Source organism: Saccharopolyspora sp. MMCC62 (assembly GCF_057736575.1).
In genome coordinates, this window is sequence record NZ_JBYKCM010000003.1 from 1 (window position 1) to 56409 (window position 56409).

51 protein-coding genes and 2 rRNA genes (1 of these 53 only partly in view) are annotated in these 56409 nt (G+C 71.6%); 28 read left to right on the plus strand and 25 right to left on the minus strand.

Annotation, left to right across the window (positions count from 1 at the left end; genetic code table 11):
- From AC29IT_RS07595 to AC29IT_RS07615, 5 genes are all read left to right on the plus strand, one after another.
- A 23S ribosomal RNA gene (locus AC29IT_RS07595) occupies positions 1–2066 on the plus strand; the annotation flags it as partial.
- 120 nt (positions 2067–2186) lie between these two features.
- Positions 2187–2304, plus strand: a 5S ribosomal RNA gene (gene rrf / locus AC29IT_RS07600).
- 367 nt (positions 2305–2671) lie between these two features.
- Positions 2672–3424, plus strand: a complete 753-nt coding sequence (locus AC29IT_RS07605; protein ID WP_488218262.1) for a type 1 glutamine amidotransferase — start codon at positions 2672–2674, stop codon at positions 3422–3424.
- A gap of 53 nt (positions 3425–3477) precedes the next feature.
- On the plus strand, positions 3478–6495 hold the full coding sequence (locus AC29IT_RS07610) for a bifunctional [glutamine synthetase] adenylyltransferase/[glutamine synthetase]-adenylyl-L-tyrosine phosphorylase (protein WP_488218263.1): 3018 nt from the start codon (positions 3478–3480) through the stop codon (positions 6493–6495).
- Positions 6496–7193: 698 nt separating this feature from the next.
- Complete coding sequence (locus AC29IT_RS07615; RefSeq protein ID WP_358432737.1) at positions 7194–8060, plus strand: SMP-30/gluconolactonase/LRE family protein; 867 nt, start codon at positions 7194–7196, stop codon at positions 8058–8060.
- Between the two features lie 61 nt (positions 8061–8121).
- On the opposite strand, the gene glnA is transcribed toward AC29IT_RS07615, so the two are convergent.
- Complete coding sequence (gene glnA, locus AC29IT_RS07620) at positions 8122–9546, minus strand: type I glutamate--ammonia ligase (protein WP_488218264.1); 1425 nt, start codon at positions 9544–9546, stop codon at positions 8122–8124.
- 227 nt (positions 9547–9773) lie between these two features.
- On the opposite strand from glnA, the gene AC29IT_RS07625 reads away from it, so the two are divergent.
- Positions 9774–10262, plus strand: a complete 489-nt coding sequence (locus tag AC29IT_RS07625; RefSeq protein ID WP_358432741.1) for an RDD family protein — start codon at positions 9774–9776, stop codon at positions 10260–10262.
- Positions 10263–10755: 493 nt separating this feature from the next.
- On the opposite strand, the gene AC29IT_RS07630 is transcribed toward AC29IT_RS07625, so the two are convergent.
- The 3 genes from AC29IT_RS07630 to AC29IT_RS07640 form a co-directional block, all read right to left on the minus strand.
- Positions 10756–11481 (minus strand): DUF4191 domain-containing protein, encoded by a 726-nt coding sequence (locus AC29IT_RS07630; protein WP_488218265.1) that lies wholly within the window; start codon positions 11479–11481, stop codon positions 10756–10758.
- A 123-nt stretch (positions 11482–11604) separates the two neighbouring features.
- A complete protein-coding gene (gene lipA, locus AC29IT_RS07635; RefSeq protein WP_358432745.1) occupies positions 11605–12606 on the minus strand; it encodes a lipoyl synthase in 1002 nt (333 codons plus the stop codon).
- A gap of 79 nt (positions 12607–12685) precedes the next feature.
- Complete coding sequence (locus AC29IT_RS07640) at positions 12686–13621, minus strand: oxidoreductase (protein ID WP_488218266.1); 936 nt, start codon at positions 13619–13621, stop codon at positions 12686–12688.
- An 84-nt stretch (positions 13622–13705) separates the two neighbouring features.
- Between AC29IT_RS07640 and AC29IT_RS07645 the strand changes: the two genes are divergently transcribed.
- Complete coding sequence (locus AC29IT_RS07645; protein WP_488218267.1) at positions 13706–14515, plus strand: hypothetical protein; 810 nt, start codon at positions 13706–13708, stop codon at positions 14513–14515.
- Between the two features lie 12 nt (positions 14516–14527).
- On the opposite strand, the gene AC29IT_RS07650 is transcribed toward AC29IT_RS07645, so the two are convergent.
- Positions 14528–15043: a hypothetical protein gene (locus tag AC29IT_RS07650; RefSeq protein ID WP_358432751.1), complete on the minus strand. Its 516-nt coding sequence runs from the start codon at positions 15041–15043 to the stop codon at positions 14528–14530.
- A 111-nt stretch (positions 15044–15154) separates the two neighbouring features.
- Here AC29IT_RS07650 and AC29IT_RS07655 point away from each other — a divergent pair, with 111 nt between their 5' ends.
- Positions 15155–15781, plus strand: a complete 627-nt coding sequence (locus AC29IT_RS07655; protein WP_358432753.1) for a TetR/AcrR family transcriptional regulator — start codon at positions 15155–15157, stop codon at positions 15779–15781.
- A 10-nt stretch (positions 15782–15791) separates the two neighbouring features.
- Positions 15792–16739, plus strand: coding sequence for an LLM class F420-dependent oxidoreductase (locus AC29IT_RS07660; protein WP_358432755.1), 948 nt, complete (start codon positions 15792–15794; stop codon positions 16737–16739).
- Positions 16740–16779: 40 nt separating this feature from the next.
- Here AC29IT_RS07660 and AC29IT_RS07665 read toward each other — a convergent pair whose 3' ends face one another.
- The 6 genes from AC29IT_RS07665 to lpdA all read right to left on the minus strand — a co-directional run bounded on the left by AC29IT_RS07665 (position 16780) and on the right by lpdA (position 23468).
- A complete protein-coding gene (locus AC29IT_RS07665; RefSeq protein WP_358432757.1) occupies positions 16780–17247 on the minus strand; it encodes an ArsR/SmtB family transcription factor in 468 nt (155 codons plus the stop codon).
- Between the two features lie 14 nt (positions 17248–17261).
- The gene (locus tag AC29IT_RS07670) at positions 17262–18380 is read right to left on the minus strand and encodes a serine hydrolase (RefSeq protein WP_488218268.1); all 1119 of its coding nucleotides are present in this window, start codon (positions 18378–18380) and stop codon (positions 17262–17264) included.
- Between the two features lie 58 nt (positions 18381–18438).
- Complete coding sequence (lipB, locus tag AC29IT_RS07675; protein ID WP_488218569.1) at positions 18439–19170, minus strand: lipoyl(octanoyl) transferase LipB; 732 nt, start codon at positions 19168–19170, stop codon at positions 18439–18441.
- Positions 19171–19291: 121 nt separating this feature from the next.
- On the minus strand, positions 19292–20176 hold the full coding sequence (locus tag AC29IT_RS07680; RefSeq protein WP_488218269.1) for a TIGR01777 family oxidoreductase: 885 nt from the start codon (positions 20174–20176) through the stop codon (positions 19292–19294).
- Between the two features lie 123 nt (positions 20177–20299).
- Positions 20300–22036, minus strand: a complete 1737-nt coding sequence (gene sucB / locus AC29IT_RS07685) for a 2-oxoglutarate dehydrogenase, E2 component, dihydrolipoamide succinyltransferase (protein ID WP_488218270.1) — start codon at positions 22034–22036, stop codon at positions 20300–20302.
- 61 nt (positions 22037–22097) lie between these two features.
- Positions 22098–23468 (minus strand): dihydrolipoyl dehydrogenase, encoded by a 1371-nt coding sequence (lpdA, locus tag AC29IT_RS07690; protein WP_358432767.1) that lies wholly within the window; start codon positions 23466–23468, stop codon positions 22098–22100.
- 312 nt (positions 23469–23780) lie between these two features.
- Here lpdA and AC29IT_RS07695 point away from each other — a divergent pair, with 312 nt between their 5' ends.
- Positions 23781–24122 (plus strand): oxidoreductase, encoded by a 342-nt coding sequence (locus AC29IT_RS07695; RefSeq protein WP_358432769.1) that lies wholly within the window; start codon positions 23781–23783, stop codon positions 24120–24122.
- Positions 24123–24127: 5 nt separating this feature from the next.
- Here AC29IT_RS07695 and AC29IT_RS07700 read toward each other — a convergent pair whose 3' ends face one another.
- Positions 24128–24637, minus strand: coding sequence for an OsmC family protein (locus tag AC29IT_RS07700; RefSeq protein ID WP_488218271.1), 510 nt, complete (start codon positions 24635–24637; stop codon positions 24128–24130).
- Positions 24638–24768: 131 nt separating this feature from the next.
- Positions 24769–26259 carry a leucyl aminopeptidase gene (locus AC29IT_RS07705; RefSeq protein ID WP_358432773.1) on the minus strand — a complete coding sequence of 497 codons (1491 nt, stop codon included), beginning with the start codon at positions 26257–26259 and terminating at the stop codon, positions 24769–24771.
- Between the two features lie 393 nt (positions 26260–26652).
- Here AC29IT_RS07705 and AC29IT_RS07710 point away from each other — a divergent pair, with 393 nt between their 5' ends.
- Both AC29IT_RS07710 and AC29IT_RS07715 read left to right on the plus strand, forming a co-directional pair.
- Entirely contained in the window at positions 26653–27933 is a 1281-nt protein-coding gene (locus tag AC29IT_RS07710; protein WP_488218272.1) for an APC family permease, read from the plus strand.
- 7 nt (positions 27934–27940) lie between these two features.
- Positions 27941–28609, plus strand: a complete 669-nt coding sequence (locus tag AC29IT_RS07715; RefSeq protein ID WP_488218273.1) for a DUF402 domain-containing protein — start codon at positions 27941–27943, stop codon at positions 28607–28609.
- A gap of 169 nt (positions 28610–28778) precedes the next feature.
- Here AC29IT_RS07715 and AC29IT_RS07720 read toward each other — a convergent pair whose 3' ends face one another.
- The gene (locus AC29IT_RS07720) at positions 28779–29078 is read right to left on the minus strand and encodes a hypothetical protein (protein WP_358432779.1); all 300 of its coding nucleotides are present in this window, start codon (positions 29076–29078) and stop codon (positions 28779–28781) included.
- A 145-nt stretch (positions 29079–29223) separates the two neighbouring features.
- On the opposite strand from AC29IT_RS07720, the gene AC29IT_RS07725 reads away from it, so the two are divergent.
- The 3 genes from AC29IT_RS07725 to AC29IT_RS07735 all read left to right on the plus strand — a co-directional run bounded on the left by AC29IT_RS07725 (position 29224) and on the right by AC29IT_RS07735 (position 31817).
- A complete protein-coding gene (locus tag AC29IT_RS07725) occupies positions 29224–30324 on the plus strand; it encodes a branched-chain amino acid aminotransferase (RefSeq protein ID WP_488218274.1) in 1101 nt (366 codons plus the stop codon).
- 121 nt (positions 30325–30445) lie between these two features.
- The gene (locus tag AC29IT_RS07730) at positions 30446–31525 is read left to right on the plus strand and encodes a WD40/YVTN/BNR-like repeat-containing protein (RefSeq protein ID WP_488218275.1); all 1080 of its coding nucleotides are present in this window, start codon (positions 30446–30448) and stop codon (positions 31523–31525) included.
- Between the two features lie 10 nt (positions 31526–31535).
- Positions 31536–31817, plus strand: coding sequence for a MoaD/ThiS family protein (locus tag AC29IT_RS07735; RefSeq protein ID WP_358432785.1), 282 nt, complete (start codon positions 31536–31538; stop codon positions 31815–31817).
- Between the two features lie 7 nt (positions 31818–31824).
- Here the strand turns inward: AC29IT_RS07735 and cobS are convergent, their stop codons facing one another.
- The 5 genes from cobS to AC29IT_RS07760 all read right to left on the minus strand — a co-directional run bounded on the left by cobS (position 31825) and on the right by AC29IT_RS07760 (position 36063).
- Complete coding sequence (cobS, locus tag AC29IT_RS07740) at positions 31825–32559, minus strand: adenosylcobinamide-GDP ribazoletransferase (protein WP_358432787.1); 735 nt, start codon at positions 32557–32559, stop codon at positions 31825–31827.
- A 25-nt stretch (positions 32560–32584) separates the two neighbouring features.
- The gene (gene cobT, locus AC29IT_RS07745) at positions 32585–33691 is read right to left on the minus strand and encodes a nicotinate-nucleotide--dimethylbenzimidazole phosphoribosyltransferase (protein ID WP_488218276.1); all 1107 of its coding nucleotides are present in this window, start codon (positions 33689–33691) and stop codon (positions 32585–32587) included.
- Positions 33692–33724: 33 nt separating this feature from the next.
- Positions 33725–34279 (minus strand): bifunctional adenosylcobinamide kinase/adenosylcobinamide-phosphate guanylyltransferase, encoded by a 555-nt coding sequence (locus tag AC29IT_RS07750; protein ID WP_358432791.1) that lies wholly within the window; start codon positions 34277–34279, stop codon positions 33725–33727.
- 82 nt (positions 34280–34361) lie between these two features.
- The gene (locus AC29IT_RS07755; protein WP_358432793.1) at positions 34362–35345 is read right to left on the minus strand and encodes an aldo/keto reductase family protein; all 984 of its coding nucleotides are present in this window, start codon (positions 35343–35345) and stop codon (positions 34362–34364) included.
- 79 nt (positions 35346–35424) lie between these two features.
- Positions 35425–36063, minus strand: coding sequence for a DUF3043 domain-containing protein (locus AC29IT_RS07760; protein WP_358432795.1), 639 nt, complete (start codon positions 36061–36063; stop codon positions 35425–35427).
- 259 nt (positions 36064–36322) lie between these two features.
- On the opposite strand from AC29IT_RS07760, the gene AC29IT_RS07765 reads away from it, so the two are divergent.
- Complete coding sequence (locus tag AC29IT_RS07765; RefSeq protein WP_224955307.1) at positions 36323–36685, plus strand: HesB/IscA family protein; 363 nt, start codon at positions 36323–36325, stop codon at positions 36683–36685.
- A 53-nt stretch (positions 36686–36738) separates the two neighbouring features.
- Here the strand turns inward: AC29IT_RS07765 and AC29IT_RS07770 are convergent, their stop codons facing one another.
- The gene (locus AC29IT_RS07770) at positions 36739–36954 is read right to left on the minus strand and encodes an RNA-binding S4 domain-containing protein (RefSeq protein ID WP_358432797.1); all 216 of its coding nucleotides are present in this window, start codon (positions 36952–36954) and stop codon (positions 36739–36741) included.
- Positions 36955–37199: 245 nt separating this feature from the next.
- Between AC29IT_RS07770 and AC29IT_RS07775 the strand changes: the two genes are divergently transcribed.
- Positions 37200–38651 carry an alpha-amylase gene (locus tag AC29IT_RS07775; RefSeq protein WP_358432799.1) on the plus strand — a complete coding sequence of 484 codons (1452 nt, stop codon included), beginning with the start codon at positions 37200–37202 and terminating at the stop codon, positions 38649–38651.
- Between the two features lie 67 nt (positions 38652–38718).
- Here AC29IT_RS07775 and asnB read toward each other — a convergent pair whose 3' ends face one another.
- Positions 38719–40647, minus strand: a complete 1929-nt coding sequence (asnB, locus tag AC29IT_RS07780) for an asparagine synthase (glutamine-hydrolyzing) (RefSeq protein ID WP_358432801.1) — start codon at positions 40645–40647, stop codon at positions 38719–38721.
- Positions 40648–41078: 431 nt separating this feature from the next.
- On the opposite strand from asnB, the gene ctaC reads away from it, so the two are divergent.
- From ctaC to AC29IT_RS07800, 4 genes are all read left to right on the plus strand, one after another.
- A complete protein-coding gene (gene ctaC, locus AC29IT_RS07785; RefSeq protein WP_358433058.1) occupies positions 41079–42038 on the plus strand; it encodes an aa3-type cytochrome oxidase subunit II in 960 nt (319 codons plus the stop codon).
- A gap of 36 nt (positions 42039–42074) precedes the next feature.
- Positions 42075–42473, plus strand: a complete 399-nt coding sequence (locus AC29IT_RS07790) for a cytochrome c oxidase subunit 4 (RefSeq protein WP_358432803.1) — start codon at positions 42075–42077, stop codon at positions 42471–42473.
- A gap of 146 nt (positions 42474–42619) precedes the next feature.
- Positions 42620–44215, plus strand: coding sequence for an alpha/beta hydrolase (locus AC29IT_RS07795; protein ID WP_358432805.1), 1596 nt, complete (start codon positions 42620–42622; stop codon positions 44213–44215).
- A gap of 105 nt (positions 44216–44320) precedes the next feature.
- Complete coding sequence (locus AC29IT_RS07800) at positions 44321–44599, plus strand: Lrp/AsnC family transcriptional regulator (protein WP_358432807.1); 279 nt, start codon at positions 44321–44323, stop codon at positions 44597–44599.
- A gap of 45 nt (positions 44600–44644) precedes the next feature.
- Here the strand turns inward: AC29IT_RS07800 and trpD are convergent, their stop codons facing one another.
- The 3 genes from trpD to AC29IT_RS07815 all read right to left on the minus strand — a co-directional run bounded on the left by trpD (position 44645) and on the right by AC29IT_RS07815 (position 46703).
- Positions 44645–45670: an anthranilate phosphoribosyltransferase gene (gene trpD, locus AC29IT_RS07805; RefSeq protein WP_358432809.1), complete on the minus strand. Its 1026-nt coding sequence runs from the start codon at positions 45668–45670 to the stop codon at positions 44645–44647.
- A gap of 27 nt (positions 45671–45697) precedes the next feature.
- Positions 45698–46105, minus strand: coding sequence for a response regulator (locus tag AC29IT_RS07810; RefSeq protein ID WP_224955313.1), 408 nt, complete (start codon positions 46103–46105; stop codon positions 45698–45700).
- Positions 46106–46256: 151 nt separating this feature from the next.
- Positions 46257–46703, minus strand: coding sequence for a hypothetical protein (locus AC29IT_RS07815; protein ID WP_488218277.1), 447 nt, complete (start codon positions 46701–46703; stop codon positions 46257–46259).
- Positions 46704–46788: 85 nt separating this feature from the next.
- Between AC29IT_RS07815 and ctaE the strand changes: the two genes are divergently transcribed.
- The 4 genes from ctaE to qcrB all read left to right on the plus strand — a co-directional run bounded on the left by ctaE (position 46789) and on the right by qcrB (position 51079).
- Entirely contained in the window at positions 46789–47400 is a 612-nt protein-coding gene (gene ctaE, locus AC29IT_RS07820) for an aa3-type cytochrome oxidase subunit III (RefSeq protein ID WP_488218570.1), read from the plus strand.
- Between the two features lie 63 nt (positions 47401–47463).
- On the plus strand, positions 47464–48267 hold the full coding sequence (qcrC, locus tag AC29IT_RS07825; protein ID WP_224966980.1) for a cytochrome bc1 complex diheme cytochrome c subunit: 804 nt from the start codon (positions 47464–47466) through the stop codon (positions 48265–48267).
- Positions 48264–49424, plus strand: a complete 1161-nt coding sequence (qcrA, locus tag AC29IT_RS07830) for a cytochrome bc1 complex Rieske iron-sulfur subunit (protein ID WP_488218278.1) — start codon at positions 48264–48266, stop codon at positions 49422–49424. Before qcrC ends, qcrA begins: the two co-directional genes overlap by 4 nt.
- On the plus strand, positions 49421–51079 hold the full coding sequence (qcrB, locus tag AC29IT_RS07835) for a cytochrome bc1 complex cytochrome b subunit (RefSeq protein ID WP_488218279.1): 1659 nt from the start codon (positions 49421–49423) through the stop codon (positions 51077–51079). The genes qcrA and qcrB overlap by 4 nt, the downstream gene beginning before the upstream one ends.
- Positions 51080–51161: 82 nt before the next feature.
- Here qcrB and AC29IT_RS07840 read toward each other — a convergent pair whose 3' ends face one another.
- Positions 51162–52880, minus strand: a complete 1719-nt coding sequence (locus tag AC29IT_RS07840; protein WP_358432818.1) for a DEDD exonuclease domain-containing protein — start codon at positions 52878–52880, stop codon at positions 51162–51164.
- Positions 52881–53368: 488 nt separating this feature from the next.
- Here AC29IT_RS07840 and AC29IT_RS07845 point away from each other — a divergent pair, with 488 nt between their 5' ends.
- From AC29IT_RS07845 to AC29IT_RS07855, 3 genes are all read left to right on the plus strand, one after another.
- On the plus strand, positions 53369–54622 hold the full coding sequence (locus tag AC29IT_RS07845) for an NYN domain-containing protein (RefSeq protein WP_358432820.1): 1254 nt from the start codon (positions 53369–53371) through the stop codon (positions 54620–54622).
- Between the two features lie 394 nt (positions 54623–55016).
- Complete coding sequence (locus AC29IT_RS07850; protein WP_358432822.1) at positions 55017–56069, plus strand: C40 family peptidase; 1053 nt, start codon at positions 55017–55019, stop codon at positions 56067–56069.
- A gap of 134 nt (positions 56070–56203) precedes the next feature.
- Positions 56204–56409 carry the 5' end (the start) of a basic secretory protein-like protein gene (locus tag AC29IT_RS07855; RefSeq protein ID WP_488218280.1) on the plus strand. Its footprint extends 1039 nt past the window's final position, so the window shows 206 of its 1245 coding nt (coding positions 1–206); its start codon is at positions 56204–56206; the stop codon falls past the right edge of the window.

The following is a 56409-nucleotide window of genomic DNA, read 5'->3' on the forward strand; positions in this document are numbered from 1 at the left end:
GCGGCAGTGAGACGGTGGGGGAGAAGCTTCATCGTCGAGAGGGAAACAGCCCAGAACACCGGCTAAGGCCCCTAAGTGTGCGCTCAGTGGGAAAGGATGTGGGATTGCCCAGACAACCAGGAGGTTGGCTTAGAAGCAGCCACCCTTGAAAGAGTGCGTAATAGCTCACTGGTCAAGTGGTCCTGCGCCGACAATGTAGCGGGGCTGAAGTGCACCGCCGAAGCCGTGTCAATGAGTCCTTGTGGCTTGTTGGGTAGGGGAGCGTCCTGCATGCGGTGAAGCATCCGGGTAACCGTGGTGTGGAGTGTGTGGGAGTGAGAATGCAGGCATGAGTAGCGAGAGCAGAGTGAGAATCTCTGCCGCCGATTGACTAAGGGTTCCTGGGGCAGGTTCGTCCGCCCAGGGTGAGTCGGGGCCTAAGGCGAGGCCGACAGGCGTAGTCGATGGAGAACGGGTTGATATTCCCGTACCCGTGTGCACGCGCCCATGGCGAAACGGTTGAGACTAACCATCCGCGAGCATGATGGCTCTTCGGAGTTGTTGTGTGAGTGCATGGGACCTGATTCTGCGGTAGTCAAGTGATGGGGTGACGTAGTGGGGTAGCTGTGCCAGTGAGTGGTAGTACTGGTGTAAGCCTGTAGCCTGCCGTCTAGGTAAATCCGGGCGGTGTGAAGGGTGAGAGGTGATGCGTAGCCGTTGTGGTGAAGTCAGTGATCCCGTGCTACCGAGAAAAGCCTCTAGCGATGTGTGTGCATGGCCCGTACCCGAAACCGACACAGGTGGTCAGGTAGAGTATACCGAGGCGGTCGGGTGAACTGTGGTTAAGGAATTCGGCAAATTGCCCCCGTAACTTCGGGAGAAGGGGGGCCATTGCTGGTGAAGGGATTTTCTCCTGGAGCTGGTGGTGGCCGCAGAGGCCAGGGAGAAGCGACTGTTTACTAAAAACACAGGTCCGTGCGAAGTCGTAAGACGAGGTATACGGACTGACGCCTGCCCGGTGCTGGAACGTTAAGAGGACCTGTTAGCACATCTTTGGTGTGTGAAGCGGAGAATTTAAGCGCCAGTAAACGGCGGTGGTAACTATAACCATCCTAAGGTAGCGAAATTCCTTGTCGGGTAAGTTCCGACCTGCACGAATGGCGTAACGACTTCTCCGCTGTCTCGACCACAGGCCCGGTGAAATTGCAGTACGAGTAAAGATGCTCGTTTCGCGCGGCAGGACGGAAAGACCCCGGGACCTTTACTATAGCTTGGTATTGGTGTTCGGTGCGGCTTGTGTAGGATAGGTGGGAGACTGTGAAGCGTTCACGCTAGTGGGTGTGGAGTCGTTGTTGAAATACCACTCTGGTCGTTCTGAGCATCTGAACCTCGGACCCTGATCGGGTTCAGGGACAGTGCCTGGTGGGTAGTTTAACTGGGGCGGTTGCCTCCCAAAGGGTAACGGAGGCGCCCAAAGGTTCCCTCAGCCTGGTTGGTCATCAGGTGTTGAGTGTAAGTGTATAAGGGAGCTTGACTGTGAGACTGACAGGTCGAGCAGGTGCGAAAGCAGGGACTAGTGATCCGGCACTGGCTGGTGGAAGCGGTGTCGCTCAACGGATAAAAGGTACCCCGGGGATAACAGGCTGATCTTGCCCAAGAGTCCATATCGACGGCATGGTTTGGCACCTCGATGTCGGCTCGTCGCATCCTGGGGCTGGAGTTGGTCCCAAGGGTTGGGCTGTTCGCCCATTAAAGCGGCACGCGAGCTGGGTTTAGAACGTCGTGAGACAGTTCGGTCCCTATCCGCCGCGCGCGTAGGAGATGTGAGGAAGGCTGTCCCTAGTACGAGAGGACCGGGACGGACGGACCTCTGGTGTGCCAGTTGTTCCGCCAGGTGCATGGCTGGTTGGCTACGTTCGGGAGGGATAACCGCTGAAAGCATCTAAGCGGGAAGCCTGTTCCAAGATGACGTCTCCCACCCCTTTGTGGGTTAAGGCCTCCTAGAGATGATGGGGTTGATAGGCTCGGCATGGAAGCACAGTAATGTGTGGAGTGGACGGGTACTAATAGGCCGAGGACTTGTTCACAAAGATTGCTACGCATCCACTATACGGTGTCTGAGGCAGCAACCATGGGGTTGTTGAATTGGATAGAGACTTCACACTGCACTGCCCTGGTTAGGGGTGGGTGTTGGTGTGGTTGGATTTGTCGGTGGTTTTAGCGGAGCGGGGAACGCCCGGTCCCATTCCGAACCCGGAAGCTAAGCCCTCCAGCGCCGATGGTACTGCACTCGATAGGGTGTGGGAGAGTAGGACACCGCCGACAATACTCGTAAAGAGGGGAACGCCCCGGAACTTGGTTCCGGGGCGTTCCTGCATTTCCAGGGCCTGATCGTTCCTCGGGCGGCACGGTGGTGTGCCGGAACCGGCGGGGCGGTCGGGCCCTTTCGCATGCCCGCACCTCGCATGCCCGCACCTCGCATGCGCGGGGCTCCATGCCGGTACCTGTGCGGGGCTGCCCGTGCCGGGACCACTCAACCCCGGACTTCGCTCAACCCCGCACCACTCGACCCCGGACCGCTCACACCGGCACCACACCACTCCAGAACCAGGTTGAGCCGGGGCCGGGCCGGCAGGTCATCGATAGTGGAACGCAGCGCTGCGTCGCGCCGGACATCTCGTAGTCTGCGGGCATGGAGCGCGTGCGGATGCTGGTCGTGGAGCCCTCGGCGATCGCCCCGGTGGGGCAGCTCGGTGAGTGGTTGTCGGAGGCCGGCGCGGAACTGGACGTGGTGCGGCCACCGCAGATCCCCGGGCGGGAGGCGCTGGACGAGTACGCGGCGCTGGTCGTGATGGGCGGCGAGATGGGGGCGCTCGACGATTCCGAGCACCCGTGGCTGGCGGACGTGCGGGCCCTGCTGAGCTCGGCGGTGAGCAGGCAGCTGCCGGTGCTGGGCGTGTGCTTGGGCTCCCAGTTGCTCGCCGCCGCGACCGGCGGTCGGGTGGCGCCCATCCGGAAAGGCCCGGAGGTGGGCACCTCGCTGGTCGCGAAGCGGGACGCCGCGGTCGAGGATCCGCTGCTGGGACCGCTCCCGCTGACCCCGGACGTGGTCCAGTTCCACAACGACGAGGTGACCCGGCTGCCTCCCGCGGCGCAGCTGCTCGCGGCCTCTCCTGCCTGCGAAAACCAGGCGTTCCGGGTGGGGGTGTGCGCTTACGGGTTGCAGTTCCACATCGAGACCACGCCGGACATCGTGCTGGACTGGGCGCGCTCCATGCCGGAGACCGCGGCGCTCGCCCGTCCTGGGCAGCTGGAGCGGGAGCACCTGGAGCAGTTCCACGCGGAACTCGCCGAGACCTGGGAGCCCGTCGCCGGGCGTTTCGTCCGATTGGCCGCGACTCCGGCGGAGCAGCGCCGCGGAACTCGGACGCTGCCGATGGCGTGAGGCCGCTCCGGTCGCCTGTGGTGGGGTGAACGCGTCGGACTACCGTGCGGAGCATGGCCAACGGCAATTCGTCCCGTTCCGGTTCGGCTCCCTCCCCCGCGCGGTACGGCTTCAGCGATGCCGTCCGGGCGGAACAACAGCTGCGAGCGGCGGGATGGTGGTCGGACGCGGGGCCTGCGGACGAACCCGTGGTCGCCGCGCTGTCCCGGGCCCCTGATCCGGACCTGGCGCTGCTGGCGGTGGACCGGCTGCGGGAGGCGGCGGGAACCGGCTGGGCGGAGTTGGCGAAGGAGCTGCTGTCGGACTCCGCGCTGCGGGGCGGCCTGATCGGCGTGCTCGGCTCGTCGAGCGCTTTCGCCGACCACCTGGTGGCGCATCCGCTGGATTGGCGCAGGCTGCGGCCGAAACCGCAGGAGCGCGAGCCGGACGTCGCCGCGTTCACCGAGGAACTGCTGGCCTCGGTCCGGGAACCGGACGGGACGACGCTGACCGGCACCGACGCGGTGAGCGCGTTGCGCGGGGCGTACCGGGGCCTCTTGTTGGAGGTCGCGGCGGCGGACCTGGCGCCGGTGGTGGAGCCGGAACTCCCCGTCGAGTCCTTTGAGGACGTCGCGGCCCGGCTCTCCGACCTGGCGGTGGCCGCGCTGCGCACCGCGCTGGTGGTGGGCGCGGCGGAGCTGTCCGGCCGGGAAGGCGGGGACAGCGCCGAGGACCTCGCGGTGATCGCGATGGGCAAGACCGGCGGCCGGGAGCTGAACTACGTCAGCGACGTGGACGTCGTGTTCGTCGCCGAATCGGAAGACGCGCTGCCGGGGGCGACGAAGCTCGCCAGCATGCTGATGCGCGTCGCGGGGGCGGCGTTCTTCGAGGTGGACGCGGCGCTGCGCCCGGAGGGCAAAGCGGGCGCACTGGTGCGCACCCTCGACGGCTACCGCAGCTACTACCGCAGGTGGGCGCGCACCTGGGAGTTCCAGGCGCTGCTGAAGGCGCGCCCGGTCGCGGGGAACGCGGAGTTGGGCAGGCAGTACGTGGACGCGGTGTGGCCGCAGGTGTGGACGGCCGCGGAACGCGAGGACTTCGTGCCCGACGTGCGCTCCATGCGCCGCCGGGTGGAGCGGCACGTGCCCGCCGAGCTGTCCGATCGGGAGTTGAAGTTGGGCCCCGGCGGGCTGCGCGACGTGGAGTTCGCGGTGCAACTGCTGCAGATGGTGCACGGGCGTAGCGACGAGGAGCTGCGCAGCCCGATCACGGTGGACGCGTTGCGTTCCCTCGGTGAAGGCGGTTACGTGGCGCGCGCCGACGCTGCCGACCTGGTCGAGTCGTACCGGTTCCTGCGCACCCTGGAACACCGGGTGCAGCTGCGGCGGCTCCGCCGCACCCACCTGCTGCCGGAATTGGACGACAAGGACGAGCTGCACGTGCTGGCGCGGTCCACCGGGCTGCGCTCCAGCGGCAGGCGCAGCGCGGGCGAGGTGCTGGTCGCCGAGTACCGCAGGCACAGCAACCGGGTGCGCAGGCTGCACGAGAAGCTGTTCTACCGCCCGCTGCTGGAGGCGGTGGCCAAGGTCCCGACGGACGCGCTGCGTCTCACGACCGGCGCGGCCGTGCAGCGACTGGCCGCGCTGGGCTACACCTCGCCGGAAGGCGCGCTGAAGCACATCGAGACGTTGACCGCGGGCGTGTCGCGGCGGGCGCACATCCAAGGTGCGCTGCTGCCGATGCTGCTGGACCTGCTGGCGAACACCCCGGATCCGGACGGCGGTCTGCTGGCCTACCGGAAGGTGTCCGAGGCGCTGGCGGAAACGCCCTGGTACCTGCGGTTGCTGCGGGACGAGGGGGTGGTGGCGGAGCGGCTGGCGCAGCTGCTCGGCACCTCGAAGCTGGTGCCGGAACTGCTGGTGCGGGCGCCGGAGGTGCTGCGGCTGCTGTCGGACACCCCGGCGTTGGCCGAGCGGGACCCGAAGGAAGTGGCCACCTCGTTGCGCAGTGCCGTCGCCCGGCACGCCGAGCCGAGCCGGGCGGTGTCGGCGGCGCGGTCGTTGCGCCGGCACGAGCTGCTGCGGATCGCGTGCGCCGATCTGCTGGGGCTGCTCCCGCCTGCCGAGGTGTTCCGGTCGCTGTCGAGCGTGTGGGCGGCGGTGCTGGAGGCGGCGCTGGACACCTCGGTGCGGGACGTGGCGGCCCGGCCGGAGTGGCAGGCGGTGTCCGCGCGGCTCGCGGTGATCGGCATGGGTCGGCTCGGCGGCGCGGAGCTCGGCTACGGCTCGGATGCCGATGTGCTGTTCGTGTGCGAGCCGGTGCCGGGGGTGGAGGAGTCCACGGCGGTCCGGTTCGCGACGTCGGTGGTGGAGCAGGTGCGCAAGATGCTGGGTGCGCCGAGCCAGGACCCGCCGCTGGAAGTGGACGTGGACCTGCGTCCGGAGGGCCGCAGCGGGCCGCTGGTGCGGACCGTCGAGTCCTACCTGAACTACTACCGGCGGTGGGGCGAGGCGTGGGAGGCGCAGGCGCTGCTGCGCGCCCGCCCGGTGGCCGGGGACGTCGAACTGGGGGAGCGGTTCTGCGCCGCGATCGACCCGGTCCGCTATCCGGCGGGCGGGCTGGACGATGCGAAGGTGCGGGAGATCCGCCGCATCAAGGCACGGGTGGATTCGGAGCGGCTGCCGCGCGGCGCGGACCCGGCGACGCACACGAAGCTGGGCCGCGGCGGGCTCGCCGACGTCGAGTGGACCTTGCAGCTGCTGCAGCTGCGCCACGCCCACGAGCACGAGGGGCTGCGGGTCACCTCGACGATGCGGGGCCTGGCGGCCGCGGTCGAGGCGGGCGTGCTGGACGAGCAGGACGCCGTGGAGCTCGGGGAGGCGTGGACGTTGGCGATGCGGTCCCGCAACGCGGTGATGCTGGTGCGCGGCAAGCCCGGTGACCAGTTGCCGAAGCAGGTGCGGGAGTTGACGGCGGTGGCCGCGGCGCTCGGCTATTCGGCGGACGTGGACACCGGCGAGGTGCTCGACGACTACCTGCGGGTGACGCGGCGGGCCCGCGCGGTCGTGGAGCGGGTGTTCTACGAGGACTGATCCGCTCGGTACCGCGACCGGACCGTTCGAGGATTACCCCGCGAGGGCGGGCCGCCCCGGGTGGTACCGGTGCCGTCGCGGTGGTGCCGCGCGGGACATCGGCGCCGGTCGGTTCCGGTGATTCCGCGTGCGGTCTCCGCTGTTCGGATGCGTGCATCGGCGCTGCCGGAGTGGCGGGTGCGGCCGAGTGGAGCACAACGAATGGAATATGCCACCGGGAGTGCGGGTGGTATCCGGCTCCCGGGAACTCCCGGCGCATTCGAGGATTATTCTCCGGAACGGCATCGGTCGGTGGTATCGGTGCTGTGCGGTCTCCGCGGGAATGCGAACTCGGGGACGTCTGGGCACACGTGTTTCTGCACGTGCAAATGCACCGGTTGGAATTGTCCGAAGGTTGCCCGTGCAGGGCTGTGAGAATGTGCACGGTGCACCGCGAGATCATCGTCCGCTGCGGATTCGAGGGCGCTCGCCTGCATCGATGTCCTGCCGCTGCGCAGCGGAAAGCGGAACCGATCCACTCGTGAAACCGCGTCCGAACGTCCAATTCGGACGATTGCGGGAGTGCGCTGAGAGTGCTTGATTTTCGTGGGAACAGCCCATTCGGAGGTCTGCCTGCCGCTATCGTGACGGTAACCTTCTCGCACCGCGAACGGTGCGCGCACGACCGGCGTCCGGGTGGGTCCGAATAGGAGTGCATGGTGTCCGAGGACTTTGAATTACTCGTCGATCGGCAGGCGCTGTGCGGTGCCGGGCCGATGTGGATGTCGACGCTGAATTGCCTGTACTGGGTGGACGTGCTGCGCAGAGAACTGCACACCTACCACCGCGATTCCGATGCGGACGAGGTGCAGGTGCTGCCAGGCGTGGTCACCTCGCTGGGCGCGACCCGCAACGGACAGCTCATCGCCGCCGCCGATCGAGGATTCGCCCGGTTGTTCCCGGGACGCGCCGCGCTGGAACCCATCACCGGGGTGCAGGCGGGCGACCGGATGAGCGGTGGCGCCTGCGACCCGGCCGGCCGGTTCGTCGCGGGCACCCTCACCCACAGCCGGGAGGCCAAGCGCAGCGCGCTGTACGTCCTCGACGGCACCCGCGCCCGCGTGCTGGTCGACGGGCTGACCCTCTCCGGTGGCATCGGCTGGAGCCCGGACGGCGCCACCATGTACGTGATCGACACGGTGCCGCGGGTCATCTGGGCGTTCGACTACGACGTGGAGCGCGGCCGGGCGGGCCGCGGCAGGCGCTGGATCGTGTGCGCCGAATCCGAAGGCCATCCCGACGGGCTGGCGATGGACAACGAAGGCGGTGCGTGGGTCGCCATGCGCGGCAGCGGCCGCATCCACCGGTACAGCCCCGGCGGCGACCTGGAAACCGTCCTGTGGGCGCCCACGCGCCGGGTCACCGGCCTCGTGTTCGGCGGGCGCAGGCTGGACGAGATGTACGTGACCTCGGCGTGCTCCGGCTACGACGAGCGCGCGCTGGTCGGCGACCCGTACGCGGGAGCCCTGTTCCGCTTCCGCCCCGGCGCCACCGGCAGCCCGCTGGCGCCGTGGAACGGCACCTGAGCCCCCGCACGGGAAAGCGGGCCGGTCGGGAGCAGGTCCCGGCCGACCCGCTTCGCTCGGATCACACGTCGTAGTACAGCGCGAACTCGTGCGGGTGCGGCCGCAGCCGGACCGGGTCGATCTCGTTCTCGCGCTTGAGCCGGATCCAGGTCTCGATCAGGTCCGAGGTGAACACGCCGCCCTCGAGCAGGTAGTCGTGGTCCTCCTCGAGCCGGTCGATGACCTTCTCCAGGCTGTCCGGCACCTGCGGGACGTTCTTGGCCTCCTCGGGCGGCAGCTCGTAGAGGTCCTTGTCGATCGGCTCCGGCGGCTCGATCTTGTTCTTGATGCCGTCCAGGCCGGCCATCATCATCGCCGCGAACGCCAGGTACGGGTTGCCCGACGGGTCCGGGCAGCGGAACTCGACGCGCTTGGCCTTCGGGTTGCTGCCGGTGATCGGGATCCGCATGCAGGCGGAGCGGTTGCGCTGCGAGTACACCAGGTTCACCGGCGCCTCGTAGCCCGGCACCAGCCGGTGGTACGAGTTGATCGTCGGGTTGGTGAAGGCCAGCAGGCTCGGGGCGTGGTGCAGGATGCCGCCGATGTAGTGCCGCGCCATGTCCGACAGCCCGCCGTAGCCGGACTCGTCGTAGAACAGCGGCGCGCCGTCCTTCCACAGCGACATGTGGCTGTGCATGCCGGAACCGTTGTCGCCGAACAGCGGCTTCGGCATGAAGGTGACGGTGCGGCCGTCCTCCGCAGCGGTGTTCTTCACGATGTACTTGAACAGCTGCAGGTCGTCCGCGGCGTGCAGCATCGTGTTGAACTTGTAGTTGATCTCCGTCTGGCCACCGGTGCCGACCTCGTGGTGGGCGCGCTCGATGGTGAACCCGGCGTCGCTCAGCTCGGTGGAGATCTTGTCGCGCAGGTCCGCGAAGTGGTCGTAGGGCGGGACCGGGAAGTAGCCGCCCTTCATCCGGGTCTTGTAGCCCTTGTTGCCGCCCTCTTCGTCGCGCTCGGTGTTCCACCAGCCCTCGACGGAGTCGACCTCGGCGAAGCTGCGGTTCGGGCCCTCGCCGAAGCGGACCGAGTCGAAGATGTAGAACTCGGCTTCGGCGCCGAAGAAGACGGTGTCGGCGATGCCGGACTCGGCCAGGTACTGCTCGGCCTTGCGCGCGATGTTGCGCGGGTCGCGGCTGTAGGGCTCCAGCGTGAACGGGTCGTGCACGAAGAAGTTCAGGATGAGCGTCTTCTGGACGCGGTACGGGTCGATGCGCGCGGTGTACGGGTCCGGCAGCAGCAGCATGTCCGACTCGTGGATCGACTGGAACCCTCGGACCGAGGAGCCGTCGAAGGCCAGCCCTTCGGTGAAGGAGTCCTGGTCGAACGCCGAGGCGGGCACCGTGAAGTGCTGCATGACACCCGGCAGGTCGCAGAACCGGACATCGACGTACTTCACGTCCTCATCGGAGATGAAGCGCAGGACCTCGTCTGGATTCTTGAACACCCTCGATGGCTCCTTCACGCACTGATTGACTGCTCACCGGCGCGCGTGCTCCGAGCTCACCGGCTCGTGGCCAACGTTATGTCACGGGTGTTGCCCGGCCATCACCTCGATGTTTCGCGGACGTTAACGACCGCCTGAACGGGTGAGAGCGGTTGCGGAAGGCGGTTGATCAGGCCGTTCCGGCGCCGGTCGGCCGTGCTGCGGTGCGCGGGTCGTAGTCTGGAGGCGTGGGTGAATCGACGGGATCGCGGTCCGAGATGAGCAGCCAGGACGACGCCGCGGGCGAGCCGCAGGGCCTCGGCGGCCTCTTCGGCCGCGACCCGCAGCAGCGGTGGCGCGGCGAACGGATGGGTCTGCCGGAGAACGGGCAGGGCTCCGTCGCCACCGGTGGTCGCCGGCTGCTCGGATTCCTCATCGACATCGTGCTCGCCGCGCTCGTGGCGCAGCTGTTCACCGCGCCCGCGCTGCCGGGGAACTGGAGCCTGGTGGCCTGGTTCGCGATCACCGTGATCCCGGTGGCGTTCTTCGGGTTCACGCCCGGGATGCTGCTCACCGGCATCTGGGTGGCGCGGGTGGAACGACCGGGTGCGGTGGGCCTGTGGCGGGCGGTGGTGCGCTGCGCGATGACCGGGCTGCTGGTGCCCGCGATCATCCGCAACGGTGACGGCCGCTCCTGGCTGGACCGTCTCACCGGCACCGTGGTGGTCCGCCGCTGAACCGGAGCCGGGGCTCACCGGACGGTGATCCGGGAGCGCTGGGACGCCGGTTCGTCGCAGGGCTGACGTTCTCCCCGAGCGGTTCCAATGGGTCCCCTCGCGCCCGCGTCGGCGGGAACGGCCGGATCGACCGCGTGCCCAACTGAAACGTCGCGCGGGATCGGTGGGCACGGCGAGACCGGGGTTCGGGGATCGCCAGCGGGAAGGCACCTTCGCAGCCGGAAGTGCGTTGTCATCGGTGCGCTGGACCGGTACGGCGCCCGCGCGGGATCCCGGAGGTCTTCAACGGGCTCGGCCTGCCGTACCGCCACCCGCACTTGCGCCCGCGCTGGATCCCGCGTCGTGACGACGAGCTGCCGTTCCCGGCACGCCCGCCGCACGGAGTTCGGGCCGCACGTGCGCGGCGGACAGGGCGCGAACGAAGACGGGGCGCGAACGAAGACGCGGACCCGCCGGGACGCACCCGGCGGATCCGCGTCGAAGTCGGTACGGCTCAGCGGCGGCGCATGGCCCGCTGGACGTTGCGCATCTTGGCGCCCTGCGGCATCGGGCCCTTCGGCATCGCGTTGCCGCGGCTGGCCAGCGCGGACAGCCGGTTCTCCAGCGAGTCGACCTGACCGGCGTTGATGTTGCGGGGCAGCTTCATCAGGTGCGTCTGCAGCTTGCTCAGCGGCACCTGGCCCTCCTCGCTGCCGATGAGGACCTCGTAGATCGGGGTTTCGCCGACGACCCGGGCGACCCGCTTCTTCTCCTGCGAGATCAGCGACTTCACCCGGTGCGGCGCGCCCTCGCCGACCAGCACGATGCCGGGGCGGCCGATCAGCCGGTGCACCGCGTCGAGCTGCGCGGTCCCGGACACCGCCTGGGTGAGCCGCCAGTTCCCGCGCAGGTTCTCCAGCGCCCACCCGGCCGCGCCGGGCTGCCCGTCGGCCTTGCGGTACACCGTCGCCTGCACCCGGCGGCCGAAGAGGATCACCGCGCCGAGCAGGCCCAGCGCGATGCCCACCGGCAGGAACGCCCAGTGCAGGTTCCAGATCATGCCGATGAAGAAGACCGCGACGGCCACGACCAGGATGATGCCGATCATCAGCGGCAGCAGCAGCTTGTCCTCGCGGCGCTGCATCTGGAACGCCTGCCAGATCTGCCCGACGCGCCCGCGGAAGGCCGCGCGCCGTTCCTTCTTCGCCGCCTTCTTGGCTGCCTTGTCCTGGTTGGCCATGCCGTTCAGGATACGGCGGCGGTCCACGGGAGCCCCAGCACGGTGGCCCTGGCCCGCGGAAACGCGGACCGCCCGCCGCGCGAGGTGCGCGACGGGCGGTGAAATACCAGTTCAGCGGGGTCGTCAGCGGGCGAGCAGGCTGCTTGCCTCCTGCGCCGCGGGCTGCGCCTTCGCGAGGTGCGCGAGGTTGTCCGGCAGCGGCATGCCCCGGTGCTGGGTGGCCTTGGCGTACAGCCGGCCCGCGCGGTAGCTGGAGCGGACCAGCGGACCCGCCATCACCCCGGGGAAGCCGATCTCCTCGGCGGCCTGCGTGTGCTCGACGAACTCCTCCGGCTTCACCCAGCGGTCCACCGGGTGGTGGCGCGGGCTGGGCCGCAGGTACTGGGTGATCGTGATGATGTCGCAACCCGCGTCGTGCAGGTCCTGCAGCGCGGGGCGCACCTCCTCGGGGGTCTCGCCCATGCCGAGGATGAGGTTGGACTTGGTGACGAGACCGGCCGCGCGGGCCTCGCTGAGCACCTTCAGCGAGCGGTCGTAGCGGAACGCGGGGCGCATCCGCTTGAACACGCTGGGCACCGTCTCCAGGTTGTGCGCGAGCACCTCCGGGCGGGACCCGAAGACCTCGGCGAGCTGGTCCGGCTCGGCGTTGAAGTCCGGGATGAGCAGCTCGACACCGGTGCCCGGGTTCAGGTCGTGGATCTGGCGGACCGTCTCGGCGTACAGCCAGGCCCCGCCGTCGGGCAGGTCGTCCCGCGCGACACCGGTGACCGTGGAGTAGCGCAGGCCCATCGCCTGCACCGACTCGGCGACCTTGCGCGGCTCGGTGGTGTCGAGCTCGGCGGGCTTGCCGGTGTCGATCTGGCAGAAGTCGCAGCGGCGGGTGCACTGGTCACCGCCGATGAGGAAGGTGGCCTCCCGGTCCTCCCAGCATTCGAAGATGTTGGGGCAGCCCGCCTCCTCGCAGACGGTGTGCAGGCCTTCCCGGCGAACCAGACCCTTGAGCTCCTGGTACTCGGGGCCCATCCGAGCACGGGTCTTGATCCACGATGGCTTCTTCTCGATGGGCGTCTGGCTGTTGCGCACTTCAAGACGCAACAACTTCCGCCCCTCTGGCGCCGCAGTCACGCGTTCAGGCTACGCCCCCGGCCGGTTCATCCCGAAACCGCGACGGGCGCGACGTGGTGATCCCTACACCACACCCGGTTCAGGCGGGGTCTGCGGTGACGCCGGTGAGCTCCTCGGTGAGTTCCCACAGCCGCCGCGCGGTGTCGGCGTCGCGGGCGGCGGTGCTGGTCTTGGCGCGGGTCGGGTAGCCGCGGATCTCGGCGAACCCGTTCGGCCCGTAGTAGCTGCCGCTGGTCGCACCGGGTGCGGTGGCGGCGTAGAGCTGCGGCAGCGCGCCCTGCTCGGTGGACTGCGTGATGACGTTGTTGATCTTCCGGGCGATCCCGGTGACCCGGCCGGACAGGCTGCGGGCGCGCAGCGAGTTGAGCGCCAGCTCGGTGCTGCTCATCCCGGGGTGGGCGAGGACGCTGCGCAGCGCCATCCCGGACCGCCGGGCGCGGCGGTCGAGCTCGAAGCCGAACAGCAGGTTCGCCAGCTTCGACTGCGCGTAGGCGCGGCTGGGCGAGTAGCGGCGGCGGTGGAAGTTCAGGTCGTCGAGCTCCAGCGAGCCACCGCGGTGGCCGATGCTGGAGAGCGTGACCACTCGCGGATCGGGCCGGTCGCGCAGCGCGGGCATCAGCAGCCAGGTCAGCGCCGCGTGCCCCAGGTGGTTGGTGCCGATCTGCAGCTCGAAGCCGTCCTGCGTCGCCCCCAGCGGCGGGCCCATGATGCCCGCGTTGTTCATCAGCACGTCGAGCTCGTCGCCGGTGCGCTCCCGCACCTGGTCGGCGGCCTTGCGCACCGAGGACAGGTCGGCGAGGTCGAGTTCGACGAGTTCCGGTTCGACCGCGGCACCCGCGCTCGCCCGCTGCTGCGCTTCGCGGCCGCGCTCGGGGTCGCGGCAGGCCATCAGCACCCGCGCGCCGCGGGCCGCCAGCACCTGCGAGCAGTGCAGGCCCAGCCCGGAGTTCGCGCCGGTGATGAGCACCGTGCGGCCGTGCTGGTCGGGAACGTCGGAAGTCGTCCACTGCGCCATGTCCCCACCCTTACCCGCGGTGCCGGGTGGGGAAAAGACCGAATGCGACACGATCCGATCACCGGGCTGGGAAGATCTCCGCCCATGTCGATGAGCGGGTGGTCCGCCGGGGTTCGCTGGTTCCCGTGGCGGCGGGCGGTGCGGGCGGGAGCGGTGCTGGAGTCGTGGCCGCGGATGGTGGACGGGCCTGCGTCGTTGCTGGCGCGGCTGGGCTGGCTGCTGGTGGGGGTGCCGCTGCTGGTGTGCTGGGCGGTGGAGCTGCTGGTGGGCGTGCTGCTGCTGCCGTTCGCGCTGCTCGCGAGGGCTGCGGGGTGGCTGCCGTGGTGGGTGGAGCTGCGGGCGCGGGGCTGCCTCGGCGGGCTGGTGCGGACCGGCGGTCACGCCGAAGCCGCGCGGGTGCGGGCCGCGTTGCGGGCTGATCCGCTGGACGCGGCGCCCGCCGGGTACCCGGTCCGCGAGGTGGTGATCTCCGTGCGCCGGTGGGAGCTGGCGGTGCGGGACGCCGGTGGGTGCGGGCGGCGGCGTTGGTTCCTGTGGCGCAGGCGGACGTCCGTGGTGGATGCGCTCGAGTGGTTCCCGGACCGGGCGCTGGACGACGTGCTCTGGCTGGTGCTGGCGCTGCCGTTCCTGCTGGTGGGCTTCGTCTGGCTGGTGGTGTCCGGGGCGGAGCTGCTCGCCGAGCTGGTGGTGCTGCCGTTCGTGCTGGTGCTGCGGTCGGTCCGGGTGCTGGGCTGGCCGATCGAGCTGGTCCGCGGGGACGAGGTGAGCCCGCACCGCGTGGTGCGGGGGTTCGGTGCGTCGGCGCGGGCGCGGCGGGAGCTCACCGAGCAGGAGCGGGTGGTGGTCCCGCACCCGCAGCGCGCCGCCCGGTCCGTGGTGGGAGCCGGGCGCTGACGGGACGCCTGCTCAGAAGCTGGGGATGACCTTGCGCAGCTGGGCGAGCGGTCCGCGGCGGCGCCCGGTGCGGGTGTCGGGTGCGGTGCGCAGCAGGCGCAGGAAGGCCTGGCCGACGCGGTCGATCTCCTCGGCGGGCTCGTCCGGTTCGGCGAGTCCGGCGGAGACGGCGAGCATCCGCTGCTCCTGCTCGCGCAGCCCGGACAGCGCGGGTTCGGCGGCGTGCCCGTCGAGGACGCGGCGCAGCACCGGGTTGTCGGCGGCGGTGCGCCGCCAGGCCTCGCCGACGGCTTCGACCCGGTCGCCGCGCGGGTCGGCGTCGGCGTCCTCGACGCCCACGTCGATGCGCCCGGTGAGGCCGCGGTTCCACTTGTGGTGCAGCGCGCGCAGCAACTCGTCGCGGTCGGCGAACACCGCGGCGGCCGCGGGCACCGAGTCGAGGTCGAGGCGTGCCGCGGGGTGCTGCGCGGCGTGGTCGAGGACGGCCCGGATGGCGTGTTGCCGCTGGTAGAAGTCGTTCCAGGTCATGGTCCCTCCAAGCTGGACGGTGGCGTACTCCGGGTGTGCGGCATACCGGGAGTACGTGCGTTCGAAGGTACCAGCAGGGCCATACCGCGGGTATGTCATATGATTGTGAGTATGGCTACAGCCCGTTCCCGGCGCGTGGAGAACACCGAGAGCACCCGGCAGGCGCTGGTGAAGTCGGCGGTGGTCCTGTTCACCAAGCGGGGCTACGCGGGCACCTCGCTCGACGAGATCGCCAAGCGCGCCCGCGTCACCAAAGGCGCCCTCTACCACCACTTCAACGGCAAGCAGGCGCTGTTCGAGGCCGCCTTCGAGGACGTCGAGAGCCAGGTGGTGCGGCGGCTGTCGGCGGTGCTGTTCACCACCGGCCACATCTGGGAGACGGTGCAGGCCGGGCTCGGCGAATTCCTCCAGGTCTGCCTGGAGCCCTCCTACCAGCGGATCGTCGTGCACGAGGCGCCCGCGGTGATGGGCTGGGAGCGCTGGCGGGAGGCCGAGGAACGCTACACGTTCGGCGTGATCCGGGAAGCGGTGCAGGCGCTCGTCGAAGCGGGCGAGTTCACCCCGCTGCCGGTCGAGGCGCTCGCCCACGTCGTCTACGGCGCGCTGTCCGCCGGGGCCAGCACCATCGCCGGCTCCGCGCAGCCGAAGCGGACGAGCGCCGAGGTCGGCCAGGTCGTCGACGCCGTGATGCAGGGGCTGCGCGTGGCGGCGTGCGCCGGGAGCTGCGGCGGGGATTAGCCTCGAACCCGTGATCGAGCCATTCAAACTCCGCATCTTCACCGAGCCCCAGCAAGGGGCCAGCTACGACGACCTGCTGCGGGTGGCCACGGCCACCGAGGCGGCCGGCTACGACGCGTTCTTCCGCTCGGACCACTACCTCAAGATGGGGTCGGTGTCCGGTGAGCCCGGGCCGACCGATGCCTGGGTGACGCTGGGCGGCCTGGCGCGGGAGACCTCGCGGGTGCGGCTGGGCACGCTGATGACGGCGGGCACGTTCCGCCACCCGGGGCCGCTGGCGATCGCGGCCGCGCAGGTCGACCAGATGTCCGGTGGGCGCTTGGAGTTCGGCCTCGGCAGCGGCTGGTACGAGGAGGAGCACACCGCCTACGGCATCCCGTTCCCGGCGCTCAAGGAGCGCTTCGACCGCTACGCCGAGCAGCTGGAGATCATCACCGGGCTGTGGGACACCCCGGCGGGGGAGACCTTCAGCTTCGACGGGCGGTACTACCAGCTCACCGACTCGCCCGGGCTGCCGAAGCCCGCGCAGCGGCCGCGGCCGCCGGTGCTCATCGGTGGTGCGGGCAAGAAGCGCACCCCGGAGCTGGCGGCCCGCTTCGCCGACGAGTTCAACCTGCCCTTCACCGACCTGGACACCGCGGCCGCGCAGTACGAGCGGGTCGCGGCGGCGTGCGCGGCGATCGGCCGGGACGCCGCGGAGATCGTGCGGTCGGTGGCGCTGGTGCTGTGCGTCGGCAAGGACGACGCGGAGATCGCGCGCCGTGCGGCCGCGATCGGCCGGGACGTCGAGGAGCTGCGCGCCAACGGGCTCGCGGGCACGCCCGCGGAGGCCGTGGACAAGATCGGCACCTGGCGGGAGCGGACCGGGATCTCCCGGCTGTACCTGCAGGTCCTGGACCTCTCCGACCTCGACCACATCGACCTGGTCGCCGCCGAGGTCGCGCCGCAGCTGGTGTGAGCCCGGCACGGCCCGCCGGTGGCGCGGAGCCGCCGGCGGGTCAGCCGCGGAGCTGACCGGCTATGTCGGAGGCCGCGGTGAGCAGGACCAGCGCGGGCACGGTGGCCTGCGGGCGCAGCCGGTAGGAGCCGCGCTTGTCCTGCTCGACCAGGCCGCAGCCGGTCAGCCCCTTCAAGTGGTGGTACAGCTGCCCTGGCGAGCCGAGTCCCGCCGCCTGCTGCAGCTCCGCGCCGGTGGCCGGGCCGGATTCGGCGAGCCTGCGCACCAGCGCCGCCCGCAGCGGATGCCCGAGCGCGGCGAGCACCTCGGTGCGCGGCGCGTCCGGCAGTTCCAGCACCTGGGCCGGGTCGGCGCGGATCTGCCACGCCAGCTCGAACGGTTCGCTGAGGCTCCCGGCGTACTCGATCACGTCCCCGCTGGGTTCCCGGGTGGCGGCGGGCCGTCCTTCCAGCGCGGCGACTCGGCGCTCCAGGTCGTCCAGCCGCGCTTGCACGTCGTCGGAACTCACCGTGCGAGCTTGCCCTACCCGTGCAGCGCGGTGCGCAACCGGTCCTGCCACGCCGGGTCGAGGGCGGCCTTGAGCAGGGGCAGCCCGGGATCGCCGTTGCCCAGCTGTTCGGCGGAGATCCCGCCGTGCGCGAGCAGCGATCCGGCCGCGATCCGCCCGTCGGCGAAGCGCAGCGAGATCCCCGCGGTGAGCACGCCGGGCAGGCTGCCGCCCTTGTAGCCGAGGCCGAGTACTCCCTCGGGCAGGCCGTCCCGCCGTTCCAGGACGTCGCGCGCGATCTCCGCGGCGCGCGGCGACGGGTAGCTGCCGTCGGCGAGGGAGCGGTGCAGCGCGGCCAGCTGCCGCGGGCTGCTCGCGGCGGTGCCCGCGGACCAGGTCAGCTGGGTGTCCCAGTCCGGCAGCGGCTGCGTGAGCAGCCTGGCGCGCACCTGGTCGCGGAAGTCCTGCTCGTCGCGGTGGCGGCGTTCCAGCGCGAAGCCGATCTCGCGGCGCCGCGCGACCGGGGTGCCGGGTGCGGGTGCTTCGGCGGGCAGCAGCAGGAACAGGTATTCGGCGCACAGCGAGCGCACGTCGGCGTCGGGCCAGCCCCCGGCGAGCGCGGCGTCCCGCACGGCCTCGGTGCCGAGCCGGTCGCGGATCAGGTCGGGGACGGCGCTGTCGCTGTGCGCGATCATCGCGCCTGCCAGCTGCTCCAGCGCCACCGTGCGGTCCGGGTCGGCGGCCCACGCGCCGGTGGCGTCGGTGGGGATGCCCAGTTCCTGCAAGGCCGCCACGTGCGCGCCGCCGTCGGTGGGCACGTAGTAGCGCTCCCAGTCGCCGACGCGGATCCGCTCGGCGGGGTCGAGGCGCCCGTCGGCGACCGCGGTGGCGTAGGCGGCGAGGTGCGCGGCCTTCACCGCGGAGGCCAGCGGCTGCGGGGTCTCCGCGCGGTGCTCCAACCGCAGGCCGGTGGTGTCGGTGAGCACGAGGGCGAGCCGGTCGCGGTGCTCGGCGATCCAGGCCAGCCAGCCGTCGGGAGTGCTCAGATCGGCTTCGGCGCGGTCGCCGAGCGCGGTGGCGGGGCTGCACGAGAGCAGCGGGAGCGCGGTGGCGGCGGTGAGGCCGGTCAGCAGGGTGCGGCGGGACAGCGGCATGCGTCCACTCCTCTAGTAGTCCGTAATTCCGGAATACTAGAGGAGTGGAGGGGGTGGGTCAGCGCAGGGTCGGATCCAGCGCCAGCGTCACGCCTTCGGCGGTGGGCGCGACCCGCGCGATGTTCGACTCCACCACCGGCAGCGCCCCGTCGACCGCGTCCAGCACGTCCTGGCGCACCCAGGGCAGCGCCTCCTCGACCGTGACGTCCCGGCCCAGCTCCGCCGACAGCGAGGTGACGCCCGCGTCCCGGATGCCGCACGGCACGATCCGGTCGAACTGGCCCATGTCCGGATCGCAGTTCAGCTCCAGGCCGTGCATCGTCACGCCGCGCTGCACCCGGATGCCGATCGCGGCGATCTTGCGCTCCGGGCGCGCGCCGTCGGCGGCCAGCCACACGCCGCTGCGGCCCTCGACCCGGCCCGTCTCCAGGCCGAAGCGGGTGCAGGTGCGGATCAAGGCCTGCTCCAGGCGGCGCACGTAGTCCACGACGTCGATCGGGTCGGCCAGCCCCAGGATCGGGTAGCCCACGATCTGCCCCGGCCCGTGCCAAGTGATCTTGCCGCCGCGGTCCACGTCGATCACCGGCGTGCCGTCCTGCGGGCGGTCCTCCGGCTGGGTGCGCTTCCCGGCGGTGTACACCGACGGGTGCTCCAGCAGCAGCAGGGTGTCCGGACCGGTCTCCTCGGCGCGGCCCGTGGCCAGCTCCCGCTGGAGGTCCCAGGCGTCCAGGTAGTCGATTCTTCCCAGTTCACGCACGTCGACCGGATCGGCCGAGGCGCGACATGACATCTCCGCGCGACTCACCGGGCCAGGCTACGCCCGGCGTTTCCGCCCCGGCACCGACCGCCCCGCGCACGTGGCGGCGGCCACCCGGCGCGGCGGCGCGGCTGCCCCGGGACGGGCTCGGGCCTCAGAGCACGGCGTCGAGGGCGGCGTCCAAGGTGGGGTGGGCGAACGGGTAGCCGTGCTCGTCGAGGCGTTCCGGGACCGCGCGCTGCCCGGCCAGCATCGCCTCGTCCGCGGCCTGGCCCAGCGCCGCGCGGAGCGCGAACTCCGGCACCGTCCACGGCGCGGGCCTGCCCAGCGCCCGGCCCAGCTCCCGGGTGAACTCGGCGTTCGTCACCGGCGCCGGACCGGTCAGGTTCACCGGACCCGACACCGCCGAGTTCTCCACCAGGAACCGCAGCGCGCCCACCGCGTCGTCCAGCGAGATCCACGGCATGTACTGCCGCCCGCCGCCGAGCTTCGCCCCCAGCAGCACCGAGAACAGCGGCTTCAACGCGCCCACCAGCCCGCCCGAGGGCGCCACCACCAGGCCCGTGCGGGACATCGCCACCCGGGCGCCCGCACCCACCGCCGCGCTCGTCGCCGCCTCCCACTGCCGGCACAGGTCGGCGAGGAAACCGGTGCCCGCTGGCGTCGACTCGGTCACCAGCCGGTCCCCGGTGTCGCCGTAGTAGCCGACCGCCGAGCCGTTGACCAGTGCGGGAACGCCGTGCCGAGCCACCGCCTCGGCCAGCAGCGCCGTGGGCCGCACCCGCGAGGACACCAGCAGTTCCTTGCGCTCGGTGCTCCAGCGGCGGTCCGCGATCCCCGCCCCGCACAGGTTCACCACCGCGTCCGCCCCGGCCAGGGCGTCCTCGTCCAGCACGCCCTCCGCCGGATCCCAGGTGCGTTCGTCGGGGGCGGCGGCGCGGCGGCGGACCAGCCGCACCACCTCGTGCTCGCCCTGCCGCAACGCCGCGACGAGACTCGTGCCGATCAACCCGGACGAACCGGCGATTACCACGCGCATGTCCCCGATGGTCCCGCACCGATCTTCCGCGCGCGATGGTTTCGCCCGCTCGAACGGCCCCGGAACGCGGCGAGGGCCGCCCACCCGCAGGTGGACGGCCCTCGCCGTGGCATCGGAGCCGGGTCAGATCCCGAGGTCGGCCTCGAAGGCGCCTTCCTCCAGCCGCTGCTTCAGCGTGGTGAGGAACCGGGCCGCGTCCGCGCCGTCGACCAGCCGGTGGTCGTAGGACAGCGCCAGGTACACCATCGACCGGATCGCGATCGTGTCGCCGCCGTTGTCGTCGGAGACCACCACGGGCCGCTTCACGACGCTGCCCGTGCCCAGCATGCCCACCTGCGGCGGGTTCAGGATCGGGGTGTCGAACAGCGCGCCGCGGCTGCCGGTGTTGGTGATGGTGAACGTGCCCCCGGAGAGCTCGTCCGGCTTGAGCTTGTTGTTCCGGGTGCGCTCGGCCACGTCGGAGATCTTGCGGGCCAGGCCGCCGAGGTTCAGGTCCCCGGCGTCGTGGATCACCGGCGAGACCAGCCCGCGCGGGGTGTCCACGGCGATCGAGAGGTGCTCGGCCGCGTGGTAGGTGATCTCCTTGCTCTCCTCGTTGACCGAGGCGTTCACCTTCGGGTGCAGCTTCAGCGCCTCGGCGGCGGCCTTCGCGAAGAACGGCAGGAAGGACAGCTTCACGCCCTCCGCCGCTTCGAAGGAGGCCTTCGCCTGCTGGCGCAGCTTGGCGATGCGGGTGACGTCGACCTCGATCACCGTGGTGAGCTGCGCGGCGGTCTGCAGCGACTCGACCATGCGGCGGGCCAGCAGCTGGCGCAGCCGGGACATCTGCTGCGTGGTGCCGCGCAGCGCCTCCGCCTCGTCCGAGGACGCGGGCTGCGCCGGGGCCGCGGGCTTCGCGGCGGCCGGAGCGGCGGCGGGCTTCGCCTTGGCGGCGTCGACCGCGGCCTGCACGTCCTGCTTGCGGATGCGGCCGCCGACACCGCTGCCCTTGATGGTGGACAGGTCGATGCCGTGCTGGTTGGCGAGCTTGCGCACCAGCGGCGTCACGTACGGCGTGCTGCCGGACGGGCCGGACTGCTGGGCCGCGGGGGCCTGCTGCGCGGCGGGCTCGGCAGGAGCCGCGGGAGCCGCGGGCTGCGCCGGGGCGGCCGGGGCCTGCGCCGCGGGTTCCGGCTTCGGCTCCGGAGCGGGTGCGGCGGGGGCGGGGGCCGGTTCCGGCGCGGCGGGCGCGGCCGGGGCGGCGCCCTGCTCGCCGATCACGGCCAGCTTCCCGCCGACCTCGACGGTGTCGTCCTCGCCGGCGGCGATCTCGAGCAGCGTGCCCGCGACCGGCGACGGGATCTCGGTGTCGACCTTGTCGGTGGAGACCTCCAGCAGCGGTTCGTCGACCTCGACCGAGTCGCCGACCTGCTTGAGCCACCGGGTGATGGTGCCCTCGCTGACGCTCTCGCCGAGCGCGGGCATCGGCACCTCGGTGCCCTGCGCCGAACCGCCGGAGGCGGCGGGCGCTGCGGGCTGCTCGGCCGGGGCCTGCTGCTCCTGGGCGGGGGCGGCTTCCTGCGCCGGGGCGGGCTCCTCGGCGGGGGCCTGCTGCGGCGCGGGGGCGGAGCCCGAGTCGTCGGCGCTGTCACCGATGACGGCGAGCTCACCGCCGATCTCCACCGTGTCGTCCTCCTCGGCGACGATGCGCTGCAGCACACCGGCGGCGGGGGACGGGATCTCGGTGTCGACCTTGTCGGTGGAGACCTCCAGCAGGGGCTCGTCGACCTCGACGGTGTCGCCGACCTGCTTGAGCCACCTGGTGATCGTGCCCTCGCTGACGCTTTCGCCTAGCGCGGGCATCTGGACGGAGAAGGACATCGCTCGCGGACTCCTCGTGCGGTGTGGCGGGGTGCTGTGCTGGTGCGGGAAGCGGACCGGGTCAGCCGTGGACGTGCAGCGGCTTGCCGGCCAGGGCGAGGTGCGCCTCGCCGAGGGCCTCGGTCTGCGTGGGGTGGGCGTGCACCAGCGGTGCCACGTCCTCGGGCAGCGCCTCCCAGTTGTAGATCAACTGGGCTTCGCCGATGAGCTCGCCGACCCGGTCACCGACCAGGTGCAGGCCGAGCACCGGCCCGTCGGTGGCGCGGACCAGCTTCACCGCGCCCGCCGTCTTGAGGATCTGGCTCTTGCCGTTGCCGGCGAGGTCGTAGGTGAAGGTCTGCACCGAGCCGTACTGCTCCTTGGCAGCGCTCTCGGTCAGGCCCACCGAGGCGACCTCGGGGTGGCTGTAGGTGACGCGCGGGATGCCCGCCTCGTCGATCGCCTGCGGGTTCTGGCCCGCGATCTCCTCGGCGACGAAGATGCCCTGCTGGAAACCGCGGTGCGCGAGCTGCAGGCCGGGCACGATGTCGCCGACCGCGTACACGCCCGGCAGGCTGGTGCGCAGCCGGTCGTCGGTGACGACGAAGCCGCGCTCCAGCTGGACGCCCGCGTCCTCGTAGCCGTGGCCCGCGGTGTTCGGACCGCGGCCGACGGCCACCAGCAGCACGTCCGCGTCGAGCTGGTCGCCGTTCTCCAGGCTCACCGAGACGCCGGAGTCGGTCTGGGAGGCACCGGTGAACTTGACGCCGGTCTTGAACTTGATGCCGCGCTTGCGGAACGCGCGCTCCAGCTGCTTGGAGGCGAACTCGTCCTCGTTCGGCACCAGGTGCGGCAGGGCCTCGACGATGGTCACCTCGGCGCCGAAGGAGCGCCACACGCTGGCGAACTCGACGCCGATGACGCCGCCGCCGAGCACGACGACCTTCTCCGGCACGAAGTCCAGGTTCAGCGCCTGCTCGCTGGCGATGACGCGGCCGCCGAGCTCCAGGCCGGGCAGCGACTTGGAGTAGGAACCGGTCGCCAGCACGACGTTCTTGCCGGTGTAGCGGGTGCCGTCGACCTCGACGGTGTTCTTGTCGACGAGCGTGCCCGCGCCGTCGACCAGGGTCACCTTGTGCGCCTTGGCCAAGCCCTGCAAGCCCTTGTAGAGCTTGCCGACGACACCGTCCTTGTAGGAGTTCACCCCCGCGATGTCGATGCCCTCCAGCGAGGTCTTCACCCCGAACTGGTCGCCATCGCGCGCGGAGTCGGCGACCTCCGCGGCGTGCAGGAGAGCCTTCGTGGGAATGCACCCGCGGTGCAGGCAGGTTCCCCCGAGCTTGTCCTTTTCGATGAGGACGACGGACAGGCCCAGCTCAGCCGCGCGGAAAGCGCAGGCGTAGCCGCCCGAACCGCCGCCGAGAATGACCAGATCGGCGGACGTGTCGGTCACTTCGCACTCCTCGACAGCCATCGTTGAATCGCTGAGGTGCCGCCCGGCCCGGCTGTCGCGCGAGGCGCGGAACACCTGGCAGCCATCTTGTCACCACCCGTTGGGACGACGCGACGTGGGCTCGCTCTGATCGCGCGAACGTGCCCGATCCCACTGAATCGTTTTTTCCGATTCTCAGCTTCGTCACAGGCGCTCGATGGCATCATCGCGAACGGGGGCACCGGTTTTCCGGAGGTGTCTCCGAGCGCGGCCGCGCGCAGGTGAATCGAATCCGTGGCCGCGCTTCCAGCGGACGCGGGGAGGGCGGATTCCGTGGGTCTGTTCGATCGTTTCCGGCGGCGGCGCACCACCGGCCGTCCCGCCGACTCGCGCGACACCGAGCACCTGCGGGCCTGGGCGCAGCAGCGGCACGGTGTCGAGGCGTTCGTCGAACCCCGCACCACCGTCACCGAGACCACGGTGCTGCTGGTCGCGCACGACGGGGAGTGGACCCGGCGCCGCGTCGCGGGCCCGGAGGCGGCGTTCCGCTTCGCCCGCAAGCAGGGGATGCCCTGCTACGAGGTGGCGAAACTCGGCTATCCGCAGCGGATGCGCGACTACCAGGCCCGGCAGCGGGTCTTACGCGACCGGCAGCACCGCCGCGACCTGGGCTGAGCCCGTCAGTTCGCGACGCGGGTGGACGGCGTCAGCCGCACCGGGAAGTTCAGCGACTTCGAGATGTAGCAGAGCTCGTGCGCGCGCTCGTGCAGCGCTTCCGCGACGTCCACGCTGGCCAGGTCCTCGACCGTGACCTCCGGGTGGAGCACCACTTCCCGGAACCCGCCCGAACCGTCGGCGTTCTCCGCCAGCTCGCCCTGCGCGCGGTCGTGGTAGCCGACCACCACGACGCCGCACTCCGCGGCCAGGTGCAGGAACCACAGCATGTGGCACTGCGACAGGGCCGCGATGAGCAGCTCCTCCGGGTTGTACCGGTCCGCGTCGCCGAGGAACGCCGGGTCCGCGGAGGCCTCGATGGTGCTCTTGCCCGCGGAACGCACCTCGTGGGTGCGCTCGTAGCTGCGGTAGCTGCTGGTGCCCGCGCCGGTGTTCCCGGTCCACACCACTTCGACCGCGAAACCGTGCCGCGCAGGCCCGGGGGTGGTCGGCTGCTGCTCGCTCGTTTCGCTCACCACCCCATCCTGGCATCGCGGGGCAGGGCCGTGGTGATCCCTTTGAGACCGGGCTCACACCGTTCCCGCACGTGGCGCGGACGGCGAACGGCCCGCCGAGCGCACTCGGCGGGCCGTCCTGGGGTCCTTCGTCAGCCGTTCTCGGCGATGTCGGCGAGCACCGCCGCGATCGTGCGCACCGGGACGCCGGTGCCGCCCTTCGCGGTGTAGCCGTGCGGCGAGTTCGTGTTGTACGCCGGTCCGGCCACGTCGATGTGCGCCCAGGGCAGGCCGTCGCGGACGAACTCCTTCAGGAACAGGCCCGCGGTGAGCATGCCGCCCCAGCGGTGCCCGGCCACGTTCGCCAGGTCGGCGAGCTTGGAGTCCAGGTCGCCGCGCATGTCCTCCGGCAGCGGCATCGGCCAGGCGCCCTCACCGGTGGCCTGCGAGAGCTTCGCGACGCGGTCGCGGAAGTCCTCGTCGCCCATCACGGCGGGGGTGCGCTTGCCCAGGGCCACCACCTGCGCGCCGGTCAGGGTGGAGGTCTCGATCAGGTAGTCCGGCTCGTCCTCGCCCGCGCGCACGATCGCGTCGGCCAGGATCAACCGGCCCTCGGCGTCGGTGTTGAGGACCTCGACGGTCTTGCCGCCGTACATGCTCAGCACGTCGCCGGGCCGGTACGCGGTGCCGGAGGGCATGTTCTCCACCATCGGCACCGTGGCGGTCACGTCCAGCGGGTAGTTCAGCTTCGAGACCAGCACCATCGTGGCGATCACCGCGGCGGCGCCGGACATGTCCGAGGTCATCTCGTCCATCGAGGCGGCGGGCTTCAGCGAGATGCCGCCGGTGTCGAAGGTGACGCCCTTGCCGACCAGCGCGACCTTCTTCGACGCCTTCGGGCCCTTGTGCCGCAGCCGCACCAGGCGCGGCGGGCGGCTCGAACCGCAGCCGACGCCGAGGATGCCGCCGTAGCCGCCCTTGCGCAGCGCCGCCTCGTCGAGCACCTCGACCTCGAGCCCGGCGGAGCGGGCCAGCTCGCTCGCGCGGTCCGCGAACGAACCCGGGTACAGGTCGTTCGGCGGGGTGTTGATCAGGTCGCGGGCGATGGTGACGGACTCGCCGATGGCGGTGCCGCCCTTGAGCGCGTGCTTGGCGGCGTCGTCCTTCGCGTCCGGCACGATCAGGTCGACCTGGTTCACCGGGTCGTCGCCCGGCTCGGACTTGTACTTGCGGAACGAGTAGGCGCCCAGCACGGTGCCCTGCACCGCGGCGCCCAGGTCCAGCGCGCCCAGGGTGGTCGCGGCGTGCGCGACCCCGCTCAGCGCGCGGGCCGCGGCGCCCGCGGCGCGGCGCACCTGCTCACCGGTGGGGGAATCGCCGGTGACCTTGCCGAGCCCGACGGCCAGCAGGACGTCCGCGCGCAGCCCGGAACCCGCGGGCAGCTTCACGACCTCCTCGGCCTTGCCGGTGGCGCCGAGCGTCGCGAGCACCTTCGCCAGGTCGCCGTCGAAGGCCGCGGCCACCTCGTCGCCGCCGGGCGCGATCTCCGGGCCGTCCGCGCCGGCGAGGGTGCCGATGACCAGGACGTCCGCGGTGAGTTTGGCGGCTTTGGTATCGGTGAGGGCGAGTTTCGGCGTGCTCACGTGTGTTTCCTCCGGGCGGTGTCGCCATCGATGGGGTGTCGGACGCGGGAACCGTCCCCGGCCGGCCTGACCTGCTCGGCGGCCGTCCCGCGACCGCCACTGTAGATCGGGTGGGCCGCGGTGGGTCCGACAGGCGGTTGCGGGGACCGACCGCGCCGCACGCCCGAGCTTAGCGCTGCGCCGATCAGTGCCAGCGGTTTTCCCGCGGCGGAGCGCGTCGGCGGGGGAAAGCGCACCGGGACGGGCCGGTGCCGGTGCGTAGGCTGGGGCGTCGCGGACCCGGGTGCGACCGGCCGCGCGGTGCCCGCCCGGGCCGCCGCCGCGGACGCCTCCCGGTCGGCGTCGACCGGCAGGCGGCTGCCGGTGGGGACCGCGTTCTGCAAAGGTGGGCGAGTGGGGCAACAGGTCGCGGAGCAGCAGGCGGACGCCGGTGCTGGGGCCGCCGCGGACGGACCTAGGCGAGCGATCGGTTCGGCGTTGCCGCTGGTGCTCGGCGGGATGCTCGGTGCCGGGCTGTTCGTCGGCATCGCCCCCGCCACCCTCGCCGCCGGACGGCTGCTGCCGCTGGCCGTGCCGCTGGTGCTGCTGGCGGTGGCGTGCTGCGCGCTGGCCTCCGCGCACCAGTCCGCCAGCTACCGCGGGCCCGGCGCCGGGTACGCGTGCATCCGGGCGCGGCTGGGCGTGCTGCCCGCCCGGTTCGGCGCGGCCACCGCGCTCGCCGGGCAGGTCGCGGCGCTGGCCGCCGTCGCCGAGGTGATCACCCAGCACGCCATGCCCACCGCGCCGCCCGCCATCGCCGCCGCGATCGTGCTGTTCGTCGTGCTGGCCGCCACCGCGGGACTGCGCATCCGCGGTGCCGCCGCGTGGGTGTGGGTTCTGCTCACGCTGGCCGTGGTCGGGCTGGTCGTCGCGGTGTGCTTCGCGATCGAACCGCCCGCGGGGCTGCCTGCCGGTGCGCCGCGCGGCGACGGGGCCATCGGCATCACCGGCGCGGCCGGGGTGCTGTTCTTCGGCTTCCTCGGCTTCGAACGGCTCACCGCCCCCGCGCAGGAACGGGACCGGTACCGCGGCAAGGTCGTGAAGTGGGGCGTGATCGTCGCGCTGGCGGTGACCGGCGCGGTGGTGCTGCTGCTGTCGGCGGCGCTGCTGCACCAGCTCGGCCCGGCCCGCCTCGCGCTGTCCGGGCAGCCGGTGCTCGACGCGATGGACGCGGCCGCGGGCGGCTCGCTGCGGCCGCTGGTCGGGACCGCGGTGGGCCTGGCGCTGTTCCCGGTGCTGCTGGGCATCCTCGAATCGCTGCGCTCCACCGCGCTCGCCGTGCAGCGCGACCAGGACCTGCCCGCCGCGCTCGGCCGGACGAGCCGCGCGGGCACCCCGTACCTGCTGGACCTGTGCGCGGGCGTCGCCGCCGCCGTGGTCGCGCTGCTGGTGCAGCCCGCCGCGGCGATGGCCTTCGCTTCCTGCTGCCTGCTGGTGCACCACGCGCTGGCCAACGCCGCCGCGCGGGTGCTGCTCGCCGACGACCAGGTGTGGCGGATGCGGTCCGCGTGCCTGGGGATGGGATTGGCCGTGATCCTGGCCATGAGCATGCCCGTCCATGCGATGCTCGGAACGCTCGTGGTGGTCATCGCGGGCCCGCTGCTGGCGGGTCTGGTCTCTCGGCGCTGGAGTTGAGGTCGGCATGCTCGAACGCGGTCCCGAACGTGGTGCTCGGCCGGACCCCGCCCCGCAGCGGTGGGAGCCCGGATCGGACATCCTCTACCGCTTCTGGCGCCTCGACGGCTCGCTCGGCACCGTGCACCCGGCGCGAGTGGTCAGCGACGAACCGGACCGGCTGCTGTGCTGGGTGCTGCCGGGGACGCCGATCCGCATCACCACCTCGCCGGACGGCCGGAAACCGCGGGAACTGCCGCTGCACGAGCGGTTCTCCGGAACCCGGGTGCCCGCGCTGTCGGTGTGGCACACCACGGCCACGCTGCGGCTGGTGTTCGCCGAGCACTGGTCCTCGGTGTGGTGGTTCTTCGAAGCCGACGGCAGCTTCCGCAACTGGTACGTGAACCTGGAGGTGCCGCTCGGGCGGGACGCCACCGGCGTCAACCGGGTGGACGGGGTGCTCGACCTGGAGGTGTTCCCCGGCGGGAAGTGGGCGTGGAAGGACGAGGACGAACTCGACTCCGCGCTGGCCGCCGGGCGCATCGACCAGCTGCGCCTGGACCGGCTGCGCGCGGAGGGGGAGCGGATGGCGGACCTCGCCGAACGCGAGCGCTTCCCGTTCGACGGCAGCCACTGCGAGGCGCGGCCCGACCCGCGCTGGGCGCTGCCCGAGCTGCCCGCGGACCTGGTGCGCTGAACCCGGTCGGAAGCAGCGCGCTTCCGGACTCGGGGCGGGCTCGGGCGCGCGCCGGAACCGGGATCAGGGGGCACACCGGGATTCAGCGCCGGTCCGAGGTTCCAGCGCCGGGCCGGGATTCAGCCCCGGAAGCGCTCCGGATCCGGGTCCGAGCCGGGATCGAACCCGATCAGGGCGCCAGCGCGAGGAAGAAGAACAGGCCGAACACGGCCGTGAGCACCGCCAGCCCGCCGACCTGCCCACCGCGCAGGTCCTTCGGGAACAGCGTCTTGTGCTTGCCGTACCACCAGAAACCCCACCAGGCCACGCCCGCGCCGCCGACGATCGCGCCGAACCACCCCAGCCAGGCGTAACCCCACAGCACGAGCAGCCCACCGCCCAGCGGCAGCAGCAGGCCGAGCGCGGCCGCGAGCGTGTCCTGCTGGACCGTCGTCGGTCCCGGCACCGGCAGGTTCTCCTGGTCACCCATGGCCTCATCATAGAGGTCCGAACGGATCACCGGTACGCCTCCGGGCAGACCGTCCGGAACGGGTTCGAGCAGCCTCCGACACTAGGAGGACCGACCGATGGCACACCGGTTTCCACTGTTCCGAGGCGCGCGATACGGTACGGGCATGACAGAACTCTCGTTCTCCCGGATTCCCAGTTCGCATCCCGCCACCGAGGCGCACCGCGCGGACGTATTGGCGAATCCCGGGTTCGGGAAGTTCTTCACCGACCACATGGCGACGGTGCGGTACTCCACCGAACGCGGCTGGTACGACGCCAAGATCGAGGCCTACCACTCGCTGGAGCTCGACCCGGCGACGACGGTGCTGCACTACGCGCAGGCGATCTTCGAGGGCTTGAAGGCCTACCGGCAGCCCGACGGCGCGATCTCCGCGTTCCGCCCGGAGCAGAACGCCCGCCGGTTCCAGCGCTCGGCGCAGCGCATCGCGATGCCGGAGCTGCCGGAGCAGGTGTTCCTCGACTCGCTGCGGGAGCTCGTCGACGTCGACCGGGCGTGGGTGCCGGAAGCGGGGGAGAGCTCGCTGTACCTGCGGCCGTTCATGATCTCCACCGAGGTCAGCCTCGGGGTGAACCGCCCGGCCAGCGAGTACCTGTACGCGGCGATCGCCTCGCCGGCCGGTTCGTACTTCGCGGGCGGCGTCAAGCCCGTCACGGTGTGGCTCGGCCACGAGTACGTGCGGGCCGCGCCCGGCGGCACCGGGGCGGCGAAGTTCGCGGGCAACTACGCGGCCTCCTTCGCCGCGCAGGCGCAGGCCGTGGAGAACGGCTGCGACCAGGTGGTGTGGCTGGACGCGGTGGAGCGGCGGGCGGTCGAGGAGATGGGCGGGATGAACCTGTTCTTCGTCTTCGGCACCGGCGCGGACGCCCGGCTGGTCACCCCGGAGCTGTCCGGCAGCCTGCTGCCCGGCGTCACCCGCTCCTCGGTGCTGGAGCTCGGCGCCGACCTGGGCATGGCGGTCGAGGAGCGGCGGATCACCACCGACGAGTGGGAGAAGCGCGCCCGGTCCGGTGAGCTCACCGAGGTGTTCGCCTGCGGCACGGCCGCGGTGATCACCCCGGTCGGGCACGTGAAGCACCAAGACGGCGAGTTCACCATCGCCGACGGCCAGGCCGGGACGGTGACGATGCAGCTGCGCGACCGGCTCACCGCCATCCAGCAGGGCACCGCCCCCGACCCGCACGGCTGGATGGTCCCGCTCGCCTGAGCCCCGTCCACCCGGCGCCCTCCTCGTTCCGCGAGGAGGGCGCCGTTGCTTTCGGCCCGGGCGGGATGTCGGTGCCCCGGCGTAGCTTCCGAGTGACCTGGAACACGCACAGGGGGCGGTCATGTCGGATCGAGTACTGCTGCTGATCGGCACGCGCAAGGGCCTCTGGCTGGCGCGCCGCGAACGCGGGGCCTGGGAGGTGACCGGGCCGCACCTGCCGATGGCGGAGCTCTACGCCGTGGCCGCCGACACCCGGGGCGCGCCGCGGCTGCTCGTCGGCGCCTCCAGCACGCACTTCGGCCCCAGCGTCGTCACCAGCGACGACCTCGGCGCCACCTGGCAGGAACCGGACGCGGCACCGATCGCGTTCCCCGCGGACACCGGGGCGGCCCTGGAACGGGTGTGGCAGCTCGCGCCGGGGCCCGCCGACCACCCGGAGGTCGTCCACGCCGGGGCCGAACCGTCCGCGCTGTTCCGCTCCGAGGACCGCGGGCGGACGTTCCAGCTGGTCCGCGGGTTGTGGGACCACCCGCACCGGGAGCGCTGGGAACCCGGGTTCGGCGGGCAGGCGGTGCACACCGTGCTCGCGCACCCGCACGACCCGTCCCGCGTGGTCGTGGCGATGTCGGCGGGCGGCGTCTACCGCACCGAGGACGGCGGGACGAGCTGGCAGGCGAGCAACCGGGGCATCAAGGCCTACTTCCTGCCGGACGAGTACCCGGAGTTCGGCCAGTGCGTGCACAAGATCGCCCAGCACCCGGCGAAGCCGGAGCGGTTCTTCCTGCAGAACCACCACGGCGTGTACCGCAGCGACGACGGGGCGGCGAGCTGGCGCTCCATCGCCGACGGCCTGCCCAGCGACTTCGGCTTCCCGATCGTGACCCACCCGCACCGGCCGGACGTGGTGTTCGGGTTCCCGCTGACCGCGGACGCGACGCGCTACCCGCCGGACGGGCGCTGCCGGGTGTACCGCAGCGAGGACGCGGGCGAGACGTGGACCGGGCTGTCCGAGGGGTTGCCCGAGCGGTTCTGGTCGGCGGTGATGCGCGACGCGCTGTGCACCGACGACGCCGACCCGGCCGGGGTGTACTTCGGCTCCCGCAGCGGCGAGGTGTACGCGGGCAGCGGGGACGGGGAGCGCTGGGAACGGGTGGCCGAGCACCTGCCCGACGTGCTGTCGCTGCGCGCGATGAGCTGGTGAGGTGGTGGCGGTGCGGGTGACGGTGGTGCTGCCGCGGCTGCTGCGCGAACACGCCGGTGGACGGCAGCGGCTGGAGGTCGAGCCGGCGGAGGCCACGCTGGCGGGCGTGCTGGACGTGCTCGGCGCCCGGCACCCGGCGGTCGAACGCCGGTTGCGGGACGAGGCCGGTGGCCTGCGGCGGCACGTCAACTTCTACCTGGACGGGGAGGAGTGCCGGTGGCTGGACGGCGCCGGTTCGGCGGTCCGCGACGGCACCGAGATCCGCGTCATCCCGTCGGTCGCCGGGGGCTGACGGGTGCTCAGCCGAGCACGGAGACCGCCAGGACCAGCGTGGTGGTGAGTTCGGCGGCGGCGCCGAGCACGTCGCCGGTGATGCCGCCGAAGCGGCGCCGCACGTGCGCGGTGAACCCGAGCAGCACCGCGCCCGCCAGCAGCACGGCGACCGCGCCCGACCAGGGAGCCGCGAGCGCGCCCCCGGCCGCCAGCACCAGCCACCAGCAGGCCACCAGCCACCACGGCTGGGTGCCCGCGACCAGCGAACCCATGCCCTCCGGACGTGCGGCGGGCAGCCCGCGGCGGCAGCAGAGCACGAACGCGCCCCGGCCCGCCGCGCACGCCAGCACCACCACCGCCCAGCGCCCGCCGGCGGCGAGGTCGGCGAGCGCCACCGCCTGCACGCCGACCGCGACGATCAGCGCGACCACCGCGAACGGGCCGGCACCGCCGTCGCGCATCACCGCCAGCGCCCGCTCCGGCGGGCCGTAGCAGCCGAGGCCGTCGACCGTGTCGGCCAGCCCGTCCACGTGCATGCCGCGGGTGACCAGCACCAGCGCCGCCACGGTGAGCAGCCCGGCCAGCAGGGCGGGTGCGCCGAGCGCGGTCAGCGCCCACAGCAGCACCGCGCCGAACCCGCCGACCAGCGCGCCCACCAGCGGGGCGAGCGCGATGGCCTGGCGGCAGGCGCGGTCGTCGACCTCGCGGGCCGGCAACGGCAGCACCGTCAGCCAGGACACCGCCAGCAGCAGCCCGTTCACCGGGCCGCGGCCTCTCCGGGGCAGGTCACAGCTCCTGGTCCTCCGGGTCGGGCCCGATGGCCTCCGCGGGGGTGGGGCCGCCGACGCCCGCCTCGCCGAAGGTCGCCATCTCGGCCAGCACCCGCACCGCGGCGGACAGCACCGGCAGCGCGGTGACGGCCCCGGAGCCTTCGCCGAGGCGCATCTCCAGGTCGAGGATCGGGCTCAGGTCGAGGTGTTCGAGCACCAGCGTCCCGCCCGGTTCGGCGGTGCGGTGCCCGGCCAGCCACCACTGGCGGGCACCGGGCGTGAGCTCCTCGGCGACCATCGCGGCCGCGCCGACGACGACGCCGTCCAGCAGCACCGGCGTCCGGCGCACCGCGGCCTGCGCGAGGAACCCGGCGAGCGCGGCGATGTCCGCGCCGCCGCTGGTGCGCAGCAGCGCCATCGGGTCGTCCAGCACCGGCCGGGCCCGGCGCAGCGCGTCGCGGATCGCGGCGGTCTTGCGCATCCACGCGTTGTCGTCGATGCCGGTGCCGCGCCCGACCACCGCGACCGGTTCGATGCCGGTGAGCGCGGAGATGAGCACCGCCGCCGGGGTGGTGTTGCCGATGCCCATGTCACCCGCGATGAGCAGGTCCGCGCCGGAGTCGATCTCCTCGTCGGCGACGGCCTTGCCGAGTTCGACCGCGGCCCGCGCCTCGTCGTCGGTGAGCGCGTCCTCCCGGTCGATGGCGCCGGAGCCGCGGCGGATCTTGCGCCCGGACACCGCGGGCGGCGTGTCGGCGTTCACCGCCACGTCCAGCACCCGCACGGTGGCGCCGTTCGCCCTGGCCAGCGCGTTCACCGCGGCGCCGCCGTCGAGGAAGTTGCGCACCATCTGGCCGGTGACCTCGGCGGGGTAGGCGGACACGCCGTGCTCGGCGACGCCGTGGTCCCCGGCGAAGATCACCACCCGGGCGCGTTCGAACGGGCGCGGCGGGCAGCTGGCCTGGCGGCCCGCGACCCACACCCCGAGCTCCTCCAGCCTGCCGAGCGAACCGGCCGGTTTGGTGAGCTGCTCCTGCCGGGCCACCGCCTGCCGCCGCGCCTGCTCGTCCGGCGGCGGCACGGCGCCGAACCGGACCGGGGTGTTCTCGGGTGCGGTGGACAAGGGGTTACCTCCGGGGTCGGTGCGGGCGGGTGGTCAGCGCAACCGGAGCGGGACACCCGCGACGAGCAGCAGCACGGCGTCGCAGCGTTCGGCGAGCCGCGCGTTGAGCTCGCCGAGCCGGTCGCGGAAAAGTCTTCCAGAACTCGTGGCGGGCACGATGCCGAGCCCGACCTCGGCCGAGACCAGCACCAGCCGGGAGGCGCAGCCCGCGACGGCCTCGGCGAGCGCGGTGCAGTGCGCCGCGACGGCGTCGAGCGCGGCCGGATCCCGGTCCCAGGCGCCCGCGTCGTCGAGGACCCCGGTCAGCCAGGTCGCGAGATCGTCCACCAGCAGCGCGGGCCCGTCCGCGGGAGCGGTGCGCAGCAGTTCCAGCAGCACCGCGGGATCGCCGGCTTCGGCGGTCGTCCAGGTCGCGGGCCTGCGGGCGACGTGCGCGGCGATCCGCTCGGTCCACTCGGCGTCGTCCGGGTCGTGCCGGGAGGTCGCCACGTAGCGGACGGGCTCGTCGGCGCCGAGCAGGCCTTCCGCGTGCGCGGACTTCCCGGAGCGGGCCCCGCCGAGCACCAGGGTGCGTGCGGACGCGGCCACCGGTGAACCTCCTGCGATCGGGTGAACGACTGCGGGAACCGTACCCGGCCGGGCAGTGCGCCGGACCGGGCACGGGGGACCGCTACGAGCGGGTTTCCCGCGGATCGGCGGTGACCAGGTCGCCGAGCACCTCGTCGATCCGGTCCAGCACGTCCGCGCCGAGCTCCACGCCGGAGGCGGCGACGTTGTCGGCGACCTGCTCGGGCCGGGAGGCGCCGACGATCGCCGCCGACACGTTCGGGTTCTGCAGCACCCACGCGATGGCCAGCTGCGCGGTGGACAGGCCCAGGTCCGAGGCGACGGGCTGCAGCCGCTGCACCGCGGAGAGCACGTCGTCCCGCATCCACCGCGAGATCATCTTGGCGCCGCCGCCCTCGTCGGTGGCGCGGGAGCCCGCGGGCGGCTGCCGACCCGGCAGGTACTTGCCGGTGAGCACGCCCTGCGCGATGGGGGAGAACACGATCTGCCCGATGCCCTCGCGCTCGCTGACCGGAACCACCTGGGATTCGATGACGCGCCACAGCATCGAGTACTCCGGCTGGTTCGAGATCAGCGGCACCGACAGCTCGCGGGCCAGCTCGGCACCGCGGGTGAGCTGCTCGGCGGTCCACTCGGAGACTCCGATGTAGAGCGCCTTGCCCTGCCGCACCAGGTCGGCGAAGGCGGTCATCGTCTCCTCCAGCGGCACCGACGGGTCGAACCGGTGGGCCTGGTAGAGGTCGACGTGATCGGTCTGCAACCGGCGCAGCGAGGCGTTGCAGGACTCGATGATGTGCTTGCGCCCCAGACCGCGGTCGTTGGGGCCCTCGCCGGTGGGGAAGTAGACCTTCGTGAAGATCTCCAGGCCTTCCCGGCGCTGTCCGGCCAGGGCCCGGCCGAGCACCGATTCGGCGCGGGTCTGGGCGTAGACGTCGGCGGTGTCGAAGGTGGTGATGCCCGCGTCGAGGGCGGCCCGCACGCAGGCGTGCGCGGCGTCCTCCTCGACCTGGGAGCCGTGGGTGAGCCAGTTGCCGTACGCGATCTCGCTGATGGACAGACCGCTGTTGCCGAGACGTCGAAACTCCATGCCCGGACCCTATGCCGCGCGCGGCTCCGGCGGCATCCGACGAGGGCGCCGGACGATCGGGCCCGGGATCCGGCTCGGATCAGCCGATCTTGTGGAAGTCCTTCGGGGTGAGCCGCGGCCGCGGCACCCGCAGCCTGCGCAGCTGCATCGCCCGGGTGAACGCGTACCAGCCCAGCGACAGCGGCCGGTCGGTCGCGTCCGGGAACTTCGCGCGCACCCGCTTGTTCACGGCGCGGCCCAGCAGCGTGCCCTCGAACAGCATCGTCAGCAGCAGCACCAGGCACACCAGGGTGGCGTACTGCTGCACGAGCACGTTCTGCACCAGCGTGGTCACGAACACCACCAGCACCAGCGGCATGAACATGCCCATCATGTGCCTGCGGGTGTCGACGATGTCGCGCACGTGCGCGCGCACCGGCCCGCGGTCGCGGGGCATCAGGTAGCGGTCGTCGCCGGCCATCATGCGCTCGCGGCGTTCCCGCGCGGCCTTGCGGCGCTCCTCCTTGTTGCCGCGGGCCCGCTTCATCGCCTCGCGCTGCGTCTTCGGCGGCGGCGCGACCGGGCCGCGGCGGCGGGTCTCGGCCTCGCGCCGCTTCGGAGTGGGCCTGCCCTTGCCGGGAGTGCGGTCGCGGGCGGGTTCCGCCGCGGCCTGGGCGCCCTCGGTGGAAGCGTCGTCGGTCGCGGTCTGCTCAGCGCTGCTGCGGCGAAGGAACCTCACCCCTCCAGGGTATTCGACGCCACTCGGCCGGGCGCACGTGACCGCGTGTTCGCCGCACCGCGGCGGGGCCGCCGGAACGGGCGCGTCCGGATGCGAGGACGTTCACGTGGTTCCGGGCCGGGTCTGTGCCACCATGGAGGCTGGTAGACCAACACGACTCGCCTCCCGAGTCGCCCCTCCCCGGCGGGGAATACCTCGGGTCGGCGCCGACGTTGGACGTCACGCCGGAAGCGGACGAGCGAGACCTCTAGGGAGAGTCATGACCGCCCAGACGACGACCGAGAGCGAGGCGCCCTCGCACGGTGTCACCCTGACCGACTCCGCGGCGCAGAAGGCCAAGGCGCTGCTGGAGCAGGAGGGCCGCGACGACATGCACCTGCGCATCGCCGTCCAGCCCGGTGGCTGCGCCGGCCTGCGCTACCAGCTGTTCTTCGACGAGCGCTCGCTGGACGGCGACGCCCGGCGCGGCTTCGAGGGCCTCGACGTGGTCGTCGACCGGATGAGCGCCCCGTACGTGGAAGGCGCGGTGATCGACTTCGTGGACACCATCGAGAAGCAGGGCTTCACGATCGACAACCCGAACGCGGGCGGCTCCTGCGCCTGCGGCGACTCGTTCCACTGACCTGACACTCGAACGGCCCGGTTCCCGCGGGGAGCCGGGCCGTTCGCGCGCCGTCAGGGGGCCACGACGATCCGCACCTCCTCGTCGCCGAGGGCGATCCGGTCGCCCGGGGCGAGCTGGCGGCCGCGCCGGGTCTCGACCTCGTCGTTGACCTGCACCTCGCCCTCTTCCAACAGGGCCTTCGCGTCGGCGCCGTGCTCGGCGAGGCCGGCCAGCTTCATCAGCTGGCCCAGCCGGATGGTGCCTTCCCTGATCTCCACATCACGCATGGCCCGCATTCTCCGCCGGAGGGCTGGGCGGTCCGCGGCCACCGGTCGCGAGTAGCGCGGCTCACGTCGGGGCGGAGGGGTGCCCGCCGAGCTCGGCGAGGTTCGCCGCGACCTGCGGCGGGACGCGCTCCTCGGCTCCGGTCCGGGTGAACGAGCAGGTCAGCGCTGGTGCCAATGGCGCATTGACTGGACGCGGGAAAGAACATGTGATCGACGGACACCTGCTCAATCGAGAAAGTTGTCCGATGCCTCTACCCGCATACGCCCTAGCGGTGGCCCTCGTCGGCTCGTCCGTCGTCCCCGCCGCCGGGGCCACGGCAGCGCCCGCCGCACCCGAACCGGCCGCAGCACCCGTGGCCGGACCGATCGTGCAGATGTTCCAGTGGCCCTGGGATTCCATCGCGCAGGAGTGCCGCAGCACCCTCGGCCCGAAGGGCTTCGGGGCCGTGCAGGTGTCCCCGCCGCAGGAGCACGTGCAGCTCGACGGCGAGGACCACCCCTGGTACCAGGACTACCAGCCGGTGAGCTACCAGCTGGAGAGCAGGCGCGGGAACCGCGACCAGTTCGCCGGCATGGTCTCCGCCTGCAACGACGCCGGGGTGCAGATCTACGCCGACGCGGTGGTGAACCACATGGCCGCCAGCGACGCGGTCGGCAGCGCGGGCACCACGCACGAGAAGTACGTGTACCCGGGCCTGTACAGCGACGCGGACTTCCACGACTGCCGCCGCGACATCGCGAACTACGACGACAAGGACGAGGTCCGCAACTGCGAGCTCGTCGGGCTCGCCGACCTCGCGACCGAATCCGACTACGTGCGCTCCGCCGAGCAGGGCTACCTGAACGACCTGATCAGCCTCGGCGTCTCCGGTTTCCGGGTGGACGGCGTCAAGCACATGCCGCCGGAGGACGTCGGCGCGATCTTCGGCGGGCTGGACGAAGTCCCCGGCACCGGCGCGAAGCCGTACGTGTTCCAGGAGGTCATCGCCGACCAGGCCACCTCCGCCGGGGAGTACGCGGACAACGGGGACGTCACCGAGTTCGCCTACCACCACGAGGTCAGCGAGGCCTTCAAGAACGGGTCGCTCGCCGGCCTCCAGGACCTGCCGGACCGCATGACGCTGCCGAGCGACCAGGCCGTGGTGTTCATCGACAACCACGACACCCAGCGCAGCGAGCCGACGCTCACCTACAAGGACGGCACGGCCTACGACCTGGCGAACGCGTTCATGCTCGCCTACCCGTACGGCACCCCGCAGCTGATCTCCGGGTTCGCCTTCGACGATCCGGACGCCGGGCCGCCCAGCGACGGCGAGGGCCGCACGAACCCGGCGAGCTGCTCCGACCAGGCGTGGGTGTGCGAGCACGCGCGGCCGATCATCGCCGGGATGGCCGGGTTCCACCGCGAGGTGCAGGGCGCGGAGCTGACGAACTGGTGGGACGACGGGTCCGGCCGGGTCGCGTTCGGCCGCGGCGACGCCGGGTTCGTGGTGCTCAACCGGGAGGACGCGGCGATCGACCAGCAGTCGTTCCAGACCTCGCTGCCCGCCGGGACCTACTGCGACGTGCTGTCCGGTTCGCTGCAGGACGGGTCCTGCACCGGCGGGACCGTGGACGTCAACGAGGACGGCTGGCTGACCACCTCGGTGTCCGCGAACTCCGGTGTCGCGCTGCACGCCGGGGCGAAGCAGAGCTGACCTGCCGCGACGAGAACGGCCGCTCCTTCCCGGTGGGAGGGAGCGGCCGTTCGCCGGTGTCGTGCGGTCAGAGCTTGACCGGGTAGTACGGCTCCGGGACCTCGGGGGACAGCCGTCCCTCGACGAAGATGCCGTGCCAGATCATGAACACCAGCAGCGCCCACAACCGTCGGCTGTGGTCCAGCACGCCGGACCGGTGCTCCTCCAGCAGCTGCAGGATCGCGGTCTTGTTCAGCAGCCGCTCGGTCTGCGACTGCTGGATGATGTTGCGCGCCCAGTCGTGCATCTCGTCGCGCAGCCAGTGCCGGATCGGCACCGGGAAGCCCAGCTTGCGGCGGTTGAGCACGTGCGCGGGCACGACCTGCTTCATCGCCTGGCGCAGCGCGTACTTCGTGGTCTCCGGGGTGATCTTCTGGTCCAGCGGGATGCCGCTGGCGACGCGGAACACCTCGTTGTCCAGGAACGGCACCCGCAGCTCCAGCGAGTTCGCCATCGTCACCTTGTCCGCCTTGACCAGGATGTCCCCGCGCAGCCAGGTGAACAGGTCCACGTGCTGCATCCGGGTCACCGGGTCCCAGCTCGCCGAGGAGCGGTACGGCGCGGCGGTGACGTCGCGGTGCGAGACGCCCGGGTCGAAGGCCGCCATCACGGCCTTGAGCTGATCGTCCCGGAAGATCCGCGCGTTGCCGTAGTAGCGGTCCTCCAGCGACAGCGCCCCGCGGCGCAGCAGGTCCTTGCCGCGCACCCCGTCCGGGATCGCGGTGGAGACCTTGCCCATCGCCTTGCGCAGGGTGCCCGGCACCCGCTCGAACGGCGCCAGCGACAACGGCTCGCGGTAGATCGTGTAGCCGCCGAACAGCTCGTCGGCGCCCTCCCCGGACAGCACCACCTTCACGTGCTGGCGGGCTTCGCGGGCGATGAACCACAGCGGCACCAGCGCCGGGTCCGCCACCGGGTCGTCCAGGTACCAGATGATCAGCGGCAGCGTCTCCATCATCTCCTCGGGGGAGACGGTGCGGATCACGTGCTTCACGCCGATCGCCGCGGCCGACTCGGCGGCCACGTCCACCTCGGAGTAGCCCTGCCGCTCGAACCCGGTGGTGAAGGTGACCAGGTTCGGGTTGTGCTCCTTGGCCAGGCAGGCGATCGCCGTCGAGTCGATGCCGCCGGACAGGAACGAGCCCACGGTGACGTCGGCGCGCATGTGCTTGGCGACCGAGTCGCGCATGACGTCGACGATCTGGTCGTGCAGCCGCCGCGCGTCCGAGTCGTTGCGCACCGGCTTCGAGGTGAAGTTCGGCACGAAGTACCGCTCGGTCACCAGCCGCCCGCCGGGGGAGACGGTGAACGAGGTGCCCGACTCGATGCGCGAGATCTGGCGGTGCATCGTCTCCGGCTCCGGCACGTACTGGAGCGTGAGGTAGTGCTGCAGCGCCTTGTGGTCGAGGTCCTCGCCGATGCGCAGCGTCGTCGCCAGGCTCAGCAGCGACTTCTTCTCGCTGGCGAACGCGACCCCGCCGGGGCCGGACGCGTAGTACAGCGGCTTGATCCCGAACGGGTCGCGCCCGCCGAACACCACGCGCCGCTCGCTGTCCCAGATCAGGAACGCGAACATGCCGCGCAGCCTGCCGACCATCGCCGTGCCGAGGTAGTGGTAGGCGGCGACGATCACCTCGGTGTCGCCGTCGGTGTGGAACCGGGCGCCGTAGTGCTCGGCGAGCTCGGCGCGCAGCTCCAGGTAGTTGTAGATCTCGCCGTTGAAGTTGATCGTGTAGCGGCCGGGGTTCTCCGGCGGGCCCCAGGTCAACGGCTGGTGCGAGTGCTCCAGGTCGATGATCGACAGCCGGTTGAAGCCGAAGACGACCTCACCGCCGTGCCAGGTGTCGCTCTCGTCCGGTCCCCGGTGCCGTTGGCAGGGCAGGGCTTTGGCCACGGCGTCGACGGCGAAACCGGCGTTCTCTTCAGTGGGACAGACAAGTCCAAGCAGGCCGCACACGCGTCCATGCACCTCTCGCGTCGGCGATGGGTCGGGCTCCGCCCCGCGTCCCGGTCGGGGATCTCGGCGGCGGGAGACCCAGTATGCCGGGTGCGCCGCCGCGCTGTGCAGGCGCGGTGAGCGGGCCCGGACGAGGCGGTTCGTTCCCCGCGCGCGTGCGTCGCGGCGGGCGCGCGACGCGGGAACCGGCCCGGGTGGCCAAGTCCACCGGTTCGGGTGGTCCGGTCCACCCGATCCGATCACCGCGGCGGGCGGGGACGATCTCGGTGACGTGCAGCGCACCTCGCCACCCCGGAGCAGTATCGCGGCTACTGCTGGGCTAGGCTCCCCGCAGCATTCCGGCCGCGGGACATGGTGGGTGCGCGTTGTGCCCAGACCCGCGGCGACGGTGGGAACACGCAGCGAGGAGGCGTCGCGCAGTGGGCTTTCGAATGGGGAGCTTGCGGCAGGAACGTCTGGAGGAGGGGACCCGAGTGCCACGGCTGGTCAAAGTCGCCGGGCTGGCAGGCCTGGTCGCGGTCGCGGCCACGGGCTGTTCGACCGACGAGGTCCTGAGGTTCGGCTGGCCGGAGGGCGTCACCCCGCAGGCCGAGTCCATGCGTCAGCTGTGGACCTGGTCGGTGATCGCTGCACTGGCGGTCGGCGTCCTGGTGTGGGGCCTGATGTTCTGGACGGTCGCCTTCCACCGCAAGAAGGGCGAGGAGCTGCCCCGGCAGTTCCAGTACAACGTGCCGCTGGAGGTCATCTACACCGCGGTGCCGTTCGTGATGGTCGTGGTGCTGTTCTACTTCACCGCCACCACCCAGAACTACGTGATGGCCAAGTCCGAGACGCCGGACGAGAAGGTCAACGTCGTCTCGTTCCAGTGGAACTGGGAGTTCAACTACCCGGACCACCGGACGCCGGACGGTCAGCCGGTCCGCACCGTCGGCAGCAGCAGCGAGATCCCGCTGCTGGTGCTGCCGACCGGGTCGACGATCCAGTACAACCTGAGCTCCACCGACGTCATCCACTCGTTCTTCGTCCCCGAGTTCCACTTCAAGCGGGACACCTTCCCGCACCCGGAGAAGAACGACCAGGAAGCCGTCTTCGAGAACACCATCGAACGCGAGGGCTCCTTCGTCGGGCGGTGCGCCGAGCTCTGCGGCACCTACCACTCGATGATGAACTTCGAAGTCCGCGCCCTGTCGCCGGACAAGTTCGACCAGTACATCAACCTGCGTACGCAGACCAACCCGGCCACCGGCCAGTACTACACCGCCGCCGAGGCGTTGGGGCAGATGAACTGCGGTGAGCTGTGCGCGCCGCGGGCGGTGACCTCGGTCCCGTTCGACACCGACCGCACCTCCGGCGAGCCGTCGACCATCGGCGGCCGGCAAGCCGGCAACTGATCCCGGCAGGGCGTAGGGCGCGAGAGTGAGGAATCCATGAAGGTCGAAGCGAAGATCTTCAACATGATCACCGGCTTCTTCTTCCTGTCGGCGATCGTCTACGGGGTGTGGTCACACGAACCCGTGGGCACGGTGGCCCTGATCCTGGTGGGCGGGTTGTCGCTGCTGATCGGCAGCTACTTCCAGTTCGTGGCTCGGCGCATCGAGCCGCGTCCGGAGGACAACCCGGACGCCGAGATCAGCGACGGCGCGGGCGAGCTGGGCTTCTTCAGCCCCGGCAGCTACTGGCCCGCCGGGCTGGCGGCGTCCGCCGCGTTCGCCGGTATCGCGCTGGCGTTCTTCCACGTGGTGCTGATCGTGATCTCCATCGGCGTGCTGCTGATCATGGTCGCGGGCCTGGTGTTCGAGTACCACACCGGACCGAACCACGACTGATCTTCAACACCTAGGTGAGCCCCCGGATCTCTGGTCCGGGGGCTCACCTGTTTCTGCCCCCAGATGGTCGTTCTCCGCTGGTAGCGAACTGATCTTCTTCGCTAGTTTTCGCTCGGCAGTGGAAACTCTTGGAGATCGGCCGGGACATGTCGTCACGCATCGCCGCTTCAGCGCGCGGCTCGGCGATCCTCGCCGCCGTGCTCGTGACGGGCTCGCTCACCCCGACCGCCGTCGCCGGGCCACCCGCCGCGGATTCCGCGCCGGCTCCGCTGCGCACCAACGGGGCGGCCGTACCGGCGCTGGACTGGACGCCCTGCGCGGGCGGGCCCGGTTACGAGTGCTCGACGGCCGAGGTGCCGCTGTCCTACCGGGACCCCGCAGGACCGCAGATCCGGCTCGCCGTGGGCAAACTGCCCGCCGCCGATCAGGAGCACAAGCTCGGCACGATCTTCTACAACCCGGGCGGGCCCGGCGACAGCGGCAAGTTCGCGCCGGAACTCACCCCGGAGCTGCACCGGCGGTTCGACATCGTCGGCTTCGACCCGCGCGGTGTCGCCGAGAGCGACGGCTTCAGCTGTTCCAGCGAGCCCGGTGACGGCTTCGACCCGACGGATTCCTTTCCCGTGCACGCGGCGCAGGAACGGATGCAGATCGAGGACACCGCGCACGCGGTCGAGCAGTGCGCCCGGAACGCGGGCCCGCTGCTGCGGCACACCTCGACGGCGAACGTGGCCCGGGACCTCGACCTGCTGCGCGAAGCGGTCGGGGAGGACCGGCTCGACTACTACGGACTCTCCTACGGCAGCCATCTCGGCACCGTGTACGCGAACCTGTTCCCGGAGCGGGTGGGCGCCGTGGCGATCGACGGCGTGGTCGATCCGATCGAGTGGACCACGGGGTACCTGCCGGGCGGGGCGGCCGAGCCGATGACCTACCGGACGGGTGCCGCGGGCGGTGCAGAGCAGGCGCTGCACGCGTTCCTCGACGCGTGCGCCACCGATGAGCGGTGTGCCTTCCGGGAGCCGGGCACCGATCTGCTCGGCAAGTACGACGCGCTGCTGGACAGGCTGTCGGTCCGGCCCGTCACGATCACCCGGCCGGACGGGTCTTCGATGGAGGTCACCTACCAGGCGGCCGTGATCAGGACGGCGAGCGCGCTCAAGGGCGCCTGGGCGTCGACGGTGCTCGGTGAGTTCCTGCAGCAGCTGCACGAGCTCTCCTCGCCCGGTGGATCAGCCCGGCCTGCGCCGGTCGTGCCGGTTCCGCCCGCGTCGCGGGGCTGGGGAACCTCCATGGGCGTGGAGCAGCGGCTCAGCGTGATGTGCAACGACGGTGGCAATCCCCGCGACCCGTGGGCGTGGCCGGACCACGCCCGGCGGGCCGACGAGGACGGGCGCGGTTTCGGCTCGTACTGGACGTACCTGTCGCTGGGCTGCGCGACCTGGCCCGGCGGGCCTGATCCGGACCGCTACACCGGCCCGTGGGACCGGGAGACGGCCGGACCGGTACTGGTCATCGGAAATCGGCGAGGTGATCCGGCCACGCCGTACGACGACGCGGTCACGACGTCCGAACTGCTGGCCGACGCCCGGCTGCTCACGCTCGACACGTTCGGGCACGGCGCTCGGGGGGAGAGCGCCTGCATCGACGAGGCGTTGAACGCGTACTTCAGCGATGGCGCGCTGCCTCCCGAGGGCGCGGTCTGCGAGCCGGACCGGGGCCCGTTCGACCCGGTGCCCTGACCGGCCCGCTCGACCGGCCGGTCGGCCGCGGCACGGAGGTGGGTGGCGCTCGCTCCGGTGAGCTTAGGATTCGAGCAACGACGTCCCGCAGCCAGGAGGCTCTTCGTGATCACCGCGATCGTGCTCATCCAGACCGTCGCCGACCGGCTCACCGAAGCCGCGCAGGAGGTCGCCGACATCGAGGGCGTCGCCGAGGTCTACTCGTGCGCCGGGGACGTGGACCTGATCGCGATCCTGCGGGTCACGAACCACGAGGACATCGCCGACATCGTCCCCGGGAAGATCAACAAGGTGGCCGGGGTGCTGGACACCGACACGCACATCGCGTTCCGCTCCTACTCGCGCCAGGACACCGAGGCCACCTTCTCCATCGGCCTGGAGTGAGCGCCACCGGGTGACCCGGCGCGCCGGACCGCGAGCCGGCCGGGGCTACCGGCCGAAGCCGGCCCAGCGGGTGAGGAGCTCGGCGGCGGCACCGGAATCGATGGCCTGCTCGGCGCGGGAGATCCCGGCGCGCAGCTGCGCGTCCAGGTCGGTGCCGATGCCGTCGTGGGCGGCGAGGGCGCCCGCGGTGTTGAGCACCACCGCGTCCCGCACCGGCCCGCGGTCACCGGCGAGCAGCCGCCGCACCACCTCGGCGTTCACCTCGGCGTCGCCGCCGCGCAGCGCCTCCGGCGTGGTGCGCGGGATAGCGAGGTCCTCCGGGACGATCCGCTCCTGCCGGACCTGCCCGTCGCCGACGACCCAGCAGGTCGTGGTCGAGGTCGTGGTGATCTCGTCCATCCCGTCGTCGCCGGACACCAGCAGCACCGAGCTGCCGCGCGCGGCGAACACCTCCGCCATCACCGGCGCCATCCGCTGGTCCGCGCAGCCGATGAGCCCGCTGGCCGGCCGCGCCGGGTTGGTCAGCGGCCCCAGCACGTTGAACGCGGTGGGGATGCCGATCTCCCGGCGCGGTCCGGCGGCGAACTTCATCGCCGGGTGGAACACGGGCGCGAAGCAGAACCCGATGCCGACCTCGTCGAGGCAGTCCCGCACCCGCGCGGGCGGCAGGTCGATGGTGACGCCGAGCGTCTCCAGCACGTCGGCCGTGCCGCACTTCGACGAGGCCGCCCGGTTGCCGTGCTTGACGACCGCCGCGCCGCAGGCGGCGAGCACGATCGCCGTCATCGTGGAGATGTTCACGCTGCCGGAGCGGTCCCCGCCGGTGCCGACCACGTCGACGGTCCGCCGGTCCACCTGCAGCGGCAGCGAGTGCGCGAGCATCGTGTCGGCCATGCCGCGGACCTCGGCCGCGGTCTCGCCCTTGGCGCGCAGCGCCACGACGAACGCGGCGACGCGGGCCGGGGTGGCCGCGCCGGTCATCACCAGGTCCATCGCCCACGCGGTGTCCTCCGTGGACAGGTCGTTGCCCGCCACGAGGTGTCCGAGGAGTTCCGGCCAGCTACCCGACATGGTGCCCACGATTGTTCTCCGGGAGGTTCAGGCCCGCACCGCGGGTAGCGCGGTGCGGAGCAGTTCGGCGACCGTTTCGGCGGACGACAGCGGGTCCAGCGGGTGCACCAGCACCGCGTCCGCCTGCGACCAGGTCGCGAGCCATCGGTCGTCCCGCCTGCGCACGGTGAGCACGATCGGCGGGCAGTGCGCGATCTCGTTCTTCAGCTGCCGGGACACGCCCATGCCGCCGGTGGGCTGCGCCTCGCCGTCGAGGACGACCAGGTCGGCGCGGCCCGCGTCGACCTCGCTGAGCACGTCGGCGACCGACGCCGCCTCCACGTAGGTCACCCGGGGCAGGTCCGGCGACGGGCGCCTGCCGATCGCGTTGATGATCGATTCGCGCACCTCGGCGCGGTGGCTGAAGACCAGGACGGTGGTGGTCGACGTGCTCATCAGCTGCTCCTCGCTGGCCAGGCGGTCCGCGCACTGCGTCGTGGTGACCCGGCCCGATGACGAGAGGGTGTCCTCGATGACGGTGATCTCCGGATGCTAGCCGCTCAACGGGGGTGAGCAGTACCCGCCACGACGCCGCCGGGCCGGGCGGTCAGGGCTTCTGCAACGCCACCCACCCGACGGCCCGGCCGCCGAGCCGCTGGGCCAGGCCCGCCATCCGCGAGCTCTCCTGTGAGCAATGCAACGCGTCGAGTTTCTGCACACGCTCCGCGAACAGCGGCTCCGCGCCGGCCGCGGGCTCCGCGCCGAAGCCCGCGAGTTCCGGTTCGGCCGCCGCACGCAACCGCCAGCCATCCTGTTCCAGCAGCTCAGCGGCCCGCTCGGTCGATCCGGGTGGGAGCAGCAGGTGGTGGCGCAGCACCGCGGCCCCCGCTTCGACCCAGTCGGGGGAGCGGGCGAGCACCGCGGATGCGGCCTCCGTCTCGTCGAACGCGCTGACCACCACGGTCAGGTCCGAATCGTCCCAATCCGGCGCGGCAGGGCCCGTTGACCGGGCACGTAAGCCCAGACGGGACAAAACGCTGCGGAAATCCAACACGATGAGTTACCTCCAGGTCGCGATCCGATCACCGAGGAGCCACGCCCGGGACCCGAGAGCGCAGCGGGAAAACGCACGGGACATAATGCGTCGCGTGACAACGGCAGCGCCCTCAATCAGTCAACGCGTGCACTCGCTGAACCGGCCGAACATGGTCAGCGTCGGCACCATCGTTTGGTTGGCCAGCGAGCTGATGTTCTTCGCTGGACTCTTCGCCATGTTCTTCACGGTGAAGGCGCAGAACGAGGGTGCGTGGCCACCGCCGCCCAGCGAGCTGAACATCGCCTACGCCCTCCCGTTCACGGTGATCCTGGTGGCGTCCTCGTTCACCTGCCAGTGGGGAGTGTTCGCGGCCGAGCGCGGCGACGTGTTCGGCCTGCGCCGCTGGTACGTGGTGACGCTGATCATGGGTGCGATCTTCGTGCTGGGGCAGGCCGGCGAGTACTACACGCTGGTCACCGCGCACCACACGACGATCGCCTCGTCGGCGTTCGGCACGGTGTTCTTCATGACGACCGGCTTCCACGGCCTGCACGTCATCGGCGGGCTCATCGCCTTCGTGTTCCTGCTCATCCGAACCAAGCTGAGCAAGTTCACCCCGGCACAGGCCATCGCGGCGATCGTCGTGTCCTACTACTGGCACTTCGTCGACATCGTCTGGATCGGACTGTTCGCCGTGATCTACCTCGTTCCGTGATCCACCGGCCCCACCGGGCCGCCACGTAACACCCCGAACCTGACAGCAAGGGTTGCCGCACTCATGACCACCATCAAGAAACGGAACCGCGCGGGATCCAAGTTCCGGCGCAGGCTCTCCGGTGTCCTCGCGCTCGGGATCGCCTTGGTCGGCGCGGGCGGGCTGTACACCGTCCTGACCCCCGAGCCGCAGACCGCGCACGCCGCGGCGGACCCGGCGCTGGTCAGGCAGGGCGAGCAGCTCTACAACAACGCGTGCATCAGCTGCCACGGCGCGAACCTGGGCGGCGTGAAGGACCGCGGCCCGAGCCTGGTCGGCGTCGGCGAGGCCGCCGTCCACTTCCAGGTCTCCTCCGGCCGCATGCCGATGGTCCGCCAGGAAGCCCAGGCGATCCGCAAGCCGCCGAAGTTCTCCCCCGAGGAGATCGACGCGATGGCGGCCTACGTGCAGACCTACGGCGGGGGCCCGGAGTCCCCGGACACCACCGGTGCCGCCGCCACCGGTGACTCCTCGCGCGGTGGTGAGCTGTTCCGGCTCAACTGCGCCTCCTGCCACAACTTCACCGGACGCGGCATCGCGATGTCGTCCGGCAAGTTCGCGCCCAGCCTCGACGCTCCCACCGAGCAGCAGATCTACGAGGCGATGCTCACCGGGCCGCAGAACATGCCGAAGTTCTCCGACCGGCAGCTCACGCCGGAGGAGAAGAAGGACATCATCGCGTACGTCAAGTCCGTGACGAACAACAACAACAACCCGGGTGGCAGCTCCCTCGGCGGCTTCGGCCCCGCCTCGGAGAGCGTCATCGCCTGGGTCGTCGGACTCGGCGCGCTGATCGGCGTCACCCTGTGGATCGGAGCCAGGGCATGAGTGCAAGTGACACCCCGCGGGACGAGGGGCACGAAACCCCCAGGCGGGACTACACCGAGGCCGAACTGGCCGAGATGAGCCGCGACGAGAAGATGCGGCTCGGGCTGGCGCTGGACGGCGTCGAGCTCCTCCACTACGAGGACCCGTTCCCGGTGGAGAACACCCGCGCCGAGAAGCGGGCCGAGCGCGCGGTCGCGGCCTGGTTCGCGCTCGCCGGGCTCTCCGCGATCGCGTTCATCGCCGTGTTCGTGTTCTGGCCCTGGGGCTACGTGACCCCGCAGCAGGGCGGCCGCGAGTACTTCCTCTACAACCTGTACACGCCGCTGGTCGGCCTGTTCCTCGGCCTGTCGATCTTCGCGATCGGCGTCGGCGTGGTGCTCTACGCGAAGCGGCTCATCCCGCACGAGGTCGCGGTCCAGCAGCGCCACGACGGGCACGGCTCCGAAGAGGTCGACCGCCAGACGACCACCGCGATCCTCGCCGACACCGGCGTGCGCAGCGGGTTCGCCCGGCGCTCCATGATCCAGCGCACGCTCGCCTTCAGCGGTGCCGTGCTCGGGCTGGGCACCGGCGTCATCGCCATCGGCGGCTTCATCCGCAACCCGTGGGCCACCGAGGGACCCGACTCCCTCAAGCACACGGCGTGGATGAAGGAGGGCAACGAGAAGGTCTACCTGCGCCGCGACACCGGTGACCCGCACGACGTGTCGCTGCTGCGCCCGGAGGACATCGACGCCGGCGGCTTCGAGACCGTCTTCCCGTTCCGCGAGTCCGACCGCGAGGACGAGCACAAGCTCGTCTCGGTGCTGCGCCGCAGCGACGCCCCGGTGATGCTCATCCGGCTCCGGCCGGGCAGCGCTCCGATCAAGCGCAAGGGCCAGGAGGACTTCAACTACGGCGACTACTACGCTTACTCGAAGGTGTGCACCCACGTGGGCTGCCCCACCTCGCTGTTCGAGCAGCAGACCGGTCGCCTGCTGTGCCCGTGCCACCAGTCGCAGTTCGACGTGGTCCACACTTATGCCAAGCCGGTCTTCGGTCCGGCCACCCGTTCCCTGCCGCAGCTACCGATCACGGTGGATGAAGAGGGATATTTCGTGGCCAGGCACGACTTCATCGAGCCGGTCGGCCCAGCGTACTGGGAGCGCAACTCATGAGTTCGATCACGACGCCCACCAAACCGGAGAGCAAGCTCTACCGGAAGGCCGCCTCCGCGGCCGACGAGGCGGACAAGCGCTACAACATGGCGCCGGGCATCCGCCGCCAGATCAACAAGGTCTTCCCGACGCACTGGTCGTTCATGCTCGGTGAGATCGCGCTCTACACCTTCATCATCCTGATCCTCACCGGGATCTACCTCACGATGTTCTTCGACCCCTCCATGGAGGAGGTCACCTACGACGGGGTGTTCCGGAACCTGCAGGACGTCGAGATGTCCAAGGCGTTCGCGAGCACCCTCGACATCTCGTTCGAGGTCCGCGGCGGCCTGTTCATCCGGCAGCTGCACCACTGGGCGGCGCTGCTGTTCGTGGCCGGGATGATGGCCCACATGTTCCGGATCTTCTTCACCGGTGCGTTCCGGCGCCCGCGTGAGGGGAACTGGGTCATCGGCTCGTTGCTGCTGATCCTGGGCATGTTCGAGGGCTTCTTCGGCTACTCGCTGCCGGACGACCTGCTCTCCGGTACCGGTGTCCGCGCCACCATGTCCGGCATCGTGCTGTCCATCCCGGTGCTCGGCACCTGGATGCACTGGGCGCTGTTCGGCGGGGAGTTCCCCGGCACGGAGATCATCCCGCGGCTGTACATCCTGCACGTGCTGGTGCTGCCGGGGATCATGCTCGGCCTGGTCGCGGTGCACCTGGCGCTGGTCTGGTACCAGAAGCACACCCAGTTCCCGGGCGCCAAGCGCAAGGAGACCAACGTCGTCGGCGTCCGCATCATGCCGATCTTCGCGCTGAAGGCCGGTGCGTTCTTCGCACTGACCACCGGCGTCCTGGCGATCATGAGCGGTGTCTTCCAGATCAACGCGATCTGGAACCTCGGGCCGTACATCGGTTCGCAGGTCTCCGCCGCCTCGCAGCCGGACTGGTACCTGATGTGGGCGGACGGCATCCTGCGGATCTGGCCGGCCTGGGAGCTCTACATCGGGCCGTACACGGTGCCGCCGGTGTTCTTCTGCGGTGCGCTGGGCATGGGCATCATGTTCACGCTGCTCATCGGCTACCCGATGATCGAGCGCAAGCTCAGCGGGGACGACGCGCACCACAACCTGCTGCAGCGTCCGCGGGACAACCCGGTACGCACCAGCCTCGGCATGATGGCGCTGGCGTTCTTCGGCGTGCTGATGGTCTCCGGCATGAACGACGTGATCGCGTTCGAGCTGAACATCTCGCTGAACGCGATGACGTGGGGCGGCCGCATCGGCCTGCTGCTGCTGCCGCCGGTGGCCTACTGGGTGACCTACCGGATCTGCCTGGGCCTGCAGCGCTCCGACCGCGAGGTGCTGGAGCACGGCGTGGAGACCGGCATCATCAAGCGGCTGCCGCACGGCGAGTTCATCGAGGTGCACCAGCCGCTCGGCCCGGTCGACTCGCACGGCCACCCCGAGGAGCTGCCGTACCAGGGCGCTTCGGTGCCGAAGAAGATGAACAAGCTCGGGGCCGCGGGCTCCCCGGTCGAGGGCAGCTGGCTGAAGCCGGACCCGGCGGAGGAGACCGAGGCGCTGGCGCGGGCGCGCGCCGAGAACGAGCGCCAGGCGCACGAGGAGCGCGAGCTGGTCTCCGGCGGAAAGCCGCAGCAGCCCTCCGAGTGAGCGATCAGCACTGCCGAACGGCCCGGTACCCCTTGCAGGGTGCCGGGCCGTTCTTCGTGGTCGGGAACCGCGCGGGGCCCGGTCAGTCGGCGGCCGGGTACGGCGCCCTGGCCTGCGCGGCCCGGTCCAGCCACGCCCGCCAGGACGCCGCCGAGCCCGCGGGCTCGGACCACGGCTGCGCGCAGCGGACCAGCCGGGTGCCGCCGGTGGTGAGCCAGCGGTGCACCACCCGCACCTCGTCGGCGGGGGCGCCGCGCAGCGGGCCCGGCTCGGGCAGCACCGTCTCGGCCGCGGCCTGGAGCGCGTCGACCACCGGCATCGGCGGCACCCCGCGGCGCGCGTTCCCGGCGGCGGCGAGCCTGCCGTGGCGGACCACCGCCAGCTGCCAGCCGCCGGAACCGTCCGGGCGGGCCGCGACCAGCTCGGGCACCGCCGCCAGTGCCGCCCAGCGCTGCGCCTGGTCCAGCGCGCGCACCAGTTCGGCGAGCCGGTCGCGGGCCGCGGCGGCGTCCTCGAAGCGCTCTTCGGCGGAGAACCGGCCCAGCTCGGCGCGCAGCCGCTCCAGCAGTCCGCCGGGTTCCCAGCGGGGCGCGCCGGAGATCACCTCACGCACCGAGACCACTTCCGGCGCGTACTCCTCGACGCTCTGCAACCCGGCGCACGGTGCCGCGCAGCGGCCCAGCTCGTGCACCGCGCACGGGCGGCCGCGCTGGTCCCGCGCCGGGATCCGCTCGGTGCAGCGGCGCAGCGAGCCCCCGGCTTGCAGGGTCTCGACGGCCGCCGCGGCCGCGGTGCGGGAGCGGAACGGACCCAGCGCGCCGTCCCGGGCGGTGCGCACGATCGACAGCCGCGGGAACGCCTCCTCGGTGAGCACCACCCACCAGGTGCGCTTCGGGAACTTGGAGCGGCGGTTGTAGCGCGGCTGGTGCGCGCCGAGCAGCCGCAGCTCCCGGACCTCGGCCTCCAGCGGGTGCGCGCACTCGACGTGGTCCACCCGGTGCGCGAGTCCCGCCATCTCCTTGACCCGGCTGCGGCGCTCCCCGGCGGTGAAGTACTGCCGGACCCGGCGCTGCAGGTCGGAGGCGGTGCCGACGTAGAGCACCTCCTCGTTCGGGCCGCGGAAGAGGTAGACGCCGGGCGCGTGCGGCAGCGGATCGGCGAGACCGCGGTTGCGGCGCTGCTGCGGGGTCACGTCCGGCAGGTGCTCCAGCAGCTCCGGGACGGTCCGCACGCCCAGCGGCCCGAGGCGCTCCAGCAGCGCGTGCAGCACGTCGACGGTGGCGCGGGCGTCGTCGAGGGCGCGGTGCACCGGGGTGGTGCGGGCGTGCAGCACGCGGGCGAGGGTGCCCAGCTTGTGGTTCGGCGTCTCGTCCTTGCCGAGCACGCGGCGGGCGAGTTTCGCGGTGCACAGCACCGTCGGCTTCGGCCAGGCCACGCCGAGCCGCTCGCACTCCGCCCGGAGGAAGCCCACGTCGAACGGGGCGTTGTGCGCGACCAGCACCGCATCCCGGCTGAACTCGAGGAACGCGGGCAGCACCGAGTCGAACCGGGGCGCGCCGTGCACCATCGCCTGGGTGATGCCGGTGATCGAGACCACCATCGGCGGGATCTCGCGGCCGGGGTCGACGAGGGTGCCGAACTCGCCGAGTACCTCGCCGCCGCGCACCTTCACCGCGCCGATCTCGGTGACGGTGTCCTGCCGGGAGCTGCCGCCGGTGGTCTCCAGGTCGACGACGACGAAGGTGGCCGAGTGCAGCGGGAGTTCGTCGTCGATCTCGTCGAAGGTCAGCTGCCCGGTCATCGCATGCACGCTACGACGGGACCCCGACAACCTCCGGATCGGGTGAGCGGGGAGCGGCCGACTAGCCTGGGGTCGTGGTTCCGCCGACGTCGGGTGCTGACTCCCCGCGCACCGAAGAGTCTGCTGTGGACGGTCCGCGGCAGGTGCCGGACGGTGCCCGGGAGACCGGTCCCGAACAGCCTTCCCCGGCGCGGCGCTCCGAAGCGGACCGGCCCCGGGAACCTGGCCGTCCCGGGGATGTCGGTCGGCCTGCGGGAGCGGAGCGGTCCGGGGGAGCTGAACGGCCTGCGGGAGCCGAACGGTCTGCGGGAGCCGAGGGTTCCGGGGAAGCGGACCGGCCTGCGGGCGCCGAACGGACCAGGGACGCCGCACTCCCCGCGGAAGCCGGGCGGTCCGGGGGAACCGAGCAGACCGGAGAAGCCGACCGGCCCCGGGAACCGGAGCAGCACCGGGAGTTCGGCGCGGACCCCGACGAGCTGCCCGCCCCGGTGCGTGCCCGGCTCGCCGAGCTGGCGGCGGACGCCCTCGACGACCTGCGCCCCTCGGACGTGCCCGCCCAGCTGCGCCCGGTGGTCCGGTTCGCCCCGGCGAAGCGCGCGAAGCTCGGCCAGGGGCCGCTGCTGGTGGCGCTGCGCGACTCGCCGGTGTTCCGCACCGCGGTCGCCGATTGGTGCCGGGAGAACCGCCCTGAGGGGCTGGACGGGGTGCACCCGGACCCGGTGGTGGTGGCCGCGGCCGGGCTGCTGCTGGCGCTGCCGAACACGGGCCACTTCCTGGAGCTGGTCGCGTTCCGCGTGGAGCAGGGCCGGTTGCGCGGCGAGCGCGACTCGGCGCAGGCCAGGGCCCAGCGGCTCGCCGCGGACGCGGATCGGTTGCAGGCCGAGCTGGCCGAGGCCCGCCGCGCTCAGGAGCGCGCCGGGACGGAGTCCGGTTCGGAGGCCGACCGGTTGCGCAAGCGGCTGCGGGAGCAGGGCGTGCGGCTGAAGGAGGCCAAGGACGACGCACAGGCGGCCCGCGCGGAGCTCGCGGCCGCGCACGAGCGGGTCGAATCGGAGCTGGCGGACCTGCGTGCGCAGCGGGACCGGGAGCGGGACCGCGCGCAGGAGGAGCGGGAGCGGGCGCAGCGCGCGGCGGCCGAGACCGAGGTGGCCCGCCAGTCGGCGCGGGAGGCCCGCCAGGGCGACGAGGTCCGGATCTCGCTGCTGCTGGAGACGATGGAGGGCGCGCTCGGCGGGCTGCGCCGGGAGCTGCGCGCGGGCGGCCACGGCCCGCGCCCGGCGGACGTGGTGCAGCGGGTGCGGCCGGATTCGGGGGAGACCGGCCGGGTCGCGGATGCGGCGGCGCTGGACCGGTTGCTGGCGCTGCCCGCGGTGCACGTGATCGTCGACGGCTACAACGTGACGAAGACCGGGTACCCGGACCTGCCGCTGGCGGACCAGCGCAACCGGCTGGCGCACCAGCTGGCGGCGCTGGCGGCGCGCACCGGTGCCGAGGTGACGGTGGTGTTCGACGGGGCGGACGTGCTGTCGGTGCCGACGGCGGGCCCGCGCGGGGTGCGGGTGATGTTCAGCCCGGCCGGAGTGATCGCGGACGACGTGATCCGGGAGCTGGTGGTGGCCGAGCCGCAGGGCAGGCAGCTGGTGGTGGCGACCTCGGACCGCGCGGTGGTGACGTCCGTGCGGCGCACGGGCGCGTACGCGGTGGCGTCGGCGGTGCTGCTGGAGCGGTTGAACCGGGTCTGAGCGCCGGGGCGTGGTGGATCTCATAGCGGGCCCGTGCGGTGCGGTGGGCCGATCCGGGCCGGTGAGTCCCATCGGGGAGCCGCAGGTCAGAAGATCGGGTAATCCGATCACGCTCCGCGTATGAAGATAATCCCATTGTGCTATTGCGTCGTGTTCAGAAGAATTACCCCCCCTCTGCTAGACGTCACGCTTCACCTTTCGTAGCCTTACCGCGTCTTCGTGGCGATCAGCGACCCACTCCGGGTCCTCCGCGAAGCGCCGCCGAATCGGCTAGTCGGGGAGCCGAACCGGGACCTGCCCCCGTGGGGTGAGCGGGCGCCGCAACGCGCCCGGAGTCCGGGATCGCTCCGGACCACCCCTGCGTTCTCGGTAGGCGGTCGACAACGAAGGAGCTATGCGCGACGTGGCGTCGCACCGATTGAAGCGCACGATGCGCGGAGCGCTGGCGGCCTCGGCGGTCGCCGCCGCCGTCAGCATGACCTCCGCGCCGGCGATCGCAGACCCCCAACTCCCCGACAACGCCTCGGACGCGGCCAAGCAGGTGCGCGAGCTCTCGCACCAGGCCGAAGTCGTCACCGAGGACTACAAGAAGGCCGAGGACGACCACGCGGCCAAGCAGGCCGAGCTGGACCGGTCCTCCGCCGAGGCGGACCAGGCCGAGCAGGTCGCCACGCAGGCCCGGGCCGAGGAAGAGCGCTTCCGCGGCCAGGTCGACAAGCTGACCACCGCCTCCTACCAGGGCGCCCGGCTGAACAAGCTCTCCGCGCTGCTGGTGAGCGAATCCCCGAACGACTTCCTCGACCGCGCTTCGGCGCTGGACGTGCTGGCCAAGGACAACAACGACGCGATCAAGCGGTTGTCCGCCGCCGTGCACCAGGCCGAGGACGCCACCAAGCGCGCCCAAGCCTCCCGCGAGCAGGCGGCACGGGCCGAGGCCGACGCGGCCCGCATCCAGGACGAGATCGGCCGCAAGAAGGCCGACATGGACGCGCAGATCGCCAAGGTCAAGGAGCGCTACGCCGAGCTCACCGAGGACGAGCAGTCCTCGCTGACCGGTGGCGGCGAGACCGACTACGAATTCGCGGGCGGCAGCGGCTCGGCCGCCGCAGCTGTCACCGCCGCGCTGAGCAAGCAGGGCTCGTCGTACGTCTACGGCGCCAAGGGCCCGAGCACCTTCGACTGCTCCGGCCTGATGCAGTGGGCCTACAAGCAGGCGGGCGTGAGCATCGGCGGCTCCACCAAGTCGCAGGTGACCGAGGGCAAGAGCATCTCGGCCAGCCAGCTCCAGCCCGGCGACCTGATCTTCTACTACAGCCCGGTCAGCCACGTCGCGATGTACGTCGGCAACGGCAAGGCCGTGCACGCCCCCACCGAGGGCGACGTGGTGAAGGTCGCGAAGTACGACAGCATCGCCCCGGTGAACTCGATCCGGCGCGTCGCAGGCTGATTCCCGCAGCACCGCGCGGAACGCACGCGAGGGCCGTCGTCCCCGACGAGGGGGCGGCGGCCCTTCTCGCGTGTGGGTGACGGGCGGCCGTTCGCGACGGGCCGGGCGCAGCGGGGCCACTTACGATCCGGCTCGTGCCTGGGGCGTCGAGGGGGTGGCCTGCGGCGGTCGCCGCCGCGGCCGCACTGGCCGTGGGCGCGTTCGTCCCGTTCCCGGCGCAGGCCCCGCCCGCACCCGTTCCCGCGTTCCAGAACGCCGCTCCGGCGACCGCGCAGCGCGAGTGGCAGGCGGTGCTGGAGAGCCGCGCCCGCGCCGTCCTGGACCACGACGAGGCCGCGTT

Coding starts and splice junctions, on each gene's coding strand:
- AC29IT_RS07795 (WP_358432805.1), top strand. CDS start 42,620: ATGTCGTCACGCATCGCCGCTTCAGCGCGCGGCTCGGCGATCCTCGCC.
- AC29IT_RS07850 (WP_358432822.1), top strand. CDS start 55,017: ATGCGCGACGTGGCGTCGCACCGATTGAAGCGCACGATGCGCGGAGCG.
- AC29IT_RS07605 (WP_488218262.1), top strand. CDS start 2,672: ATGGAGCGCGTGCGGATGCTGGTCGTGGAGCCCTCGGCGATCGCCCCG.
- AC29IT_RS07770 (WP_358432797.1), bottom strand. CDS start 36,954: ATGCGTGATGTGGAGATCAGGGAAGGCACCATCCGGCTGGGCCAGCTG.
- AC29IT_RS07630 (WP_488218265.1), bottom strand. CDS start 11,481: ATGGCCAACCAGGACAAGGCAGCCAAGAAGGCGGCGAAGAAGGAACGG.
- AC29IT_RS07765 (WP_224955307.1), top strand. CDS start 36,323: ATGACCGCCCAGACGACGACCGAGAGCGAGGCGCCCTCGCACGGTGTC.
- sucB (WP_488218270.1), bottom strand. CDS start 22,036: ATGTCCTTCTCCGTCCAGATGCCCGCGCTAGGCGAAAGCGTCAGCGAG.
- AC29IT_RS07715 (WP_488218273.1), top strand. CDS start 27,941: ATGCTCGAACGCGGTCCCGAACGTGGTGCTCGGCCGGACCCCGCCCCG.
- AC29IT_RS07790 (WP_358432803.1), top strand. CDS start 42,075: ATGAAGGTCGAAGCGAAGATCTTCAACATGATCACCGGCTTCTTCTTC.
- AC29IT_RS07810 (WP_224955313.1), bottom strand. CDS start 46,105: ATGAGCACGTCGACCACCACCGTCCTGGTCTTCAGCCACCGCGCCGAG.
- qcrB (WP_488218279.1), top strand. CDS start 49,421: ATGAGTTCGATCACGACGCCCACCAAACCGGAGAGCAAGCTCTACCGG.
- AC29IT_RS07720 (WP_358432779.1), bottom strand. CDS start 29,078: ATGGGTGACCAGGAGAACCTGCCGGTGCCGGGACCGACGACGGTCCAG.
- AC29IT_RS07655 (WP_358432753.1), top strand. CDS start 15,155: ATGGCTACAGCCCGTTCCCGGCGCGTGGAGAACACCGAGAGCACCCGG.
- lipB (WP_488218569.1), bottom strand. CDS start 19,170: ATGTCATGTCGCGCCTCGGCCGATCCGGTCGACGTGCGTGAACTGGGA.
- ctaC (WP_358433058.1), top strand. CDS start 41,079: ATGGGGAGCTTGCGGCAGGAACGTCTGGAGGAGGGGACCCGAGTGCCA.
- AC29IT_RS07680 (WP_488218269.1), bottom strand. CDS start 20,176: ATGCGCGTGGTAATCGCCGGTTCGTCCGGGTTGATCGGCACGAGTCTC.
- AC29IT_RS07645 (WP_488218267.1), top strand. CDS start 13,706: ATGTCGATGAGCGGGTGGTCCGCCGGGGTTCGCTGGTTCCCGTGGCGG.
- AC29IT_RS07840 (WP_358432818.1), bottom strand. CDS start 52,880: ATGACCGGGCAGCTGACCTTCGACGAGATCGACGACGAACTCCCGCTG.
- qcrA (WP_488218278.1), top strand. CDS start 48,264: ATGAGTGCAAGTGACACCCCGCGGGACGAGGGGCACGAAACCCCCAGG.
- AC29IT_RS07755 (WP_358432793.1), bottom strand. CDS start 35,345: ATGGAGTTTCGACGTCTCGGCAACAGCGGTCTGTCCATCAGCGAGATC.
- qcrC (WP_224966980.1), top strand. CDS start 47,464: ATGACCACCATCAAGAAACGGAACCGCGCGGGATCCAAGTTCCGGCGC.
- AC29IT_RS07610 (WP_488218263.1), top strand. CDS start 3,478: ATGGCCAACGGCAATTCGTCCCGTTCCGGTTCGGCTCCCTCCCCCGCG.
- AC29IT_RS07725 (WP_488218274.1), top strand. CDS start 29,224: ATGACAGAACTCTCGTTCTCCCGGATTCCCAGTTCGCATCCCGCCACC.
- trpD (WP_358432809.1), bottom strand. CDS start 45,670: ATGTCGGGTAGCTGGCCGGAACTCCTCGGACACCTCGTGGCGGGCAAC.
- AC29IT_RS07640 (WP_488218266.1), bottom strand. CDS start 13,621: ATGGCGCAGTGGACGACTTCCGACGTTCCCGACCAGCACGGCCGCACG.
- AC29IT_RS07650 (WP_358432751.1), bottom strand. CDS start 15,043: ATGACCTGGAACGACTTCTACCAGCGGCAACACGCCATCCGGGCCGTC.
- ctaE (WP_488218570.1), top strand. CDS start 46,789: ATGCGTCGCGTGACAACGGCAGCGCCCTCAATCAGTCAACGCGTGCAC.
- AC29IT_RS07775 (WP_358432799.1), top strand. CDS start 37,200: ATGCCTCTACCCGCATACGCCCTAGCGGTGGCCCTCGTCGGCTCGTCC.
- AC29IT_RS07730 (WP_488218275.1), top strand. CDS start 30,446: ATGTCGGATCGAGTACTGCTGCTGATCGGCACGCGCAAGGGCCTCTGG.
- AC29IT_RS07670 (WP_488218268.1), bottom strand. CDS start 18,380: ATGCCGCTGTCCCGCCGCACCCTGCTGACCGGCCTCACCGCCGCCACC.